This is a genomic window from Arthrobacter rhombi (genome assembly GCF_039526245.1).
GTDB classification, from domain to species: domain Bacteria; phylum Actinomycetota; class Actinomycetes; order Actinomycetales; family Micrococcaceae; genus Arthrobacter_H; species Arthrobacter_H rhombi.
Genome location: NZ_BAAAIV010000015.1, coordinates 57,672 through 109,144 on the forward strand (window position 1 = coordinate 57,672; position 51,473 = coordinate 109,144).

A 51,473-nucleotide genomic window follows, 5' to 3' on the forward strand; every position below is an offset into this window, starting at 1 on the left:
ACTCGGCCACCATCAGCAGGTACACGATCGCGATGGCGACCAGCATCGCCAGCCCCAGCTGCTTGAAGGAGTCGGTCTGCTGCGTGCTGACACCACCGAGTTCAACCGAAACCCCGGCGGGCAGGTCGATGCCGTCCAGCTTTTCCTGGACCGCACTGGTCACTGCACCGAGTTCACCGTCGTCCGGGGTCAGCGACACCGTGGCAACCAACTGGCCACCCTGGCGGGTGACCGAGGAGGGGACGCTGGCCCGCTCGATGGTGGCCAGATCGGAGAGCTTCTTCATCCCGGCGGCCGTCGGGACAGCGAAGTCCTTCAGCTCCTTCATGGAGGCAACAGAGGTGCCGCTGTCGACGTAGACCGACAGGTCCTTGTCGTCGATCCGGATGCTGTCGACCGCCTGCGGGTTCGCAGCCGAGGCCACGAGCCCCGAAACCTGCATCTCGGTCAGCCCGGCCTGCGCCGCCTTCTTGCGGTCGACGTTGATCTGGATGGTGGGCTGGTCCGCTGCCAGGTCACTGGTGATGTCGGTGGCGTGCGGGGTGTCCTTCAGGGCGGAGAGGACCTTCTGGGAGGCATCCGTCAGGGCCGACTTGTCGTCGTGCGCCTTGATGATGACGTCTGCGGTGCTGCCGCCGTAGGCCGAGGCCTGTCCCACCGAGATCTTGTCCCCGGCAGGAAGTTTGGCGAGGCGGGCCTGGATGGCATCGCTGATGGCCGTCTGGTCGCCCTTCGGGTCGGTGTTCACCATGTACGTGGCGGTGCTGCCACCGCCGCCCATCATGGCCGACAACCCCTCGCCGCCGACGCCGGCGGTGAGCAGGACGCTCTCCACGCCGTTCGAGTCGAGCAGGGCGTCCTCGGTGGCCTGCGCGGTGCTGCTGATCTTCTTCAGATCCGCACCGGAGTCGAACTCCTGGGTCACCTGCAGGCTGTTCTGTCCGGTGCTGCCCAGGAAATCGACCTTCAGCAGGGGCAGGATGCCTGCGGTCAGCACCAGGATCATCACGGCGCCGACCAGGGTCCACACCGGGTGGCGTTGCGTGCCGCGCAGGATCGGCAGGTAGCCGCGCTGCAGCCAGCTCTTGCGCTCCTTGTCCTCCGAGGCGGCCCGTACCTCGACGGGGTCGACCTGGTGGGTGGGCTGGCGCATGAACCAGAACGCGAGGATCGGGACGATGGTCAGGGCGACGAACAGCGAGGACAACATCGCGATGGCCACGGTCAACGCGAAGGGGCGGAAGAGTTCGCCCACCATGTCCCCGACCAGGGCGATCGGCAGGAACACCATGATGGTGGTCAGGGTCGAGGCAGTGATGGCGCCCGAGACCTCCTTGACGGCGGTCAGGATGGCGTGGCGCTTCTCCTCGCCGTAGCCCAGGTGCCGCTTGATGTTCTCGATCACCACAATCGAGTCGTCCACGACGCGGCCGATCGCGATGGTCAGCGCACCCAGCGTGAGCATGTTCAGTGAATATCCGCCGAGGTTGAGCCCGATGAACGTCACCAGCACGGAAATCGGGATCGAGATCGCGGTGACCAGGGTTGACCGCAGAGAGAGCAGGAAGACCAGGATGACGACGACGGCGAAGACCAGCCCGAGCAGGCCCTCAATGGCCAAGTGGTTGATCGACTGTTCGATGAATGGCGCCTGGTCGAAGATCGGGGTGATCGATCCGCCCTTGCCCAGGGCGTCCTTGAAACCGTCGATCTTGTCGTTGACCGCATGGGAAATCGACACGACGTCGGCATCCGGCAATGCGGTGACCTGCACCGAAAGGCTGGGCACGCCGTTGGTGCGCGTGATGGACGTCTGCTTCTCGTTGGTCAGCTTCACCGTGGCGACATCGCCGATGGTCTTGACCGGACCGGAGGCCGGGGCCGCGGGGGCTGCCGGCGCCTGGGCGCCCTGCTGCGCTGCACCGGCACCGCCGGAAGCCCCCTGGCCACCGCCGGCGGAGGCACCGGGGGACTTGGCCCCGGAAGTCCCCGAACTCCCGGCACCTGTGGATCCGCCGGCTCCGGCGCCTGCGCCTGCACTGGCTCCACCCGACGTCGGTAGGAGGGGCAGGGATTTCAGGGCGTTGAGGGAGGTGACCGGGTCGCCGGCCTGGACGGAAACGGATTGGTCGTTCTCGACGATGGTTCCGGCGGGAAGCGTGGTGCCGTTGGACGTCAGGGCCGAGGAGATGCTCTGGGCGCTCAAGCCCGCGGCTGCCAGCTTCTTGTTGTCAGGGGTGATGGTGATCCGCTGTTTCGTCTCGCCACTGAGCTGGACGTCACGAACACCGGCGATGCCCTGGATCTCGGGCAGGACCGCGGAATCCAACGTCCGGCTGAGGTTCTCCGGAGATGCGTCGGAGGAAGCAGTCAGCATCACGACCGGGATGTCCGAGGTGCTGCCCGCCAGGATCTCCGGGGTCGAGCCCTCGGGGAGGGTCGAGGAGACCGTGTCGATGGCCTCGCGGAGGCTGGACTCGAGCTTGTCCTGGTCCAGTCCGTACTCGGTGGAGACAGTGATCGTCGATACCGACGGGGCAGATGTCGCCGACACGGTTTCCACGCCGGTGACACCCTTGAGTGCCTGGGACAGGGGCAGGCTGATCTGCTGGTCGATCAGCTCGGGGCTCGAACCGACGGCGGTGGTCAGGATCGTGGTCTGCGGAATGCTGATCGGCGGGATCAGCTCCTGCTTCAAGGTGGTCATGGAGACCAGCCCGGCGACGGCAATGATGAGCGTGAGGAGGGCGACAACCGCACGGTTGGCAAGACTGAGTCGCGCGAGATGGTGCACGGGGGATCCTTCGGCAGGCAACTAGAATGGGGCAGCGGTAGGCTGTCGGTATTAAGGATAGCTTGTGGCTAAGCATTGACTGGAACAGATCCCCTCGGGGCGAAGGAGTAGAACCCGATGGAGGAGCGCGCAGCACTCATGGCCCGCATCGAGGCGCTGGAAGCCGAGACGGAACGGATGAGGATCGACGCCTCCATGGAGGCGCTGATGTCCCTGCCCCTGACGGTCCAACAACTCAAGGCCCTCGTCGTGGTCATCACCGGAAGCGGCGACACGACGGCCCAACGCATCGCCGAGGTCTTGCAGGTATCCCTGGCCACGGTCTCGGGGATCGTAGACCGTTTGGTCGGTCACGGTGTCGTCGACCGCGTGCCCGACGAACGGGACCGCCGGGCACGCCGGCTGGTGGCCACCGACCGCGGGAGGGAGATCTTCCACTCCCTGATGAAGGAGGTCGACGGTTTCCGCCGGTCGGCCATCTCGCGGCTGGAGATCGATGACCTCCGTGCCCTGGTCCAGGGCATGGAAGCCCTCATGAAGGTCGCCTTTGTCGACCCGGAGTCCCCGCCCGCCCAGCCATAGCCCGGCGCCGCTGACCGCCTCTCCACGAACAGTCGAGAGTCAGTCAACGTGCACCCATCCCATGGGATGCAATCTTGGGACTCACCTTTTCGCGTTGTCTTCATAGGCACTATCGGCAGCCTGGACGCGCTGCCTTCGGGCACGTCGACCGACAGAGCGCCAGCACCGGTCTTCCACGAGTAGGTGACCCATGCCTTTCCCCTCGGAAGTCGCCGGAATAGAAGGTTTCATAAGAGTCCGGAACTTCGCGCGGAAGAACGAGTGGCACAAATGCGGATGCAGGGGTCCCGGTGGCGCCTTCGGGAGTCAGTTCCCGTTCTGTGGAACCGATTCCGCGGGCGTGGATGAGCGGGTTCAGTCAGTTCGATACCGTCACTGTGGGTGTCGACCGCGGCAATAGCTTTCGGGTCAGACCCTGCGGAGACCCTGGGACTCGCTAAAGGTGGCCCCTGCTCGGTCCAGGGGGAGGGAACCCACGCTGATGGATTCCGTTCTCGGATGCCGTGCAGAGGGCCGGCAGCGCTACTGCAACGACCAGATTGGTCCCGGCGATGCGTCGATGCAACGTGTCCCGCGTTGGTGGATATTCGGCCATCCTTCGGCAGTTGGCGTGAATGTCGGTATCGGATGACGCTTGCATTGAATGTCCGAAGTGGCCCGCGCCAGGAATCGCTCCGCTCGCCTGGGCATCGGCCAACTGTCGACACCGTATGGCGATCTTCTGTGGTGCCCGCCGCGTCGGGGGCCGGCCAGCGTCCGGACAACCTCCAAGAGGGCTAGGAGCGGGGATGGCCTCAGTTCAAAATCCGCGTGGGGACTTCTCAGTGCTCCTCTCCTGGCCGGTGCACGATGGCTTGTATCGCCATTTCGACCGCCCTATGGCGGGCTCTTCGTGGTCTGTCTAGCCTCTGCTTCCTGCAGATGGGATCGTGCCGTTGGGCCAGCGGGACGCTCATTGCCTATAGCGAGAGGAATGTCGGATTCCGGGGGCAACCGGCAGACCCGCCAACGCAGACGTCCGCAGTGGAAGGTAGCGCCCGAGGTCTCCTCAGAGGCTCGCCGCCGGGCATTCCGGCCGTAGCGCTTTGTCACTTGCCCGCCACCTTTTTGCACTATTCCGCCTAGTTTTCCCCCCACACGGAAGACATCAATGTGAGCTGCAACACTGAAGAAAATGCAGTGAAGACATCTAAGCAGGAGGATTGACATGCAATTTCACGTTTCAGGCTATGAAACCGGCGACCCGATGACCAAGCCTGTTCAGGGGGTCGGGGTCGATCGCCCCGCGGACCTGCCAGAGACCATGGACGTTCTCATCGTGGGTTGTGGACCAGCCGGTTCCATTGCCGCTGCGCAGCTTTCCCAATTCCCGGACATCAACACACGCATGATCGAAAAACGCGGCCACCGCCTGGAACTGGCGAATGCCGATGGCGTGCACTCCCGAACCATGGAGACCTTTCAAGCGTTTGGGTTTGCGCACGAAATTGCCGCGGAGGCCCACACCATTACAGACATGGCGTTCTGGAAGCCAAACCCTGACAACCCCAGTGAAATCGTCCGGGATAGCAGTGTCCGCGAATTGGCGCCGGAACTCAGCGAATGGCCCATGATGCTGATCACCCAAGTGCGCATCGTTGATCATTTCAATCGCTTCATGAAGAATGCGCCGACCCGGATGGAGCCGGACTACGGGTATGAGTTCGTCGACCTTGCTGTCTCGGAAGACGAGGGCAACGACTATCCGGTCACGGTGACCCTCCGCCGGTCCGCAGGTCCCGACGAAGGCCAGGAGCTTCAGGTTCGGACTAAGTATGTGGTGGGCGCGGATGGTGCACGCAGCAATGTTCGCAAATCGTTGGGGTACCGACTTCGCGGAGACCAGGCGAATCAGGCGTGGGGGGTCATGGACGTTCACGCCGATACCGACTTCCCTGACGTTCGGAAGAAAAGCACCATCAAATCCAGCAATGGCCGTTCCATTCTTCTCATCCCTCGTGAGGGCGGGTTCCTCTTCCGCCTTTACGTGAACCTCGGAGAAGTCCCGGAAGGAAATGGGGGTAGCATCCGGCAGACACCGCCTGAAGAAGTAATCGCCCAAGCCGCTGAGATCATGCACCCCTACAAGCTTGACGTGAAGAATATCGTCTGGAGCTCCATCTACGAGGTGAGTCACCGCATCTCGGACCACTTCGACGACCGGGCCTCAGACAAGACCACCAGCAGCGATCCCCGCATTTTCATCGCTGGCGACGCCTGCCATACGCACTCGGCGCAAGCAGGCCAAGGGATGAACGTCTCCATGCAGGATGGGTTCAATCTTGGTTGGAAGCTGGGCCATGTGCTCTCCGGCAACAGCCCCAAGGGACTGCTGCGCACCTACGCCGACGAGCGCCAGGATATCGCTCAGCGGCTTATTGATTTCGACAAACAGTGGTCCTCACTCATGGCCCAGTCGAATGACCAGTTCCAAGACCCGCAGGAACTCGAGAAGTTCTACACGCAGACTTCAGAGTTCAATGCCGGCTACCTCACCGAGTACGACGAATCCATGATCACCGCAGACCGGCAGCACCAGGAACTGGCGGCGGGGTTCCCGTTGGGGCGGCGTTTCAGGTCGGCGCCTGTGGGCCGGGTCTGTGACTTGATCGAAACTCACCTGGGGCACCACCATGCTGCTGATGGTCGGTGGCGGGTCTATGTGTTCGCCGACGAGGCGGCTCCGCGTGATTCCGAGGTGCTGCGGGACTGGGCAAGTTGGGCAGAGGCAACACTGCTTCCCGACCTTTTCGACACGAAGTTGATTCATCAGCAAGTCCATGCTGATTTCGACATGTCAGCCGTTCCGTCGGTGTTCAAGCCTAAGCGAGGACACTTCGAACTGACCGATATGGAAAATGCCTTCGGAACACTCGAGGATCACGATATCTTCGATGAACGCTCGGTTTCCCGGCAGGGTTGTGTGGTGGTGGTGCGTCCGGATCAGTACGTGGCCGGGGTATTCCCCCTGGATGACACGCAAGCGCTGGAGTCTTTCCTCTACGGCGTGTTCCCTGCAGTCCGGGCGGAAAGCGTCGATTCCTTGGCTCTAGCGACGAGATGAGTCATTCCTGGTTGCCGCGATGACTGACAGGGCCCGAGCGAATCGCTGGGGCCCTGTCATGTCATGATTTCCCAACGTCGAGGGCTCAGGCCGAGGCCTGGTTCATCAATACAAAAGGTCGGCTGCCCCAGCCGCCAGTGCGTGTACCGGGAACCGGCAGGGAAAAATTCAGGAGAACGGGCGCACTGGGTTCACCGCCGTGTCGACAGTTCCCGGCAGAGCCGTGAGCGGGTCGCCAGCGTTCCTCAATGACGGGCAACGCGCTTCCTGGCCAGCGGCCTCGTCGCCTCACGTGGGCGGCGGGGCTGTCGGCCGATGGGTACCGGCGGCACCGGGCTGTTGTTCCAGGTCATACCCGACGTCTACGAATGGCAAAGCCTGATCCGGACGACAAATATCGGGTTTCTTCGACGGGTGATGGTGTCGTGTGACGAGAAGGCAGCCGCCGCACTCAAAAACGGCCGGGTCCACCAGCGCCGGCATCTCCAGTTTCGATGCGAGCTGTGCCGGGTCAAGGAACCCCAGGGGATACGCATACGCCCGCATGGCAGGAATGCGTGCCCGATGGCCAGGATTCCTAGCACCGATATGACCGGCCTCAAATTGACGGAACACCCAGCGCGATTGAGGCCCTTGAACGAATGTACACTCTAGAGATTATGGCTGAGCAAGAGGATCTTTCCGCCTCCCGAACCGGCGGGGTTCCCAGCCGACCGGCCAAGGAACTGCGCTTCTCGACTCGCCATCTCCCCACCACCAACCGGCTTGAACAATGGGAACACCACAACGCCAAGGCCCTCATTTCACTGGACATCCGGACCTTGGACGAAGCCCCGTTGGAGGCCACCGAGGTCAATCTATACTTTCCCGCCCTCCGGTTCGCACGAGTCAAGGGCAGCGCCCAGGTTGTTGAGCGTTCCGCGAACTTCATTAGGCATAATCCCACCGACGTCGTCGCCATCTTCTTCGCCCTCGAGGGCGAGGCGTTCTTCTACCACCGAGGGGGCAACGCGAACCTCAAGCCCGGCCAGGCAATCATGTATGACGCTGACCTTCCATTCATGCGTGGATTCTCCCAGGGGTTGCAAGAACTGGTCCTGACCATCCCACGGGACGACTTCAAAGAACTCTCCGGCGGCAAGCAACTGACAAAACCGCAGATCTTCGACTTCAACCGTCTCGGGGCGACGAATCAGCCTGCAAATGCCCTGGCCAAACTCATCATGGCCACTATCGGGAACCCCGATATCAATGTTGACCGGGTTGAACAATCGGCAATGGATCTGCTGCGCCTCTTGATCTCCGGAGAGAATCCCGACGCTGGAACCGGCCACCTGGCCGTGGCCATGTCATATATTGACCGACAGCTGAGGGACCCCCAGCTCTCTGCCGGAGAAATAGCAGCCGCAGTTGGAATCAGCGAGCGACAGCTCTCCCGGGTCTTTGCCCAGGACGGTACATCGCTCAGTCACTTTGTTCGTGACCGTCGGCTCCAGCTGGCCCGCAAGATCCTGATCGATCCAGGTACACCGATATCGATGGGTCGGCTGGCAGCCGAGCTGGGCTTCGCCTCCCAGTCGTATTTCGCCCGTGTTTTCAAAGAACATTTCGGCGTCACACCCCTGCAACTGCGGCAGGACACGGCCGCTGGCCGGATACTCCGGTCACCTGTCATGGGCGACGACCAGGAACTGACTGAGTACAGCTAGCCCCCGCCTCTTGCCCGGACTCCGGGTCGCAGGGTCGTGCCCACGATCGTTTTCCGACCTCGGCGCCGACGGCTTCTCCATGGCTCGCCATCGGCCATCCGGCCGGAGGGGCAATTGTCAGTGGTGCGCCATCCCTTTGTACTTTTCCGCCATATGTTCCCGCCACCCCATCCACCCATATGTGAACTGCAACGCTGAGGTTCGAGCAATTTGGCACCGCAACCCGGGAAGGGCCTCGCGACTCAGTGCTGTGTCACCGGGGCCACCGAGGGTATTTGCAGTTCTCCTCGCGATGTAAAGGATCCGTATGTGCGATGTTCCAGGTAGTGCCGACCCGGCAGGAACCGGGCGGAGAACAGTGCTTGCCAGCCTCGGTTTGGGGGCTGCTGCCCTGGGGCTCACCGCGTGTTCAAGTGAAGTACAGCAAGCGACAGGCGCCTTGCCGGGCACTGAACGAAAGTTCGGGCCCGATCCTCTGGGCAATCACCGAACAAAGCTTGTCCTCCTGGGAACTTCCGGTGGGCCGCCGTACTGGCCCGGTGGAACCCGAGAAGGAATTTCCTCGGCGTTGGTAGTGGGCGATCGATACTATGTCATCGATGCCGGCCACGGCGTGATGGGCCAGTTACGCAGGGCCAAGTTGGGGGCTAATTTCGATACGGATATGGAAGGCCCCTTGGATGCCCTGGCGGGAATCTTCCTGACCCATCTCCATTCGGACCATGTCGTAGATTTGAACAACATTTTGTCTGAGGGCCTCTACAACGGTCTGCAGTCAGTCAAGAAGATCCCGATTTGGGGCCCGGGAAACCGTGGCCAGGTCCCCGAGCCCTTTGGCGAAGGAAAAGCCCCCACCCCGGTCAAACCGAGGAACCCAACTCCCGGGACGAAGGAAATGACTGACCTGCTGGTGCAGGCCTTCGCTGCAGACTTCAATGATCGGCTGTTTGACAACGGCAAGCCGCCGCCGGAGGACCTGTGGGAGGCCTTCGACGTTCCAGTACCCGAGAAATACATGAAGAACCCCAATTCGGAGCCATGCCCGGTCATGGAACCATTCGTCTTTTTCGAAGACGACCACATTCGAGTCTCGGCAATCCTTGTCGACCATGCGCCGGTCTTCCCGGCATTGGCGTTCCGCTTCGATACCGCAGATGGATCGGTGGTGTTTTCCGGGGACACCGGTTTGACGCCGAATATCGTCACCCTGGCCCAAGGGGCTGATGTGTTGGTCCACGAAGTAATCGACAAATCCTGGCCCGAGTCCCTCTTCCCCGCACCGCGTGATGAAGCCCAGGAAGGCCTCTACCAACACCTCATCCGGTCGCACACCTTGATCGAGGATGTCGGGAAGGTCGCGCAGGAAGCTGGCGTCAAGACCCTAGTGCTTTCGCACCTCGTGCCGGGAAACCGGCCAGATGAGGTCTGGGCAGGTTCCGGCGAAGGGTTCGACGGCCAGTTGGTCATCGGTCACGACCTGGATGTCATTGGGGTCGGCCCTTCCGAGTAGCTCCGGGCATGATGGCCCCGCGCGATCGTCTTCCGACGGATGACTGGATTGACGTGATCCCGACGCGCGGGGCGGAGGGGAAGTCGCCGGCGGGCCGCCCCGAATTTTCCGCCTTAAACGGCTATCGCTCCACGGTGTGCCCCGGCGACGGAGCAAGGGGTTGTTCGATCCCTTCCACCGTCGCCGCCTCCCTAGCACGACCATCCCGTTTACGGCGTCATCAGCACTGCCGGTGACGAGAAGCTGCCCATGATGGGGTCGGGATAGGCCACCGCGGCGCAAGAGCTGGCAACCCCGCTGATGGGGCCTCTCGCGGGTGGCGCCAAACTAGACGGCGGCGGGCACCGCGCCCGACCAACAGTGTTGGACCAGGGGAGGCCCTGCGAGGAAGCGATCCTCACAGTGGATACGCGCCCACGGCCTCCAGCCCGGGAGCGGCCAGGGGCTGTCCCGCCCGCCGGGGCGTAGCCCGGATCAGGCCGGGTCGACCGAAACCACTGCGAGGTACCCACGACCCGATACCTCCGGCGGCGCTTCGTCGTTGCCGACCACGGTATCCAGCTGTTGCAGGGCGGAGCCCTCGGTTTCACCGGGCGCGGGGGTGGCCACCGCGTTGCCGTGCAGGAGCACGGCATGCTGGCCGCCGAAGACCGGGTGGGGGCGTTTCTTGGACATCTCGACAATCACTACATGACCACGGAATCCCGGACCGGTGATCAGGTTCAGGTCCCGGATGGGCCCCTCCGGCAGGGTGGCGCTGGCCTCGGCGCCACCGTTGAAGCGGAACGGACGGTACTTCTGCAGGCCCTGCTCGATCCCGTCCACGGTGAGCAACATGAACTCACCGTCGATGACCGTCAGGATCCGTTCACAGTCCGCAAAGGAAGAGAAGGGCCCCTCCTGCGCGACGTCGGCAACGCTGATCCGCCAGTCCCAGCCCGGCCCGGAGGCGGAGTCGCCCGCGGAGCCGGGATCCGCCGTCGTGCTGGAGCGGGCGATCTCCACGGTGCTCCCTCCGCCGTTGCGCCAACGCTGTGGGGTGAGGTCGGCGAAGCGGATGAGGTGGGCCGATGCTGGGGAATTCATGCTGGTGTCCTGACGTGGTGGGGTGCTGGCGCCTACTGTAGCGGGGCGGCGGCCGCCTCGTTGGCTGCGGCGAGAATGGTTCCGTCGGCGACCAGGGTGTGGACCGCTTCGATCTCGGGCGCCAGGTACCGGTCGGTGCCCGGGCCCTCGACGACGCGGCGGATGGCCCGGCGCACCGCGGTGACGATGGGGGAGGACTTGCCGGTGGCCAGTCCGCCGTCGCGCATGTCCAGGGCGCGGGCGCTGGTGAGCAGCTCCACGGCCAGTACCCGCTGCAATCCGTCGATGGACCGGCGCAGCTTCAGCCCGGCGGCCCAGCCCATGGAGACATGGTCCTCCTGCATGGCCGAGCTGGGGATCGAGTCGACCGAGGCGGGGACGGCCAGGCGCTTGAGTTCGGAGACGATGCCGGCCTGGGTGTACTGGGCGATCATGTGGCCCGAATCCACTCCCGGGTCATCGGCGAGAAAGGCGTTCAGGCCGTGGCTGCGGGACTTGTCCAGGAAGCGGTCGGTGCGGCGTTCGGAGATGGAGGCCAGGTCGGCGACGGCGATGGCCAGGAAGTCCAGCACGTAGCCGACCGGGGCGCCGTGGAAGTTGCCGTTGGATTCGACGCGGCCGTCGGTGGTGACCACGGGGTTGTCGATCGCCGAAGCGAGTTCCAATGCGGCGACGGACTCGGCGTGGTCCAAGGTGGCGCGCACTGCGCCGTGGACCTGCGGGGCGCAACGCAGCGAGTAGGCGTCCTGCACGCGGGTGAAGGCGTGCGAACCCTCCTTCTGCTCGGCGATGAGCGCGGAACCGGCGAGGACGGCGCGCATGTTCGCCGCCGAGGCAATCTGGCCCGGGTGCGGGCGCAGTGCGTGCAGATCGGGAGCGAACACGTCGTCGGTGCCCAACAGGCCCTCGATGCTCATGGCTGCCGACAGGTCGGCGGTGGCGACCAGACGGTGCAGGTCCTCGGCGGCCATGAGCAGCATGCCCAGCATGCCGTCGGTGCCGTTGATCAGCGCCAGGCCTTCCTTTTCGGCGAGGACGACGGGCTCGATGCCCGCGGCGGCGAGGGCCTCGGCGGCGTCGACGAGCTCGCCCGCGGCGGCGCGGACCTTGCCTTCGCCCATGACGGCCAGGGCGCAGTGCGAGAGCGGGGCCAGATCGCCCGAGCAGCCGAGGGACCCGTATTCGCCCACGACCGGGGTGATCCCGGCGTTGAGGACCGCGGCGTAGGCGGCGGCGACCTCGGGGCGGACCCCGGTGCGGCCGGTGGTCATGGTGTGCAGGCGGTTGAGCATCAGCCCGCGGACGATCTCGCGGTCGACCTCCGCACCGGAGGAGGCGGCGTGGGAGCGGATCAGCGAACGCTGCAGCTGCGCGCGCAGCTCGATGGGGATCTGCTTGGTGGCTAGCGCGCCGAAGCCGGTGGAGACGCCGTAGTGCGGGCGGGTATCGGTGACTAGGGCGTCGATGACGGCACGGGATTCTGCCATGGCGCGCATCGACTCCTCGGAGATCTCGACGCGGGCATCGTGGCGGGCCACGCGCACGACGTCGTGCGGTGCCAGTGGTGCGGGGCTCAGGGAGATGGTCTCTGCCATGGTCTGTCCTTTCGGTGGATGCCCCGCGATCAGCGAGGCTTGCCAAGTGGTGCAATTCACGTTTCAATAAGTGAAACGCAAATTTTGGCTGGTGGCAAGGTGGGTCGCTCTGCGGATCCACCGCCACAAACCGCCGATGCAGGAGGAACCATGGCCGAACCGTCCACGCGAACGGTGGAACGGGCGCTGCAGCTCCTCGGCTCCGTGTGCGACGCCGGGTACATCACCCTGGCGGAGGCAGCACGCGAGACGGGGCTCTCCGCCTCGACGTCGTTGCGGCTGCTGCGCACGCTGGAGTCCAGCGGCTTCGTCCGCCGGGACCCCGAGGCCGGTTATCGGCCGGGCATGCGGATCGTCCAGCTGGGTGCCCAGGCCCTCAGCCATGAGTCGCTGGTGTCCCTGGCGATGGAATCGCTGCGTCACCTGGTCGCCGCGACGGGGGAGTCCGCCTATCTCAGCGTCCCGTCGCTGGGTGGCACCGCCGCGGAGCACAGCGTCTACATCGCCGTGGAGGAGGGCACCCACTCGGTGCGCCATTCCTCGTGGGTGGGGCGCAGCGTCCCGCTGGACGGCAGCGCCGTGGGAGCCGTGCTGCGCGGGCAGACGCCCACCGCGGGCTACGTGGTGGTGGACCGGGGCGTCGAAAAGGACATCACCGCCATTGCCGCGCCCATCACCGCCGGCCGTGGGGACGAGGCCCGGGTGATCGCCGCGCTGTCGGTCATCGCCCCCTCCTACCGGATGACCCCCGCATTGGTCGCCGACATCGGTGCCCGCGTGGCAGCCGAAGCCCACACCATCCTGACCTCACACGACACCGACATCCACACCGACACCATCACCCACGCCGGCAATGCCGCCGGCAGCAAGGAGAAGACGGCATGAGCCAGTCATTTACCCAGCACGATCCCTCCCGTAGCATCCGTGCCGCCCGCGGCACGAAGCTGACCGCCAAGTCCTGGCAGACCGAAGCGCCGTTGCGCATGCTCATGAACAACCTGGACCCCGAGGTCGCCGAGCGCCCCGAGGACCTGGTCGTCTACGGCGGCACCGGCCGCGCCGCCCGCTCCTGGGAGGCCTTCGACGCCATCACCCGCACGTTGGAAACCCTCGAGGACAACGAGACCCTGCTGGTCCAGTCCGGCAAGCCCGTCGGCGTGTTCACCACCAACAAGTGGGCCCCGCGCGTGCTGATCGCCAACTCCAACCTGGTCGGCGACTGGGCCACCTGGCCCGCATTCCGCAAGCTCGAGGCCGAGGGCCTGATGATGTACGGGCAGATGACCGCCGGCTCCTGGATCTACATCGGCACCCAGGGCATCCTGCAGGGCACCTATGAGACGTTCGCCGCCATTGGGCGCAAGCTCTATGCCGACGACGGCGGCACCCTGGCCGGGACGCTGACCCTCACCGGTGGATGTGGAGGCATGGGCGGGGCCCAGCCACTGGCCGTGACCCTGAACGGCGGTGCCTGCCTGATCGTGGACGTCTCCGAGGAGCGGCTGCGCCGTCGCGCCGGCAAGCGCTACCTCGACGAGGTGGAGACCGACCTGGACGCCGCCCTGGCCAAGGTCCTGGCCGCCAAGCAGGAAAAGCGGGCCCTCTCCGTCGGCTACGTCGGCAATGCGGCCGAGGTCTTCCCCGAACTGCTGCGCCGCCATATCGCCGGCGACATCACCATCGACATCGTCACGGACCAGACCAGCGCCCACGACCCGCTGAGCTACCTGCCCGTCGAATACACCCTGGAACAGTGGGACGCCGAGGCCAAGGCCGATCCGGTCGGTTTCACCAAGAAGGCGCAGGAGTCCATGGCGGCCCACGTCGAGGCCATGGTCGGCTTCCAGGACGCCGGCGCCGAGGTCTTCGACTACGGCAACTCCATCCGCGACGAGGCGCGCCAGGGCGGCTTCGCCCGCGCGTTCGAGTTTCCCGGCTTCGTCCCGGCCTACATCCGCCCGCTCTTCTGCGAGGGCCTGGGCCCGTTCCGCTGGGTCGCCCTCTCCGGTGACCCGGAGGACATCCGCGTCACCGACGAGGCGCTGAAGGAACTCTTCCCCGACAACGAGCACCTCCACCGCTGGCTCGACGCCGCAGCAGAGCATGTCGAGTTCGAGGGCCTGCCCGCGCGCATCTGCTGGCTGGGCTACGGCGACCGCGCCAAGGCCGGGCTGCTGTTCAACCAGCTCGTCGCCGACGGCAAGGTCTCGGCACCTATCGTCATCGGCCGCGACCACCTGGACTCGGGTTCCGTGGCTTCCCCGTACCGCGAGACGGAGGCCATGAAGGACGGCTCCGACGCCATCGCCGACTGGCCGCTGCTCAACGCCCTGACCGCTGCCTCCTCCGGGGCGACCTGGGTGTCCATCCACCACGGCGGGGGAGTCGGCATCGGCCGCTCCATCCACGCCGGCCAGGTCTCCGTCGCCGACGGCTCCGAGCTGGCCGCCGCCAAGCTGGAGGCCCTGCTGACCAACGACCCGGGCATGGGCGTCATCCGCCACGTCGACGCCGGCTACGACCGCGCCATCGAGGTCGCCGCCGAACGCGGCGTGCGCATCCCGATGACGGACACGGTGTAGCGGATGGGCGACGCCTCAACAGCCGTCCGCCCGGAGCTGGAGACGACCCGCACACCACGCGGTGCCTGGCGGTTCTTCGTGTTCAGCGCCATCGGGATCTTCATGTTCTTCATCCCGATCACCATCGGGGGGACCAGCACCATCCCGTTGGACCACCTCGTCACGCTCGTGACGAAGTCCCTGGGTGAGGGCGTGCGCTTCGTAGCGCTGGCCCTCATCCTGGCCGGGACGATCTACCCGTTCGCCACCGGCCGGTGGCGCCAGTCGGGGCTGAAGACGCTGTTCGCGTTCCTGAACATCCTGGGCCTGGCCACGGGTTCCGCCCTGGTGTTCGGGGTCGGGCCGGACTGGTTGTTCGACCCCGACCTGGGGCCGTTCCTGTTCGACAAGCTGGTGATCCCGGTCGGGTTGATCGTGCCCATCGGCGCCGTCTTCCTGGCGCTGCTGGTGGGGTACGGGCTGATGGAGTACGTCGGCGTCCTGGTCCAGCCGGTCATGCGTCCGGTGTGGAAGACCCCGGGCCGTTCGGCCATCGACGCGGTGGCCTCCTTCGTGGGCAGCTACTCGTTGGGCCTGCTGATCACCAACCGCGTCTACCAGGCCGGGCGGTACACGGCCCGGGAGGCAGCGATCATCGCCACCGGGTTCTCCACCGTCTCGGTGACGTTCATGCTGATCGTCGCCAAGACGCTGGACATCATGCACCTGTGGTTGCCGTACTTCTTCCTGACGTTCGCCGTGACGTTCCTGGTGACCGCGATCAGCGTGCGCATCCCGCCGCTGAGCCGGATCAAGGACGACTACTATCCCGGCGCCGAACCCCAGCCCGAGGTCCCGGTGACCTCGCGTCGGCTGGCCACCGCCTGGAGCGAGGCCATGGTCATGCTCCACCAGGCCCCCGGCCTGGGCCGGAACATCTGGGAGAACTTCCGCGATGGCCTGCTCATGGCCATGGCGATCCTGCCCTCCATCCTCTCGGTGGGGCTGATCGGCCTGGTCCTGGCCCGGTTCACCCCGGTCTTCGACTGGCTCGGATACATCTTCTTCCCGATCACCTGGGCGTTGCAGCTGCCCGATCCGATGCTGGCCGCTAAGGCCTCAGCGGTCGGCATCGCCGAGATGTTCCTGCCCGCCACCGTGGTCGCCGGCCACGAATCCGAGTTGCTGCGCCTGGTCATCGCCGTCGTCTGCGTCTCGGCAATCATCTTCTTCTCCGCCCTGGTGCCCTGCATCCTGGCCACGGAGATCCCCATCAAGGTGTGGCACCTGATCGTCCTGTGGGCCCAGCGCGTGGCCCTGACGCTGATCATCACCACACCCATCGCCTACCTCATGGTTGGAAGGTAACCGCATGACCGAACCCAGCACCGTCAATTCACTGATGGCGGCCATCGCCGACACCGGACGGGACACCCGTCGCGGCGGCTACTCCCGCCCGGTCTACTCCACACCCGAACTCGATTTGCGTGAATGGTTCACCGCCGAGGCCACCGCCCGTGGGCTCGAACTCGAGCGTGACGCCAACGGCATCATCTGGGCCTGGTGGGATCTGCCTTCCGGGCACGACGGCGGTGCCTCCTCCGGCGCCGACGCTCGACGCGGTGCCCTGGTCACCGGGTCCCACCTGGACTCGGTTCCCGGGGGAGGGGCGTTCGACGGCCCGCTGGGCGTCGCCTCCGCGCTGGCTGCCTTCGACGTGTTGGCAGCCCGCGAGGCGGCCGGTGACCTGCAGCGCAACCGTGCCATGGCCCTCGCCGTCTTCCCCGAAGAGGAAGGGTCGGCCTTCGGCGTCGCCTGCCTGGGCTCCCGGCTGCTCACCGGGGCCATCGATACCGCCCGGGCACTGAACCTGCGCGACGCCTCGGGCACCACCTTCGCCGATGCCTCCCGGGCCCACGGGCTGGACCCCGACGCCATGGGCCGCGACGAGGCGGCCCTGGCACGCATCGGCGACTTCGTCGAGCTGCACGTCGAACAGGGGCTGGGGCTTAATGGCGAGGAGTACACCGACGCTGCGGGGCGCGGACCGGCAGTCGCCGTGGCTTCTTCGATCCTGGGCCACGGCCGCTGGCGCTTCTCCGTTTCCGGTCAGGGCAACCACGCCGGCACCACGCCGATGACCGACCGCGCCGACCCCATGGTCGCGGCCGCCCAGATGGTGTTGGCCGTGCGCAAGACCGCCACCGCCCAGGCCGACGCCCGCGCCACCGTGGGCCGGCTGGAACCGGTCCCCGGCGGCACCAACGTCATCGCCTCACGGGTGGACTTCTGGATGGACGTGCGCCACCCCGACGACGCGGTCACCGCGGCACTCGTGGAGCGCATCCACGGCCAAGCCCAGAAGATCGCGGCCTTCGAGGGGTGCTCGGTCGCCATGACCGAGGAATCCTACTCGGGCACCGTGCACTTCGATGCGGCGCTGACCCGTGCGCTGCAGGCCTCCGTGCAGCGCTCCACCCCGGGGGCGCCCGCGCTGTCCACCGGTGCAGGGCACGACGCCGGGGTGTTGGCCGCCGAGGTCCCCACCGGGATGCTCTTCGTGCGCAACCCCTCCGGCATCAGCCACTCGCCCGAGGAACATGTCGAGGACGACGACGCGACCGCCGGAACCATCGCCCTGGCCGACACCCTGGAGGACCTGCTGTGAGCGACCCCGACCTGGACCTGGTCCGTGTCCCCGGACCGGTCAACGCCCACTCCCACGCGTTCCACCGGATCCTGCGTGGCCGTACCCACGAGGGTGCGGCCGGCGGGGCCGGGGACTTCTGGACCTGGCGCGAGCAGATGTATGCCGCGGCAGAGCAGCTGGACCCCGCAGGCTACGAACAGCTGGCCACCGCGGTGTTCGCCGAAATGGTGGTCACCGGATGGACCGCCGTCGGAGAATTCCACTATCTCCACCACGGCCCCGGTGGAACGCCCTACCCGGACCACGTCATGGATCGGGCCCTGGCCCGGGCCGCCCGCACCGCAGGCATCCGCCTGGTCCTGCTGGACACCTGCTACCTCTCCGGTGGCCTCGACACCGCGGGACGCCCCGTGGAGCTCAATGAGACCCAGCTGCGTTTCTCCGACGGAGACGCCGCCGGATGGGCAGCCCGCCACACAGCACTGCGTGCCGCCCTGGCCGCCGATGAACCTGCCACGGTCCAGGAGGGCGCCGGACTGGTCACCCTCGGTTCCGCCATCCACTCGGTCCGCGCGGTCCCCCCGGCAGCGTTGGAGGTCATCGCCGGCGCCCTGGAACCGGGCGAACCGTTGCATGTGCACCTGTCCGAACAACCTGCAGAGAACCAGGCCTGCCAGGCCGCCCACGGGCTCACCCCCACCGGCTTGCTCGCTGCACACGGGCTGCTCGGGCAGCAGCTCTCGGCGGTGCACGCCACGCACCTCACCGCCGCGGACATCGCCGCGCTGGGCGCTGCCGGCTGCTCGATCGTCATGTGCCCGACCACCGAGGCCGACCTCGCCGACGGCATCGGCCCGGCCCGCGAACTCGCCGACGCCGGGGCCACCATCGCCCTCGGCACCGACCAGCACGCGGTCGTGGATCCGTACCTGGAGATGCGCGCGCTCGAACACGGTGAACGGCTGCGCACCGGAATCCGCGGTAGGTTTTCCCCGGCAGAGCTTGCCGCCGCCTCCCGGGTCGGCGGCCTGCGCAGCCTCTCCCTGTCGGACAACGACGACCATCTCCTCGTGGACACGGCCAGCCTGCGGACCGCAGGAAGCCGGGAGGCGCAGCTGCCCTTGACGGCCACCGCCGCCGACGTCCACGCTGTGGTCATCAACGGCATCGAGGTCGCCCGGGACGGAATCCATACCCGGCTCAGCGACCCCGCCGCATTGTTCCGGGAATTCACCTACCAGCATCGGGAGTTCGCATGAGCGCCACCTTGGTGACCAATATCGGGGAACTGACCACCCTGGATGCCGACGGACGGGTGCTGGCCGGCGCCGCTGTCGTCCTGGATCGCGGGCGCATCGCCTGGATCGGGCATCCACGCCACGCCCCGGCCGCCGACCACGTCTACGACGCCGGTGGCCGCGCCGCCCTGCCGGGCTGGGTGGATTCGCACACCCACCTGCTCTTTGCCGGCGACCGTGCCGCCGAATTCGAGGCCCGGATGTCCGGGCAGGAATACGCCGCCGGCGGGATCAGCGTGACCATGGAGGCGACCCGGGCCGCCACCGATTACGACCTCACCCGCCTGCTGATGGGGCGGGTTGCCGAGGCGGCGGCCGGAGGCACCACCTATCTGGAGACGAAGACCGGGTACGGGCTCGACGTCAACGAGGAGGCCCGCCATGCGCGGATTGCCTCCACCATCGTGGACCAGGTGACCTATCTGGGGGCCCATCTGGTCCCGCCGGGTGCGGACCCTGAGGAATACACCGATCTGGTCTGCGGCGACATGCTCTCCGCAGTCCGGCCCTACGTGAAGTGGGCCGACGTGTTCTGTGAACGCGGGGCCTTCACCGAGGAGCAGTCGCGCCGCGTCTTGTCCGCCTGCAGGGACGCAGGGCTGGGCCTGCGCGTGCACGGCAACCAGCTCGGCACCGGGCCCGGCGTCAAGCTGGCCGTCGAGTTCGGGGCGGCCAGCGTGGACCACGTGAACTACCTCGACGACGCCGACGTCGAGGCGCTCGCCGGCACCTGGTCCGGGTGGAATGCCGAGACGCGGACCGGTGAGGCCGGAACCGTGGCCACCTGCCTGCCGGCCTGCGACCTGTCCACCCGCCAGCCGTTGGCCGACGGGCGCCGGCTGATCGATGCCGGCGCCCAGATCGCCCTGGCGTCCAACTGCAACCCGGGCACCAGCTACACGAGCTCGATGGCCTTCTGCGTCTCCACCGCGGTGCTGCAGATGCACTTGAGCCTGAACGAAGCGCTGCACGCCGCAACGATGGGCGGGGCCCTGGCCCTGGGAGTGCAGGACCATGTGGGCAGCGTGGAGGTCGGCAAACGCGCTGACCTGCAACTGCTCAACGCGCCGTCTGCCGCGCATCTGGCCTACCGGCCGGGCATGCCGCTGACCGGCGCCGTGTGGCGTGCGGGGGAGCGGGTGGACCGCACGGCCGTCGGATCGGCACCGTTGGCCTGAGGCGGACTATGCCAGCAGGTCCGGGAGCCAGTCGAGGACCTGTTCGAAGTCGTGTCGTTGCGCCGCGCCGATCTCAGCGGGCACCAGCTCGCGCCAGTCGGCGACTGCCCGAGCCACCTCATGGGCGACCTCCCGTGCCTCGCCAGGATCCAGACGGAACGCGTTGGCCGACGCCATGAGGGCATCGAAGCCGGGAAGTCGATGACGCTCGCCATCGATGCTCGTGGACCTTGGGGCAGCCGTATTGGGGTTCGGATTGATATCGAAGGCCGGTGACAACTGCCAGCCTGCACGTGAGCGGAGGAAGCCGTGGTTGCGGCCGTGGTCGTCCGTGTTGTTGACGGCCAGGGAGAAAACGACACGTCGGAATAGCTGGCGCAGTTGAGCGGCTGGCGCATCGGTGAACGCCGCCATGTCGGCGGCGAGGTCGACATAGTCCAAGTGGTCGCCGTCCTGGACACCCATGAACGTCATGACCGATATGTAACCTATACGCGTTCCGTCGTTCGCACGGTCAAAGCGCCGTGACAGCAGAACTGCCCTGGCACCGATGTGAACCAGTTCGTTGCGGGGAACGATGATCCCGGCCCGTGCAGCCAATTTCAACATCACGGATTCCCACTCGATGACCGACCACTGGTCGGTGGTCTGGGTGAACTTGGCCATCCACAGTTCGTCTCCGCGGCTCACGGCCGCCTTCGGGCGTGCGCCACCCAATGCATCGGAACCCATCTCCAGTAGCAGCTTGTAGGCCTCGTTGTCGTCGTTGTCGGCCGCGACCGAGTCGGCCGCCTTTTGGAGCTGGGCCAGATCGACCAGGGGTGGGGTCTGGCTGTCCGGGTGCTGGTACTCCGTGCTACCGCGTCGGTAACGCAGTGCCCCTTGACGCGTGTGGTCTGAGACGCCGAGCAGGAGATCGTCTGCCTTCGGATTACGGCCGATGCGCCGGCCGACGATGAGCCGGCCCCACCTGTCCGGCGCGCCATCCTGCATCGGGCCGGGTAGCCCTCCCAAACCGGGGAATGATCCGCGGGTGAGGGGCAGCTGAGGGGCGAAGGGGTAGGCGTTCGCGTCCGCAAGATAGCCGGGCGTGTATCGGAACATGAAGGTGGCACCCGGGCGACGGGGTGGAAAGAGATCCGCAGCGTGGAGCATGCGACCACCCAACTCGACATCAACCTCTATGATCTCGCTCATCGACGCACCCGCTGGGGGAGATGGTCAGCCGAAAGCGCCCGACCGCGTTCGGTGTTGTACGGGTCCAGGGCCTCAGATAACAGATCGTCGATGCCCAAGACGCGTGCAACGGCCAGCAAGGTCAAGAGGGAGGTACCACCCTGGCCGGCCTCCAGGCTGCGGATGGTGTTCACCGATACGCCAGTTCGTTCGGCGACTTCGGTGATCTTGAGGCCGTTGAGCTTCCGCCAATCGGCAAAGTGCTGGCCGACCTGCCGGGCGTTTCTTTGCGTCTTGGACGGGACATGGCCTTTCACGGCGTGTGTTCCTCACGTTGCAAAATGGATTATTGACTCTTATCGTAGCTTAAGTTCAATATACTGATACTTGTTTGGTCGCGTTGTGTGGACTCGGCCTCCACGCTTGCCGCGCACCGCCGTCGTACAGGGCCCTGCCATAGGATGCATCCATGCGCAGCAGCAAGGGCCTGTGGCCGGAAATCCTGATCGTCCTGGGGCTCTCCCTGGGGCAGTCCGCCATTTATGCGATCCTCTCGCTCTCGGACAAGCTGACCCGCGGGCCGCTGTCCGGGCAGACGACCACGATGAACAACGCGCTGAGCGACCGGCAGTTCTTCGACCTCGCGTACCAGCTGCTGGACATCGTGTTCTCGCTGGTCCCGGTGCTGCTGGTGTTCTACCTGTTCCGCCTGGCCGGGCGCAACGGATTCCGTGCCCTGGGGTTCGACCTGCGCCGTCCCGGGCGCGACGGATGGCAGGGGGCCGGATTGTTCCTGGCCATCGGCGTGGGCACGCTCGGCGTGTACTGGCTTGGCCGGACGCTGGGGGTGACCACCGCGATCGTGCCCGAGGCCATGGCGCCGTATTGGTGGACGATCCCGGTCCTGCTGCTCTCGGCCATCCGTCACGGCATCCTCGAGGAGACCATCGTCATCGGGTACCTCTTCGACCGGCTGCGGGCGCTGGGCTGGGGGACCTGGCCGATCATCCTGGCCAGTGCCGTGCTGCGCGGCAGCTACCACCTCTACCAGGGGTTCGGGCCCTTCGTGGGCAACGCGATCATGGGGGTCATCTTCGGGTGGGTCTACACCAGGACCGGGCGGGTGATGCCGCTGGTGATCGCCCACGCCCTGCTGGATACCGCGGGATTCGTCGGGTATTCGCTGATCGGCCCGGCGATCGGGTTGGGGACGTAGGGGCTGTTCCCGCAGTGCCTATAGGTTGTAGGTAAAAACCTATAGGGTGTAGGATCGGCGTATGGAACGTCCCCCGCTGACCCGACCGTCCCTCGTGGCCGCCGCCGCCGACCTGGCCGACCGTGAGGGCTTCGACGTCGTCACCATCTCGGCGGTGGCCCGGCAGGTCGGCGTCAAGCCCGCCAGCATCTACTCACACCTCAAGGACCTCGCCGCGCTGCTCGACGGCGTCCACGAACTGGCGCTGGGCGAATTGGCTGACCTCATCGCCGGTGGCATCGCGGGGCGGTCGGGGCCGGACGCGTTGGCGGCCCTCGGGCAGGCGCACCGCGACTACGCACGGGAACATCCGGGACGCTGGTCGGCCATGCAGCGGCCCGCCGGTCCCGAGGTGGCCGGATCGGCGGCGGCGCTGCGGATCGTCGAGTACGTCTGGGCCGTCCTGCGCGGCTATGACCTGCCCGCGAACGAGCTGGTGCACGCCACCCGATTCGTCGGCGCCACGCTCAACGGCTACCTGGCGTTGGAGAAGGCCGGCTCCTTCGAGCACCGCAGTGATCCCACCGATTCGTCCTGGCGGCGCACCCTGTCCGCCCTTGACCGCGCACTACAGACCTGGGCCACCGCCCTCGAAGGAGAAACGCCAGCATGATCACCACACCCCTGACGCAGGACATCATCCGCGGCGCCGCGGAACTGGAGGACGGATCCCACGGCGTACGACTCCACCGGCTGCCCGGCTGGGTCCGCCAGCAGTTCCCGGATCCCCAGCTGCTGGCCATGGAAGCCCAGCCCTCCGGAGTCAGGATCGCCGTGCGGACCACCGCGACACGGATCGAACTCGTATCGCATCCCTCGCCGGTCCTCTACCTCGGCACCCACCGGCCGCGGGGACGCATCGACGTCTGCGTGGATGGCGAGCTGCAGCTGGGCGATGAACTCACGGGAGGCGACGCCACCGAAATCGATCTCACGACCGGCTCCATGCGGCAGGTCCCCGGCCCCTCCCACACCACCGTCGTCGAGGGACTGGCCGCGACGTCCAAGGCCGTGGAGTTCTTCCTGCCGCACAACGAATCCCTGGAACTGGTCAGCCTGGCCTCCGATGCCCCGCTCGAGCCCTTGGAACAGACGAAGCCGCTGTGGGTCCACCACGGCAGCTCCATCAGTCAGGGGTCCAATGCCGCCTCCCCGAGCGCGATTTGGCCGGCGCTGGCCGCCCGGCGGGGGAACGTCGAGCTGCGCAACCTCGGGCTCGGGGGCAGCTGCTTCGTCGATCCCTTCATCGCGCGGGTCATCCGCGATGCGCCGGCGGACGTCATCAGCATCAAGCTGGGCATCAACATCGTGAACCTGGACGGGATGCGGGTGCGCGCCCTGGTCCCGGCGATCCACGGGTTCCTGGACACCATCCGCGACGGGCATCCCACGACGCCGATCGTGCTGGTATCCCCGATCTTCTGCGGGATCCATGAGGACACCCCGGGTCCCGGGGGATTCGACCCGGCCAGCATGGGCACGGAGCAGGTGAAGTTCATCGCCACCGGCACCACCGGGGACGAGGCGCTGGGGCGGTTGACGTTGCAGGTGATCCGCCGGGAAATGCGCTCGCTGATGGAGCGCCGCGCTGACGACGCCAACTTGCACTTCCTCGACGGGCTGGAACTCTACGGGGAAGCCGATGCCGCCGACGCCCCATTGCCCGACAACCTGCACCCCGATACGGCCACCCACCGGCTCATCGGTGAACGGTTCGCCGACCACGCCTTCGCGGCCACGGGCCCGTTCGGCGCCGTGGTCCGCCCGCACCAGGCGGAACCCGGGGAATGACAACGACGGCGGCCCGCGGGCCGCCGTCGTTCATGAAATGCAGTTCCGGAAACGGATCAGAGGGTGATGGTTCCCTGCGGGGTCTCGAAGGTCACGGACATGATGCCCGGGGTGCCGTTGGGCGCCTCCCATTCGACGTCGACATCCTCCAGCGGCGACGCGGCCGGGGTGCCCAGCCACTCGCGCACCCGCTCGACCGAACCGGCGATGGTGATGCCGGAGATGCGGCTGGTGGGCTCCAGCGCCTTGGACGGGTGCAGGTGCTCGGTGCCGTCGTCCCACCGCAGCATGTAGGGCACCTGCGGGTCGGCGATCAGGCCCTTGATGCCGATCTGCTGCCAGGTCAGTTCCTGGCCGTCGGGGAACTTGCGGTTACCCGGAACGGAGGAGCGGCCCAGGCGTTCCTCGAACGGTGCCAGGTCGTCGACGCAGACACACCAGCCCATCCAGCCGCCGCCCATCTCGGAGCGGGCGCGCACCGCCTGCCCGAACGGGGCCTTGTCCGAGGCCGGGTGGTCCAGGACCTCCACGACCTCCAGGTACTGCGTGTTCTGCAACGGGAAAATGACGTTCCTGGTCCCGAATCGGGGATGGATGCCGCCCTTGACCGACTCGATCCCCAGGGTCTTGGCTACACGGGAGGCCGTGGCGGCCAGCCCGTCTGGTCCGCATGCGTATGAAACGTGATCCAACCTCATCATGCGTTCATGATGGCACTTTGTGAGGTGTGTCTCGACTTAGGGTCACCTAAGTCATTCGGCCTGCGTCCACCGTCCCGCGCTGCCGGCGATTGTTGCGCACGCCGTCATATTGGGTGCCCATGGGTTGCGGGACCGCGGGGGATCTAGAACACTGGATGCAGGTCATGAGTGCCAGCGCAAAACCCCGGTTTGCTGGCCGGCAACCCTCCACTCGCGGTGGGGTGCCCCGGGTGAAGACCAGGTCCGCCTCCAGCTGGAGAACGGGCAAGCGCGGGTCACCTCCCGGCACCCCACGGGGTGGCGCGGAACAGGGACCCCTGAGCAGTAGAAGGGGACAACACATGTCCGCATCATGGTCTTTTGAAACCCGCCAGGTCCACGCAGGCCAGACCCCCGATCCGGCCACCGGGGCCCGGGCACTGCCGATCTACCAGACGACGTCGTTCGTCTTCCCGAGTGCCGAGAGTGCGGCCGCACGGTTCGCCCTGCAGGAACTGGAGCCGATCTACACGCGCATCGGCAACCCCACGCAGGAAGCGGTGGAGAACCGCATCGCCGACCTCGAGGGCGGCGTCGGCGCACTGCTGCTGGCCTCCGGGCAGGCGGCCACCACCTTCTCGATCCTCAACGTCGCCGGAACGGGTGACCACATCGTGGCCAGCCCGAGCCTCTACGGCGGAACGCAGAACCTGCTCAAGCACACGCTGCGCCGGCTGGGCATCGAGGTCACATTCGTGGCCGACCCGGACAACATCGACGAGTGGCGTGCCGCCGTGCAACCGAACACGAAGGCCTTCTTCGGCGAGGTGGTCTCCAACCCGCGCCAGGACGTGCTGGACATCGAGGGTGTCAGCGAGGTGGCCCACGCCGCCGGCGTTCCGCTGATCGTGGACAACACCCTGGCCACCCCGTACCTGATCCGCCCGTTCGAATGGGGCGCCGACATCGTGGTGCACTCGGCCACCAAGTACCTCGGTGGCCACGGCACCGCCGTCGCCGGGGTCATCGTGGACTCGGGCACGTTCGACTTCGCGCAGGATCCCGACAAGTTCCCCGGCTTCAACACCCCCGACGAGTCCTACAACGGACTGGTCTTCGCCCGCGACCTCGGCGTCAACGGAGCACTGGGCGCCAACCTGGCGTACATCCTCAAGGCGCGCGTGCAGTTGCTGCGCGACCTGGGCTCCGCCGTCGCCCCCTTCAACGCATTCCTCATCGCGCAGGGCCTGGAAACCCTGAGCCTGCGGATGGAACGCCACGTGGAAAACGCGCAGAAGGTCGCCGAATGGCTCGAGGCCCACGCCCAGGTCGAATCCGTGGCCTTCGCCGGGCTGGCCTCCAGCCGCTGGCATGACCGCGGCCGCACGTACGGGCCCCGCGGCACTGGTGCGGTCCTGGCCTTCGAGATCGCCGGTGGCGAGGCCGCCGGGCGTGCCTTCGTCGACGGTTTAGAACTGCACTCCAACGTCGCGAACATCGGCGATGTCCGCTCGCTGGTCATCCACCCGGCCTCCACCACCCACTCCCAACTCAGCGAGGCCGAGCAGGTCGCCGCAGGGGTGAGCCCGGGACTGGTCCGCCTCTCCGTGGGCATCGAGCACATAGACGACATCATCGCTGACCTGGAGCTCGGGTTCGACGCCGCCACCGCCACCGCAGTGCCCGCCGGCGGGGAATCCCAGGCCGCCCGGTGACCCAGGGCGTCGACAACGTGAGGGGACAGCTGCGCACCGGCAGTACGCCGGTCATCCGCGACGGCATCCTGAAGTGCGTCCCGATCGGTGGCTACCGGTTCGAGACGGGCGGCTGGCTGCCCGAAGTGATGATCGGCTACGAGACCTGGGGGACGCTGAACGCCGACGCCTCCAACGCGGTCCTGCTGCTGCACGCGCTGACCGGGGACACCCATGTCTCCCGCGGCCACGGCCGGGAGGACGGGTGGTGGGACGGGTTCGTCGGGCCCGGCAAGACCATCGACACCGACCGGTTCTTCGTGGTCGCGCCGAACATGGTCGGCGGCTGCTACGGGTCAACCGGCCCGGCCAGCCCCGACCCGGACGGGCAGCCGTGGGGATCGCGCTTCCCGTTCACAACCGTGAGGGATTCGGTGCGCACCGAGGCACGACTGGCCGACTACCTCGGCATCCAGCGCTGGCACTCTGTGGTGGGCGGTTCCCTCGGCGGAGCGCGCGCGCTGGAATGGGCCATCGAGTACCCCGACCGGGTGGCCCGCTGCGCGGTCATCGCCGCCACCGCCGTCGCCTCCGCGGAACAGGTGGCGTTCGGCCAGATCCAGACCCAGTCCATCCGCCTGGATCCCGCGTTCCGGGGTGGCGACTACTACACCGACGGGACCGGGCCCGTCGACGGGCTGGGCATCGCCCGCCGGCTGGCCCACATCACCTACCGGTCCGAGCCCGAGCTGGAGATCCGCTTCGGGCATGAGGGCCAGGGCGAAGAGGACCCGTTCGGCAGCTCCGACTCGGCGCGCGGGCGCTACCAGGTCGAAAGCTACCTGGACCACCAGGCCGGAAAACTGGTCGGGCGCTTCGACGCCAACTCCTACATCGTGCTCACCGAGGCGCTGGTGGGGCACGACGTCGGACGCGGACGCGGCGGGCTCGAGGCAGCCCTCGCCCGCGCCGGGTCCGTGGAATTCTTCATCGCCGCCGTCGACAGCGACCGGCTCTACGTCCCCGGGCAGTCAGAACGTCTGGCGGCCGCACTGGCCGGGAAGCCGCCAGTGCACTACATCAACTCCCCGATCGGACACGACGGGTTCCTCACCGACGTCGAGCAGCTGAACCAGGTGCTCCGGGCGGGGCTCTTCGCCTGAGCCGGGGAGGGCCGACTACTCCGAGGCGTCCTGCGGGTCGCCGGCGCCGATGCTGTGGCTCCCCGACATCGGGGTGAACGGCGTGGCCTCGGGACGCTTCGGCGTGATGCCGTCACCGCTGGACTGGTGACGCAGACGGCGCAGGACCCAGGGGGCCAGGTGGGTCCGGGCCCAGACCAGGTCCTCCCGGCGGGCAGTGCGCCACGGCTTCGTGGTGGCCGGGAGCGCCTCCAGGGGTTTGAGCCCATGCTCCACGTTGAGGGTGTCCAGGACCATCATCGCGATCGTGTGGTGGCCCAACGGGGAGAAGTGCAGCCGGTCCGGTGCCCACATGCGCGGCTGGTGCAACTCACGCAGTGCCCACATGTCGGCGACGATGGCGTCGTGGCGTGCAGCTACGATGCGCAGGTTCTCGTTGTAGATGGCCACCCGGCCACGCATGGATCCCAGTACCGGGGTTTCGCCGATGTCCGGGCCGTTGAACAGGAGCACCGTGGCTCCGGTGGCGGCCAGACGCCCGACGAAGTCGTCCATGACCACGGCCAACGCGTCGGGGTCACCGCCCGGTCGCAACACGTCGTTGCCGCCGGCGCAGACGGTGATCAGGTCAGGCTTCAGGGCGATGGCCGGGTCCAGTTGCTCGGCCTGGATCTGGCGGACCAGCCGTCCGCGGATCGCCAGGTTGGCGTAGGCGAAGTCGTCGACGCCGTGGCTGAGTTGCTCGGCAACACGGTCTGCCCAGCCGCGGTTGCCTCCGGGGCTCCGGGGGTCCGGGTCGCCGATGCCTTCGGTGAAGGAATCGCCGAGTGACACCATGCGGCGCCACGGATGGCGTTCGGCGGTGCCGGTGGGGGAGTCCTGCTGGTCGATTGCTGCTGGTTCTTCGCTACTCACGGGTACATTGTTTCACTGGGCAACGAAGTTCACCACCCGTGGGGGTCTCCGTGATTCAATGGCCGCATGACTGACACCTTGCCCCAGCCCGTTGTTGTCTGGTCACGCCCGGAAGCCGAGCGTGCCGGTACCCCGCTGCTCGTGCTCTTCCACGGCTACCTCTCCCACGAAAAGGACCTGATCGGCCTGGCCCCGATGCTGCCCGGGGAATTCACGTTGGCCTCGGTCAGGGCCCCCTTTGCCATGGGGCCGGGGTACACCTGGTTCCCACTGATGCACGAACCCGATTACTCCACCGAGCGCGTGGTGGAAGCGGTCTCCAACGTGTGGGCCTGGATCGATTCCGTGAAGGACCAGCACTCCTCCGTCACCGTCCTGGGGTTCTCGATGGGCATGGCGGTGGCCACCTCGGTCCTGCGTCATCGCCCCGAGGAGATTGCCGCCGTCGTCGGCTTGTCGGGATTCGCCATCCCCGCGGAGGGCCACGAGTTCTTCGACGACGAGGCCACCCGTGCGGCCAAACGGCCATTGTTCTGGGGCCGCGGCCAGGCCGACACTGTCATCACCGAGGACAAGATCGAGTTCACCCTTGATTGGGCCACCGGGCATACGGATCTGACCAAGATGCTCTACGCCGGCATGACCCACAGCGTCTCGGAGCCGGAGATGAAGCACGTCTCCGAGTTCCTGCGCCACCACGTGCTGGGGGCCTGACCCGGCCGGTTGACGGCGAGGCACGAACTTCTTGTGCCATTCCATTGACACAAGAATGCGACGGTGCTTGTATTGGTGCATTGATACAAGCGGCCTCAAGGCTGCCGACCTGAGGACGTGGATCATGAGCGGTGTGCTGGTGTTGCTGGTGGTCATCGTGGTGGCGGCGGTCGTGGCGCTGCGCGCGGCACGCCTGGTTCGACGCCGCGCCGTCCTTCCCGGTCGGCTCCTGCCGGAGCCCGGATCGCCGGCGGCGGTGGAAGCCACTGCCCTGCTCGGCGCCCTGCGTCGTCGCGGCGGTGCCGCCGTCGTCGCGGTGGCAGCGGTGGTGGTGCTGTCGCTGGGCGTGCAAGCCGTATGGCCTGCCGCCGCGGGACTGCCCGTTGTCCTCGCGCCGTCACTGGCCCTGCTGGCCCTGACCGGAACGTATGGCCTGTGGCCCCTGCCGGACGAGCCGGCGCCCACCGCGTCCACGACCACCCATGCGGATATCACCACGCGCCGCGCCGGCGGCTTCGGGCCATCTTGGGGGTACATGCTCCCGGCCCTGCTGGTGGCCGCGACCCTGGCCTCGGTCATCGTCGCGGGACTGCTGGCCACCCAGGACGAATCGGGCAGGTCGCGCGAATATGGCTATGCCATCAAGGCGCCTCCGGTGCCGGGCCAACTCGGACTGGCCAGCGGGACAGCGGGCCCCTTCCCCGGGTGGTACTACGGGATTCCCGTCATCGTGGTCCTGCTGGTTTCGGCGCTGCTGCTGGGTTGGGCACTGCACCGCAACGCCCGGCGCCCGCGGTTGAGGGCTGCCGGCCTGGTGGCCTTCGACGACGCGGTGCGTACCTGCGTGGGCTTCGCCCTCTCGGCGGGAACCAGCGCACTGCTGGCACTCCAACTGGCCCTGTTGGCATTGATGGCCGGACCGGCGCTGATCAACGCCGCCCGGAACATCCCGGGCGGAGCCGTGTCGGAGGGCGGCGGCCTGGCCGGTGTGGACGTGCCCACGCTCTGGGCCGGAGTGGCAGTGGTCGTCGCCGCCCTGGTCCTGCTGGGGGTCGTGGCCGTGCTGGGCGCAACGTTCATGTCCTGGATCCTGGGCAACCAGCGATCACCTGCGGGGCAGGTCGGGCGCCGGCGAACAAGAGGGGCCCAGCGGTGATCTCCGTCGATGCCGACGACCCGTCGGGACCCTCGGAACAAATCCGGGTGCAGTTCACGGCATTGATCCGTTCCGGAGTGCTGCCGGCAGATGCGAAACTGCCGCCGGTACGCCAACTGGCCGGGGATCTGCGGCTAGCCCCGGGGACGGTCGCGAAGTCCTACCGTGAACTCGAAGCGCAGGGACTGGTGATCACGGGACGGGCCGCCGGCACCCGGGTGGCCGCCGGGCAGGCACTGCCCGCGTCGATCCTGGAGCAGTCCCGGCAATTTGCACAGGCTGCCCGCGATGCCGGTCTGGCCGTTGCCGAGGCCCAGGGGCTCGTGGCGCTGGGCTGGGAGTAGCCGGGGGAGCGGGCCTATTCGGCCTCGACGACCACTGACTCCTCGCCCAAGGTGACGACATCGCCGCCGTGCAGCTGCTTGCCACGGCGCGTCTCGATGTCGCCGTTGACCTTGACCATGCCGTTCTCCACGAGTTCCTTGGCATGGAAACCGTCCTCGGCCAAGCCGGCCAATTTGAGCAGCTGGCCCAAGCGGATCGAATCGTCGCGGATGGTGATCGGTTGTGGCTGCGCAGAAGTCATGTCTTCATCTTCCTCCACGTTGTGCCGACCGGCCAATGCGCGACTAGCATGACCTGCGATGAACTCTGTATCCCCGCCGGTCGCCACCGCCCGCCACCTTCCCCTCTGGGCCGGACTGGCCCTGGCCATCGTGGGCGGGTTGATGATGCCCATCCAGGGTCGGATCAACGGTGCCCTGTCCGAACAGATGGGCGACGGCAATGCCGCGGCAGCCATCAGCTTTGCCGGGGGGACCGTGGTGATGATCCTGGTTTCGGTCCTGCTGCCGCGGGGCCGGGCCGGACTCGCCGCGATGCGACGGGCCGTAGCCGGGCGTGAGTTCCCGCGGTGGTACCTGCTGGCCGGCCTGAGCGGCGGCTACATCGTCTTCGGCCAAAGCCACGCCGTCCCGCTGATCGGCGTCGCCCTGTTCACCGTGGCCATCGTGACCGGACAGACCATCAGCGGGTTGATGGTCGATAGGGTCGGTTTCGGCCCGGGCGGCAAACGCTATGTCACCGCCCGGCGCATGGCAGGGGCCGTGCTGATGATCATTGCCGTGCTGTGGGCCGTCTCGCCGCGCCTGGAGACCTCGGCCGGCGGACTCGTGTGGCTGATCCCCATCCTCATGCCCTTCAGCGCCGGACTGTTCATGGGCTTCCAGCAGGCCATGAACGGCACCCAGACAGCCGCCTACGGCACCCCGATCACCGCGACCCTGGTGAACTTCCTCACCGGCGGAACGGCACTGTTCATCCTCTGGGGCGTCACGTCTCTGGCCGCACCGCGCCACCTCGAGTTCCCCTCCGAGTGGTGGCTCTACACCGGTGGCGTCTTCGGGTGCGTGTTCATTGCCATCGGCGCCCTGTTGGTCAGGTCCCTGGGCGTCCTGGTCTCCGGTTTGTGCATGATAGCGGGGCAACTGATCGGCTCCCTGGCCATCGACATCATCCTGCCCGCACCGGGCACCGTGGTGGCGGTCGCCACCGTCCTGGGCACCGTGTTGACCCTCGTCGCCGTCGTCCTGGCCAGCATTCCCACCGGACACCGGCCCCGGGTGCGCACGCCCCGGAAGTAGCCGCCAATTCCCCGGCGACGTCGGGCTCGCGTTAGGCTGGACCGGTATCCCTGCCCCGTTACGGACCGCAACCAGCGGCCTCGTAGACCATTGGAGTTAATTTCATGGCGCCCCAGTCCAAGCTCGACCAGGTCATCTCCCTCGCCAAACGGCGCGGTTTCGTCTTCCAGGCCGGTGAGATCTATGGCGGTTCGCGCTCGGCGTGGGACTACGGACCACTGGGCGCCGAACTGAAGGACAACATCAAGCGCGAGTGGTGGCAGAACTTCGTCCGCGGCCGTGAGGACATGGTCGGCCTGGACTCCTCGATCATCCTGCCCAAGCAGGTCTGGGAGGCCTCCGGGCACGTCGCGACGTTCACCGACCCGCTGGTCGAATGCACCCAGTGCCACAAGCGCCACCGCCAGGACCACCTCATCGAGGCGTTCACGGAGAAGAAGAAGCGCGAGCCCCAGGACGGCATGTCCGAGATCGTCTGCCCCGACTGCGGCACCAAGGGCGGCTGGACCGAACCGCAGCTGTTCTCCGGCCTGATCAAGACCTACCTGGGCCCCGTCGACAACGAGTCCGGCCTGGCCTACCTGCGCCCCGAGACCGCCCAGGGCATCTTCGTGAACTTCAACAACGTGCTCACCGTTTCGCGCAAGAAGCCGCCGTTCGGCATCGGCCAGATCGGCAAGGCCTTCCGCAACGAGATCACCCCCGGCAACTTCATCTTCCGCACCCGCGAGTTCGAGCAGATGGAGATCGAGTTCTTCACCGCCCCCGAGGATGCCCCCAAGTTCTTCCAGGAATGGGTCGACTCCTGCTGGGCCTGGTTCCTTGACCTGGGCATCAACCCCGAGAACATGCGCCAGTTCGATGTCCCCGAGGACGAGCGGGCGCACTACTCCGCAGGCACCATCGACTTCGAATACCGCTTCGGCTTCAAGGGCTCCGAATGGGGCGAATTGATGGGCGTGGCCAACCGCACCGACTACGACCTCGGTTCCCACTCCAAGGGCTCGGGCACCGAACTGAGCTACTTCAACCAGGCCACGGGCGAGCGGTTCACCCCGTACGTCATCGAGCCTTCCTTCGGGCTGACCCGCTCCATGATGGCCTTCCTGGTCGACGCCTACACCGAGGACGAGGCCCCCAACGCCAAGGGCGGCGTGGACAAGCGCACCGTCCTGAAGCTGGATCCGCGCCTGGCCCCGGTCAAGGCTGCCGTGCTGCCGCTGAGCCGCAACGAGGAGCTCTCGCCCAAGGCGAAGGCCCTGGCCGCCGAGCTGCGCAAGCACTGGAACATCGACTTCGACGACGCCGGGGCCATCGGCCGCCGCTACCGCCGCCAGGATGAGATCGGCACCCCGTTCTGCATCACGGTCGACTTCGACACGCTCGAGGACCAGGCAGTGACCATCCGTGAACGCGACACCATGAGCCAGGAACGCGTCGCCCTGGACCAGGTGAAGTCCTACCTGGCCGGGCGACTGCTCGGAGCCTGACCCCTTCACGGGCCGGCTGCCACCCGGCAGCCGGCCCGTCGTTCTTCCCCCTTCAATCGCATCAGGAGCAACATGAGCAACCTCACCTACCGGCCGTGGCAAGAAGGCGATGACCTGGCGCTGCTGCAGATCCTCGGGGACCCCTCCACGCCCCAGGCCCACATCGACCGGACCATGCTGCGCGCCGACAGCGACGACCCCTGGGCGCGCACGCTCGTCGCCGTCGACGACGGGATCCCGGTAGGCGCCGGCACGCTCTTCGAGTCCTCGCTGCACCCCGAGCGGCTGTGGCTCTTCGTCGAGGTTGCCCCGGCGCTGCGCCGGCAGGGCGTGGCCACCGAACTGCTGCGCCGGTTGCGTGAATTCCCGGCGCCGTCCGGCGTCACGGCACTGAAGTCGCGCTACACGGTCGAGGGCTCCGAGGGCGAGGCCGCCGCCGCGTTCACCTCGTCGCTGGGCCAGGAACAGGTCCAGCGTTCGCGCGGGGTCGTGGTGGAACCGGGCGCGCTGAAGCTGCCCGTGTTCGACGACGACGGACTGACCCTGGAGGAGGCGGCCACCGGATCCGTCGAGCTCTCCCAGGTCGTCGCCGACTACTACAACGCGGTCCACGACTGGGACCGTGCGCAGATGACCCTGGGCCGCGCCCAGACCATGCTGCTCAACGACGCCACCGGTGCCAAGGGCGCCATCGTGCTGCGCGACAAGCCCAAGGACGCCGGCGGCAAGATCCTCTCCTTCGCGATCAGCTACGAGCCGGACCGCATCGACGCCCCGGCCGACGTGTTGATGGGCTGGGATCCCACGCTGTCCGACTCCGACGCCCGCGAGGCGGTGCGCGGCCTGCTGGCCATGCTGGCCCACCAATACCCGGTCAAGCTCGAAGTCGATGACGCCATGGCGCCGCTCGCCGATCTGACGGACGAGCTGATCGCCGCCGGGCAGGCCACCGTGGTGACCACGACGATCATCGTCGCCAACTAACACCGACCCGCACCCCTGCCGGGGTCAACGGGTACGACGGCGGTGCTCCCCGATGTGGGAGCGCCGCCGTTTTCATGCCGGGTTTCCCGAGCTCGCGAAGGCGTCAGTAGGTGTAGAAACCCTGTCCGCTGGCAGTTCCCAGGTGTCCCCGGTCGATGAAGTCGCGCTTGAGCATCGCCGCAAACTCCTGTGACTTCTCGGAGGGATTGGTGCTGGCGATGTTGTACGCGGTGGTCAGCCCCACGATGTCGAAGATCTGGAACGGGCCCAGGGGTGCGCCGGTGGCGATGCGCCACGTCTTGTCGATGGTTTCGTGGTCCGCAATGCCCTCCACGAGCAGTCCCGAGGCGGCGTCGAGCAGGGGGACGAGCAGCGAGTTCAGGACATAGCCCGCCTTTTCCTTCTTGAGCTCGACGGGGACCATGCCGCTGTTCCGGGCGAAGTCGACGACGGTTTCGTACACCGCTGGATCGGTGTCGGTGGTCCCCATGACCTCGGCGGTGTTCTGACGCCAGACGTGGTTGGCATAGTGCAGGGCCAGGAACTTCCCCGGGCGACCCGTGAAGTCCTTGAGGTCACTGGGCAGCAGGGTCGAGGAGTTGGTGGCGAAGATGGTCCTCGACGGTGCCAGATCCGCCAGTTCGGTGTACAGCCGTCGCTTGACCTCGATTTTTTCCGGGACGGCCTCGATGACCAGGTCGGCATCTCCGACCGCTTCGGCCAGATCGGTGGTCAGATGCAGGTTCTGCAGGGCCGCTTCGGTCTGGTGGGCGGCGGCGCCGACAGCTGGATCGTGCTGGTAGATCCCCGCGAGCTCGGCGAAGCGGGTCCGGGCCCGGTCCAGGGCCTCCTCGTTGATGTCGTAGGCGTGGACCCGGTACCCGTGGAACGCCGTCTGAAAGGCGATCTGGGCGCCGAGGACGCCGGTGCCGAGTACGGCGACTGTGGTGATGCTGGACATGTCATTCTCCTTGGCCATAGATACTGTGAAGCCAGATGCCGGACAGGACATCGAGCACGTTGGACGAGCTGATGGAGGTGGTCTCCCGCCCGAAGCCCGCTGTGAGGACCCGCTCGTTCATCAAATTCAACGCGGTCGCGAGATCGAGGGCGTCTGCGCCCTCGGGGGCAGCGCCCCTGGCCCTTTCCGCACGGATCACGTCGGCCGTGTAGCTGATCCAGGACTTCATCGATCTCGCCCACAGGTCGTGTACTTCCTGGCTGCGCGACATGGCGGCGACGGCCGCGGTGGCAACGGCCCGGTGCGCGGTGAACACGTCCACGAACACCTCGATCGACCGACGCCAAGCGGCAGCCGGTTCCGATCCGAAATCGCGGGGCAGGGAGGCGACATGGCCTTCCACCTCGGTGATGACCTGGTCGAGCAGGGCCAGCAGGACTTCGTCCTTGGAGGAGAAGTAGAAGTAGAAGCTCGGTCGTGAAATGCCCGCACCGGACGCGAGGTCCTCGATGGAGATGTCATCAAACGGCTTCTCGGCCAGGAGGCGTTCGGCAGTCGCGAGCAGCGCGGCCTGCCGGTCGTCGCCAGATGGGCGTGATTCCCTGCGTCCTCGTGGGGTCATACCCACAAGATAGCAAGAATTTCGACGCGGCGTTGCTTTAATCAACACTGTGTCGATAGCCTGTTTCCATGACGGAACATGTTGATGTGCTGATCGTCGGGGCCGGTCTGAGCGGGATCGGGGCGGCCAGCCACCTGAAGCGCGACTGCCCCGAAAAGTCCTTCCTGGTCCTTGAAGCGCGCAGCGCACCAGCCGGCACCTGGGACCTCTTTCGATACCCCGGCATTCGCTCGGACTCCGACATGTTCACGCTGGGTTACGCTTTCCGCCCGTGGACCAACCCGAAATCCATTGCCGACGGTGAATCCATCCGTGAGTACATCCACGACACCATCGCCGATGAGGGCATCGCACCCCATCTCCGGTTGGACCACCGTGTTCTCAGTGCCGACTGGTCGACGCCCCAGGCCCGCTGGAGTGTCACGGTGCGACGGAGCAGGCCGGAGGGTGGCACCGAGGATGTCGTCTTCACCTCCAACTTCTTGTCCATATGCACCGGCTATTACCGGTACGACGAGGGGTACACGCCCACGATTCCGGGTGCCGAATCCTTTGGGGGCGATATCGTCCATCCCCAGCACTGGCCCGCGGAGCTGGACTATGCCGGCAAGCGCGTGGTGGTCATTGGCAGCGGAGCGACCGCAGTCACCCTGGTTCCCTCCATGGCGAAGACCGCAGCGCAGGTGACCATGCTCCAGCGGTCGCCGACCTACATCGCCCCCGTCTCCTCGCGGGACCGAACGGCGGATCGACTCCGCGGCAGGGTCCCCGAAGGGATTGCCTATCGCATCCTGAGAATCAAGAAGATCGCGTACTCCATGTTCACGTATCAGCTCAGCCGCCGCCGGCCGGAGCGGATGAAGGCGATCCTGCGCAACGCCGCCCAGCGGAAGCTGCCCGCGGGATACGACGTCGATACGCACCTGGCGCCAAGCTACGAACCGTGGGATCAACGACTCTGTGCCATTCCCGATGCCGACCTCTACCGCGCCATCAGCAGTGGATCGGCCGACATCGTGACCGACCAGATCAAGGAGATCACCCCCACCGGCATCGACCTCGTCTCCGGCGCCACGATCGATGCCGACGTCATCGTGACCGCGACGGGACTGAAGCTGCTGTTCCTGGGTGGGATGGACCTTGCCGTTGATGGTCGTCGGGTCGATGTTCCCAGCACGCTGACCTACAAGGGCATGATGCTCGAGGGTGTGCCCAACCTTGTGCTGACCATCGGCTACACGAATGCCTCCTGGACGTTGAAGTCGGACCTGGTCGCGCGCTACATGGGCCGGTTGTTGAAATACATGGACCGGCACCACCACCAGATCGCCACGGCACACGCGCCCACCGAACTGGCCGGCGCTCCGACCGACCCGCTGATAGACCTCCAAGCGGGGTACGTGCTGCGCGATGTCGACCTCCTGCCCCAACAGGGTTCGAGGTCCCCGTGGCGACTTCACCACAACTACATCAGGGATTTCATGCTGCTGCGGTTGGGGAGCGTTGCCGACGAGATGGAATTCGGCCGCGCGGGGGAGGACCCGTGGGGACTGCCCGGGGTCGGCATGATCACCGTCGACGGCATCAGGATCCGCTACCGCAGCACCGGCGAAGGGAGCCCCCTCCTGATGCTGCACGGGATCGGCCAGAGTCTCGAGGACTTCAACGAACAGCACGAACTGCTCTCGCAGCGCCACCGGGTGGTGAGCCTGGACCTGCCCGGTTTCGGCCACTCCCAACGGCTGCCAGGGAGAACGACCCTGGACGGATTGGCCGGCGTCCTCCCGGGAGTCCTGCAGGCGTTGGGCATCGACACCCCGGTATCCATCGTCGGCAACTCGCTGGGGGGAGCCGTCGCCATGGCCTTCGCGACGAAGCACCCCGAGCGCACGGCGGGACTGGTACTGGCCGACAGCGCCGGTTTCGGATCCGAGGTCACCATGGCGTTGAAGCTCCTCAGCGTGCGACCGCTGGGTCGGTTGCTCGCCCGTCCGAATGCCGCGAACTCGGCCCGCACCGTTCGGGCCCTCTTCCGCGACAAGTCGTTGGCGACCGAGCAGCGCATCGCCCGCTCGCTGGGTCTGGGCCGCAGGCCCGCCCACGTGCGGACCCTGCTGGAGATGGCAGCGGAACTGGGGACCATCCGCGGGGTGCGGATCACGTGGCGGCGGACGCTGCTGGATGATCTGCGGCAACTGGAAATACCCACCCTCATCGTCTGGGGTGAGCATGACCTGATCCTGCCTTCCAGCCAGCTGGCGGCTGCCGCCGAGGAACTGCCCCATGCCGAAACCCACTTGTTCGCTTCCACGGGTCACATGCCCCAAATCGAACGACCGGCCGAATTCGCCGAACTCGTCATGGACTTCGTCGCGCGCCGCGGCGTGCCGGCAACCTCGGCTGCCGGATAGCCGGGGCCCGACGCGCACACGTGCTGTGCTGTCGGGTTGCGCCTGTTGTCCACCGTCCGGCCACCGGCGTTCGGCGGATTTGGACGGATTTGAGAGAATGGGGGAGTGAGCGTGATTTCCCCCGATACCCAGACCCCGCCGAAGCTGGCGCTGCCACCCCTGCAGCTCGGCCGGCTGACCGTGGACACCCCGGTGGTCCTGGCCCCGATGGCGGGTATCACCAATACCGCATTCCGCCGGCTCTGCCGCGAATACGGCGGCGGGCTCTACGTGGCCGAGATGGTCACCTCCCGCGCCCTGGTCGAACGCAACGAGCAATCGATGCGGATCATCTCCCATGACGACGACGAGGACATCCGCTCCGTGCAGCTCTACGGGGTGGACCCGGCCACCGTGGGCGCCGCAGTGCGCCTGATCGTCGAAGAGGACCGTGCGGACCACATCGACCTGAACTTCGGCTGCCCCGTTCCCAAGGTCACCCGCCGCGGCGGGGGAGCAGCCCTGCCGTGGAAGACCGACCTGTTCACCGCCATCGTGAACGCCGCCACCCGCGAGGCGGCCCGCGGCGACATCCCGCTGACCATCAAGATGCGCAAGGGCATCGACGAGGACCACCTGACCTTCATCGAGGCCGGCAAGATGGCCCGCGATGCCGGCGTGGCAGCCGTCGCCCTGCACGGGCGTACCGCCAGCCAGCACTACTCCGGAACCGCCGACTGGAACGCCATCGCCGAACTGCGCAACGCCCTGCCGGACATCCCGGTGCTGGGCAACGGCGACATCTGGAGCGCCGAGGACGCCATCGCCATGGTCGAGCAGACCGGGGTGGACGGCGTCGTCATCGGCCGCGGCTGCCAGGGCCGCCCGTGGCTCTTCGGGGACATCCAGGCAGCCTTCGAGGGGTCCGAACGCCGCTTCCGCCCCACCCTGTCCGAGGTCGCCGCCAGCTTCTACCGCCACGCCGAACTCCTCGTCGACTACTTCGAGGACGAACCCAAGGCCCTGCGCGACATCCGCAAGCACGTCGCCTGGTACTTCAAGGGCTACGCCGTCGGCGGGGAACTGCGCGCCGCCCTGGCAGCAGTGCCCTCGCTCGAGGTCCTCGCCGAACTGCTCGCCCAGCTGGACCCGGAAGCGCCCTACCCGGGCGAGGGAGCCGAAGGCCCGCGCGGCCGCTCCGGATCACCCAAGCGCCCGCACCTGCCCGACGGCTGGCTGGACAGCCGCACCCTGGGCGAGGAGCACCGCGCGCAGATCTCGGCCGCCGAGCTGGACGTATCCGGTGGCTGAGCCGGACCTGCGCCGCAACCCGGCCGGCTACACCGCCTTCGACCAGGAACGCTGGGTCGCCGAACCGGAAAAGAAGTCGTACCGCACCAGCTTCGAACGCGACCGCGCCCGCGTCCTGCACTCCTCGGCCCTGCGACGCCTCGGTGCCAAGACCCAGGTCGTCGCCCCGTACTCGGACGATTTCGTGCGCACCCGGCTCACCCACTCGCTCGAGGTCGCCCAGGTGGGCCGCGAACTCGGCGCCACGCTGGGCTGCGATCCGGACGTCGTGGACACCGCCTGCCTCTCCCACGACCTCGGCCACCCGCCGTTCGGGCACAACGGGGAAAAGGCGCTGAACGGCATGGCCGCCGACATCGGCGGGTTCGAAGGCAACGCGCAGACGCTGCGCCTGCTGACCCGGCTGGAAACCAAGAAGTTCCGCGCCGACGGCTCACCGGCCGGCCTCAACCTCACCCGCGCCACCCTCGACGCCGCCTGCAAGTACCCGTGGCGCCGCGACGATGCCCCCGTGCGCAACGGCAAGCAGACCGGCAAATTCGGGGTCTACGAGGACGACCGGCCCGTCTTCGACTGGCTGCGCTCCGGGCACGACGGCGGCGCCACCGTGGCACCGGAACCCCGGCAGAAGTGCGTGGAAGCCCAGGTCATGGACCTGGCAGACGACATCTCCTACTCGGTGCACGACGTCGAGGACGCCATCGTCGCCGGCCGCTTCCAGCTGCAGTGGATCCGCGATGCCGACCAGCGTGCCCGTGTCATCGACTGCACCCAACGCTGGTACCTGCCCGAGGTCGACGCGGCCACCATCGACGCCGCCCTGGCGCGACTGGAAGCCACCGGCGAATGGGTCGAACACTACGACCAGTCCCGCAAGGGCGCAGCGGCGTTGAAGGACATGACCAGCCAGTTCATCGGCAGGTTCTGCCAATCGGCCTACGAGGCCACCCGCGCCGTCTACGGCCCCACCCGACTGACCCGATTCAATGGCCGGCTCATCATCCCCGAGGAGACCGACCACGAGATCGCCGCGATGAAGGGCCTGGCCGCCGCCTACGTGATGACCAGCCAGGAACGCCAACCCATCTACCAGCGCCAGCTCGAGGTCCTCAGCGAACTCGTCGCGTTGCTCAACGACACCGGCGAGCACTACCTGGACCCGCTGTTCGCCGCGGACTGGCGCGCCGCCACCGATGACGCCGGGCGTCTGCGCGCGGTCATCGACCAGGTCGCCAGCCTCACCGACTCCTCGGCCAAGGAGTGGCACGCCACCCTGGTGCAGGGGCACTCCTTCCGCCTCGAGCTCTTCTAGCACGACGGCGGAGCGCGCCCGGGTGCCCCGGTCCACAGGCATCCGCGGGGCGTGGTTCGGCGCCCGGGACGGGCACTAGACTGGTCGTCATGGCCGGCCTGATCAAACGCGAAGACATCGACGAGGTCCGCTCTCGCACGGACATCAAGGAAGTCGTCGACGGCTACGTCACGCTCCGCTCGGCCGGCATCGGTTCCTTCAAAGGACTGTGCCCCTTCCATGATGAACGCAGCCCCTCCTTCCACGTCCGTCCCCAGGTCGGGACGTTCCACTGCTTCGGCTGCGGTGAATCCGGCGACGTCATCTCCTTCATCCAGAAGATGGACCACACCACGTTCTCCGAAACCGTGGAACGCCTGGCGGCCCGCATCGGCTTCGAGCTGCATTACGAGGACGGCGGCACCGGCCCCAATCGCCAGGAGGTCGGCCGGCGCCAGCGCCTGCTGGATGCCCACAAGATCGCCGAGGAGTTCTTCCGCTCCCAGCTGCTCACCGAGGAAGCGGCCACCGGCCGGACCTACCTCTCCGAGCGGGCCTTCGACCAGGCAGCCTGTGACCACTTCGGGGTCGGCTACGCCCCACGCGGCTGGGACCCGCTGCTCAAGCACATGCGCAACAAGGGATTCCACGACGAGGAACTCAAGCTCACCGGCATGTTCTCCGAGGGCAACCGCGGGATCTACGACAGGTTCCGTGGACGCCTGATCTGGCCCATCCGCGACCTCACTGGCGCCACCATCGGCTTCGGTGCGCGCAAGCTCTACGAGGACGACCAGGGCCCGAAGTACCTCAACACCCCCGAGACCCAGCTCTACAAGAAATCCCAGGTCCTCTATGGGGTCGACCTGGCCAAGCGGGAGATCACCAAGCAACGGCAGCTCATCGTCGTGGAAGGCTATACCGATGTCATGGCCTGCCATCTTTCGGGCCTCGGTACCGCAGTGGCCACCTGTGGAACCGCCTTCGGCGCCGACCACATCAAAATCGCCCGCCGGCTCCTCCAGGACGACGGCACGGGTGGCGAGGTCGTCTACACCTTCGACGGCGATGCCGCGGGCCAGAAGGCCGCCCTGCGCGCGTTCAATGAGGACCAGAGCTTCATCGCCCAGACGTACGTGGCCGTCGAGCCGAGCGGAGCCGACCCCTGTGAACTGCGCCAGCACCGCGGCCCGGAGGCCGTGAAGGAACTCATTGCCTCCAAGCGCCCACTCTTCGAGTTCGCGATCCGGGCGGGTTTGAAGAAGTTCAACCTGGATACCGTCGAGGGCCGGGTCCAGGCACTGCGGGCCTCCGCGCCCATCGTGGCGGCCATCCGTGACTCGGCCATGCGCCCGGCCTACTCGCGTGAACTCGCGGGCTGGCTCGGCATGGACATGGAGGACGTCAACCGAGCCGTCGGCGCCGCCGCCAAACGGTCCCGCGAGACCGGGGCAGCGGGAGCCTCCCAGCAACGGAACCCGGGCCACGACCGGGGCTCGCGGCCCGGTGGCGACACCCGCACCCCGGGACATGAGCAACGCGGACCCGGCCAGCAGCGGACCCCCGGATACGGGCCGGAAGCCGGCTACGCCGACTCCGGTGTCGTGCCCGAGACGCCGCAGCCTGCCTTCGAGCGGCCCGACCTGCGGGATCCAGTCACCCGCATGGAGCGTGAATCCTTGGAGGTGGTGCTGCAGCAACCCGGTCTGCTCAGCGCCGATCAATGGCAGGCTTTCTACACCGCCCGGTTCCTGGCGCCGGTGCACGCCGCGGTCCACGACGCCGTCCGGGCCGCCGGAGCCGCAGGGGCCACCCCGGCCCAATGGGTGGAGTCCATCCGCCAGGAGGTCCCGGAGCCGCTGCGCTCATTTGTCTCCGAGCTGGCAGTCAACCCCCTGCCGGCGAACTCGGAGGACGGGTTGACCAAATACTGCCAGGGGATCATGAATCGGCTGTTCGACCTGCAGATCACCCACCAGAAGGCCGACAGGATCGGCCAGCTCCAGCGGATGGACCCCGTCGCCGACCCCGAGGGCTACCAGCGGATCAACCGGGAACTGATGGAACTGGAACTGCGGCGCCGGGCACTGCGGCAGGACTAGCCCCGGCAGGAGCCGGCGATTTAGCAACCCCGGCCGGGCTCTTGTATAGTCGTATCTGTTGCTTTCCCCCGTAGCTCAATTGGCAGAGCATTCGACTGTTAATCGAAGGGTTACTGGTTCGAGTCCAGTCGGGGGAGCGGATACAGGACGTCCCCGCCACCATTGTGGCGGGGACGTTTTGTTGTTCCCCGGGGACATGGGGGACATCGGCCCCTCATGCGGGGCGGCCAGCGGGCGGCGGCTTCCGGATCTACGATGGGCGCATGGACTGGCTGGCTGCATCGGACTACTGGATGGCCCGGGAAATCCTGCAACGCGGGGTCGCCGCGCTGTTCGTGGTGGCCTTTGCCTCGACACTGAACCAGTTCCGCCCCCTGCTGGGGGAGCGGGGACTGTTGCCGGCACCCCGCCTGCTCGCCGGGCCGGGCGCCCGAGGGCCCTCGGTCTTCAGCTGGTGGGGGTATTCGGACCTCAAACTCGTGGTCGTTTGCTGGGCGGGACTGGCCATCTCCGCCACCCTCGTCGCAGGTCTGCCGCAATCGGGTCCCGCGTGGCTGCCACTGCTGGGGTTCCTGCTGCTGTGGGGTCTGTACCAGTCGATCGTGAACATCGGCCAGGTCTTCTACGGGTTCGGCTGGGAGATGCTGCTGCTCGAGGCAGGATTCACTGTCGGGCTCCTCGGATCGCACCAGATCGACCCGCCGCGGACCATCCTGCTGCTCATCGCGTGGCTCGTCTTCCGGCTGGAATTCGGGGCCGGCATGATCAAATGGCGCGGGGATCCGGCCTGGCGGGATCTCACCGCCATGTACTACCACCACGAAACCCAACCGATGCCCGGGCCACTCAGCCGTCGCGCCCACCTGGCACCGCGCTGGTGGCACCGCTGTGAAGCAGCAGGAAACCACGTCGCACAACTGGCGGTCCCGTTCCTGCTCTTCGCCCCCCAACCGGTGGCATCCCTGGCCGCAGCCGTCATCATCGCCACCCAACTGTGGCTGGTGGCCTCGGGCAACTTCGCCTGGCTGAACTGGATCACCATCGTGCTCGCCTGTTGTGCCGTCAACGACACAGCCTTCCGCGCCGTCGTCCCGTTCCTGCCGGGGAAGGACGCCCTCCAGCGGGGACCAGCCGACGCCGGAGATCCCTGGTGGATCGTGTTGGTCCTAGCAGCCACCGTGCTCTTGGTGATTGCCGGCATCCCCGCCCTGCGCAACCTGTTCTCCCGCCGCCAACTCATGAATGCGAGCTTCAACCGCTGGCAGCTCGGCAACGCCTATGGCGCCTTCGGCAGCATCACCCGGGAGCGCGTCGAGGTCGTCATCGAGGGGGCCGCCGGGCGGGGGACCCCGGCTAATGAGCCGGCGTGGCACGAATACGAATTCCATGGCAAACCCGGTGACGTCCGCCGGCGGCCACGTCAGTTCGCGCCCTACCACCTGCGCCTGGACTGGATGATGTGGTTCCTGCCGCTGGGCTCGGTCCACCAGCGGTGGTTCCACGCGCTCCTGGGCCACCTGCTGGCGGCAGACCCCGCCGTCCTGGCCCTGCTGCGCGTGGACCCCTTCGAGGGCAGGCAGCCGGACCGTATCCGGGTCCTGACCTACAGGTACCGGTTCGCTACTGCCGCGGAACACCGCGCCGATGGCCTGTACTGGATCCGGTCGGACCGCCGGCTGGTGATCGGCCCCATCGACGACGCCTGATGATGCCATCGCGGCGCGGATGCCCAGCACGCCATCTGTTGTTTGCCGCGCGTTCGCACCGGTGTCGCCGAACGGCGACGTCCCACTTGTAGCATCGCGGACATGGCAAAACGGCTCGTCGCGATCGGCGACTCCTTCACGGAAGGCGTAGGAGATTGGGAACCGCGGCTACCCAATGGCGTCCGGGGCTGGGCCGACCGCGTGGCCAAGCAACTGGGCAAGGCGGATCCCGAGTGGGAATACGCGAACCTGGCCATCCGCAGCCGCCGACTGCGCGGCATCATCGACGAACAAATTGAACCGGCCCTGGCCATGGATCCGAGCGTCATCACCTTCTACGCCGGGGGCAATGACCTGTTGGAACTACGCCAGGACGTGCCGGCACTGTTGGAGGAGTACTCGCGAGCAGTCGCCCGACTGTGTGCCTCCGGTGCACAGGTCCTGCTGTTCACCGGATTCGACATCCCCTTGCATCCGGTGTTCGAACCGATGCGTCGACGCAATCAGCTCTTCAACGCGCACGTCCGTGAGCTTGCCGCTGAACACGGGGCAACGCTCGTGGACTATTGGACCTGGGATGTCTACCAGGACCGCCGCATGTGGGACACGGACAAGCTCCACATGAATCGTGCCGGGCACCGGTATCTGGCCATCCGGGTCCTGGAGATCCTCGGCGTGGAGCACCAGCTCGCCTTCGAACCCTTCGGTCCCGCCGAACGGGTGACGGCCACCCAGGCCCTGCTCCGCGACGTCGAATGGGCGCGCCAGTGGGTCTTTCCGATGTTCGGACGGCGTCTGCGCGGGGTCACGCTGGGAGACGACCTGCGCCCGCGTTGGCCGGAACCGATCCGGCCCGCCGACGGAATGAAGAAGGTCTATCGGAAACGTCGGCAGGGCGCGCCCGCTGGCTGACCGCCAACTGCCGGGGCGAAGGCCGCCCACGATTCGAAATTCACCGGCCCTCCTGCTAATGTTTTACTCGCTTCATTCCCCCGTAGCTCAATTGGCAGAGCATTCGACTGTTAATCGAAGGGTTACTGGTTCGAGTCCAGTCGGGGGAGCCAGCAGAGGGCGTCCGCCCCGCCGACACGGCGGGCCGGACGCCCTTCTTGGTTCTGGTCAGGTCATGCGCGGCACCTGCCGCGGACGGACCACCAACCACAGCGCCGCGATGGCCAACACGATGCACACGGCCATGACCGACCCCATCGGTGTGGCACTGCCCACCCCGAGCAAGCCGACCACGGGGGAAATGGCACCGGAGAACCCGAACGTCGCGGCACCGAGCAGTGCCGCAGCCGTTCCCGCCTGGGCTCCATGGCGGTGCAGCGCGAGTCCTTGGATGCACGGGAAATTGAAACCGGTGGCACAGATGTAGAACCAGAGGGGTATGGCGGTTCCCCACAACCCCAGATGCAGCTGGTCCCCGGCAATGATGCACAGGGCAAAGAACACCTGGGCGATCGTGGCCCCGGCGATGATCCACTGGGCACCGAATCTGCGCACCAGACGGGCGCTGGTCTGCACGCCGGCGACCACCCCGAGCGAATTGACCATGAACAGCAGCCCGTAGGCCTGCTCGTTCAACCCGTACACGTCCTGGAAGACAAAGGGCGATGCCGAGAGGTAGGAGAACAGGCCGGAGAAGTTCAACCCGCCCACCAGCAGCAGCCCCACGAAGACCCGGTCGCGGAGCACCAATGCATAGCGCCGGAGGAGCTTCGGCGCGTTCGTCGGGCGCCGTTCCGGTGGCAGCGATTCGGTCAGCAGCAGCACGGCCGTGGCGAAGGCGAAGATGCCGTACCCGGCCAGGGCGCCGAAGATTCCGTGCCAATCGGTGAACAGCAGGAGTTGCGAACCGATCACCGGAGCGAAGATCGGGGCCATGCCGTTGACCAGCGCCACGTAGCTCATCATCTTGACGAGGCGGAGCCCGTCATAGAGATCGCGCACCATCGCGATGGCCACGACCGAGCTTCCAGCCGCCCCCACACCCTGCAGGACGCGGAAAATCATCAGCGGTCCCAGGTCCTCGGACAGCGCGGCGCCGGTGGAGGCCAGCACGTGCAGGACGGTGGCCGCGATGAGCGGGCCGCGGCGGCCAAGCCGGTCGCTCAGCGGACCGACCAGCAGTTGTCCGGCGGCGAAACCGAAGACAGTCCCGGTCAGGGTCAATTGGGCGGCTGCCTCGGTGATCCCCACATCGGTTTGCAGGGCCGGAATGGCCGGCAGGTACAGGTCGATCGTGAACGGGCCCAGTGCGGTGAGCATGCCCAGCACCACAATGCGCAGGATCTTGGATCGGCGGTCGGGGGAAGGCGCGGGGAGTCCGGGCACAAGCATCCTCGGGTCGGGGGAGGGGATCAGGCATTCGGCGCCCGAAGGAGCGTCCGGGTACGCTCCACAGCCTATCCGGACGCGGCGCTGCGGGAGGTCTGCGGCCGTCCACCGTTCACGGGCACGCGCCCCAACTCGGTCAAGATGGTAGGTTTTTGAGTGCACAGGCCCATCTGGGCCGCCATCGAAGGAGGACCAGGATGACACGAACAACGTCCGGACGTCGCCCGTCGTCGTTCAGCGGGTTGATCAAGCTTGCGGGCCGATTGGTTCCCAAGCAGCTGAATGATGAAATCCAGCTGGCCGTCACCCAGATGAAAACCAAGGGCATCCAGGCCGGGATCGGTGCCGCGTTCGCCGTGGTCGCCGTCGTATTCCTGGCCTTCATGGTCGTCGCCCTGATCACCTCCGGGATCCTGGGACTCGGTCTGGTGTTCAAGCCGTGGCTCGCAGCCCTCATGGTTGCCGCTCTCTTCCTCGTGATCGCCGCAATCCTCGCATTGATCGGCATCGCGAAGATCAAGAAGCAGCTCCCGTTGATTCCAGAAGATGCCATCCGTGGCGTGAAGTACGACCTTGGGATCGCCAAGGAAGGCCGCTCCTTCGACCCGTCCACCCTGGACGAGAAGAAGACGAAGGAAGACAAGGTCGCCGAGGCGGAAAAGAAGAAGGCCGACAAGGCGGAGAAGAACAAGGACAAGCCGGCACCGGCGTCCTACAACGAACTGCTCAAGCGCTCGCAGGCCCGTCGCGAGCACCTGGCCGAGGTCCGCGACGACCTGGCCCCGAAGCTCGACGTCAAACGCCAGGCGAAGGAGAAGTCGGCCACCGCCAAGACCTACGCCCAGGATGGCAAGCTCCGTGCCCGCCATGCCCTGGACGAGCGGATCCACCAGCAGCCGCCGGCGGATGCCGGGCAGCTGGTCAAGGACCGTTGGCAGCCGCTGGCCGTCATGGGCGCATCGTTGGTCGCACTCGCGGCGTTTGTGCGCAAACTGCGCAAGTCCTGATCGGGTCGGCCCCGCAACACGGCTGAATGCGGTGGCCGGACGGACACGAACAGGCCACGACGCTGGCCGGAGACGGCAGCGAAAGGGGAAGCACGCGTGAAGCTCATCGGTGCCGGTGGCCGTGATGACATCGACTACCGTGTGCTCACCACTTTCTGGACGGTTCCGAACCTGATCACTGTGCTGCGGTTCGGACTCGTCCCCGTCTTCGTCTGGCTGGTGGTCTCCGACCACTACGCCTGGGCCACCCTGGTCCTGGTCGTGCTCGGGGCGACCGACTGGATCGACGGCTACGCGGCCCGGCGGCTGAACCAGATCTCGACAGTTGGCCAGTGGCTGGACCCCGTGGCCGACCGCCTGGCGCTGACCGTCGTGGCCATCGTCTTCGTGGCCGATGGCATCGCCCCGGCCTGGCTGGTCTATTCGATCGTGATCCCCGACATCGTGTTGATCATCAACGCCTGGGTGCTCTTCCGCGGCAATCCGAACCTGGCCGTCAGCAACCTCGGCAAGATCCGGACGGCGCTGCTCCTGGTCGGCACCCCCCTGCTGCTGCTCAGCCAGGTCGAGGCCGCCGAGAGCGCAGTGCTGGAAGGACTGGCCATCGTGATGCTGGCCATCGCCTGCCTGCTGCACATCGTGGCAGCGGTCTTCTACTTTCGGCTCGCCCGACGCAAGGCGCGCACCTTGGAATCCGGGGGAACATGGTCTGGCTAGCGGTGTGCTGCGCGGTAGCCGCCGCCTTCTTCCTGGCCTTCGGCACGCAGCGCCAGAGCAGCGCCGTGCGTGCCAGCAGCGGCGGACTCGCCGTGTCCTCCCGCGGCATCCTGCGCATGCTGGCGAACCCCCGCTGGCTGACCGGACTGCTGTTGATGGGTTTCGGTACCGTGCTGAACGTCTATGCGCTGGCCTCCGCGCCGTTGACCGTCGTCCAGCCCATAGGGGCGATCGCACTCGTCATCACCACGGTGGTCAACTCCCGGGACCAGGGAATCAGGATCAACCGACCCACCGTACTGGCCATCACCGCCTGCATCACCGGGAGCATCGGCTTCGTGCTCCTGGCGATCAATGCCACCGTCTCCACCCACGACGTGAGCCGGCCCCAGGAACTGGCCACGGTGCTGCTGCTCTCCGTCGTCGTCGCCGCATTGCTGGGCATCCTGATCACGTTCCGCCGCAGGATCGGGGCCTTCATCTACATCATGGGCGCCGGCGTCCTGTTCGGATTCGTGGCCGTGCTCGTACGCACCATTGCCATCGGGCTGATGGACCCCAACGGCAAGTTCCTGGGCAACATCGCCTGGTATGTCATCGTCGCGGTGGCCGTCGCCGGCCTGCTGGGTACCTATTGTGTGCAGAACGCCTACTCCAGCGGTCCGCCGGACCTGGTCATTGCCGGATTGACGGTCATCGACCCCATGATCGGCATCGCCATCGGGGTCGGCATCCTGGGCGAGCTGCGACCCGACGTGCACCCGGTGGTGGCGATGTCCATGGTCGGAGCCGCCGTCATTGCTATCGTGGGTGTCATTGCGTTGTCACGTCATCATCCAGATGTCCTGCAACGCCAGGAAGAAGCACGACGCCGGCAGGCGCCTTCGGGGGCCTAGCCCCGTCGGCGGAAGGACCACCGTCGGCATGACGTCCTCGACCCATAGCCCGACCCACCCCCGAGCAGCAGGAGCCAGCCCCCAGTGAGCGGTGACAAACCCCTGACCATCCTCATCGCAGCGGACACCTACCCGCCGGACGTCAACGGGGCGGCGGTCTTCTCCCACCGTCTGGCCACCGCCATGGCCGCGCGTGGACACACGGTACACGTCGTCGCCGCGCGCGAAGTCAACGGCCCCAGCACCGTCGAACACCGCGCCGAGGCAACTGTCCACCGGCTGCGTTCGCACAGCCAGCCGACCAAATCGACCTTGCGGTTGTGCCTGCCCTGGGATGCAAAGCGTGACATCGCGCATATCCTGGACGAGGTCAAGCCGGACGTCGTGCACGTCCAATGCCACTACATGATCGGACAGGCTGCCGTGAACGAGGCGGCACGCCGGGGGATCAGGACCATCGCCACCAACCACTTCATGCCGGAGAACGTCGATCCGTTCCTGCCTTTCCCCAAGTGGTTCAAGCGCATCGTGGCCCGCAACTCCTGGCGGGACATGGGCAAGATCATGGGCCAGGCAGCAGTGGTCACGACCCCGACGCCGTTGGCCGCGCGGGCCATGAAGCGCCACGCCCACCTGGGCAAGGTCCTGCCGTTGTCCAACGGCATCAACGCGGCCAACTACCAGCTCGCTCCCGGCGAGGAACTTGAGCCGGCCCCCTGGCCCATGATCCTCTTCGTCGGCCGACTGGCCTTTGAGAAGAACGTCATCGTGCTCGTCGAGGCCCTGGCCCAAACCACTTCCGAGCCGGCCCCCCACCTGACGATCGTCGGCTCCGGCGAACAACGCGAGCCCCTCGAGCGCCGGGCCGCCGAATTGGGCCTGAAGCACCGGGTCCACTTCACCGGCCACATCGACGACGCGGCACTGCGCAACGCCTACCTCCAGGCCGACGTGTTCTGCCAGCCCGGCACCGCCGAGCTCCAGTCCCTGGTGACCCTGGAAGCGCTCTCAGCATCGACCCCGGTCGTCCTGGCCGATGCCATGGCGCTGCCGCACCTCGTCGACGACGGCGTGAACGGGTATCTCTTCGAACCGGGCAACGCCCGGGAACTGGCCGGCAAGCTGGATGCCATCCTCGCCCTCGCCCCGGAGGACCGGGCGCGGATGGGGGCCGCCGGCCTGGCGAAGGCCGAGCAGCACAGCGAGGCCAAGACGATGGACATCTTCGAGGCGCTCTACCGGGGTGCCGACGCCGACGATTTCCTTCCGGCGTGAGAACCTGACGTCGTTGCAGCCCCGGACTCCGGTTTCCATTAGGATGACAAGGGCCGCAGCGACACCGGACGGTGGTGGCAGGGGGCGATAGCTCAGTTGGTTAGAGCAAGGGACTCATAATCCCTGGGTCGTGGGTTCAAGCCCCACTC

42 protein-coding genes, 2 tRNA genes and 1 riboswitch (1 of these 45 only partly in view) are annotated in these 51,473 nt (G+C 66.8%); of the genes, 33 read left to right on the forward strand and 11 right to left on the reverse strand.

All coding sequences use genetic code 11. The features are described from left to right. On the reverse strand, positions 1 to 2,794 hold the 5' portion of the coding sequence (locus tag ABD088_RS13475; RefSeq protein ID WP_343902467.1) for an efflux RND transporter permease subunit. 527 nt of this gene lie to the left of the window's left edge; 2,794 of the gene's 3,321 nt are visible here — the first part of the coding sequence; its start codon is at positions 2,792 to 2,794; the stop codon falls past the left edge of the window. 117 nt (positions 2,795 to 2,911) lie between these two features. On the opposite strand from ABD088_RS13475, the gene ABD088_RS13480 reads away from it, so the two are divergent. The 4 genes from ABD088_RS13480 to ABD088_RS13495 all read left to right on the forward strand — a co-directional run bounded on the left by ABD088_RS13480 (position 2,912) and on the right by ABD088_RS13495 (position 9,698). After that, positions 2,912 to 3,376: a MarR family winged helix-turn-helix transcriptional regulator gene (locus tag ABD088_RS13480; RefSeq protein ID WP_343902468.1), complete on the forward strand. Its 465-nt coding sequence runs from the start codon at positions 2,912 to 2,914 to the stop codon at positions 3,374 to 3,376. Positions 3,377 to 4,583: 1,207 nt separating this feature from the next. Then, the gene (locus ABD088_RS13485; protein WP_343902469.1) at positions 4,584 to 6,479 is read left to right on the forward strand and encodes an FAD-dependent monooxygenase; all 1,896 of its coding nucleotides are present in this window, start codon (positions 4,584 to 4,586) and stop codon (positions 6,477 to 6,479) included. Positions 6,480 to 7,138: 659 nt separating this feature from the next. After that, positions 7,139 to 8,188: an AraC family transcriptional regulator gene (locus ABD088_RS13490; RefSeq protein WP_343902470.1), complete on the forward strand. Its 1,050-nt coding sequence runs from the start codon at positions 7,139 to 7,141 to the stop codon at positions 8,186 to 8,188. A 358-nt stretch (positions 8,189 to 8,546) separates the two neighbouring features. Beyond that, on the forward strand, positions 8,547 to 9,698 hold the full coding sequence (locus ABD088_RS13495; RefSeq protein ID WP_343902471.1) for an MBL fold metallo-hydrolase: 1,152 nt from the start codon (positions 8,547 to 8,549) through the stop codon (positions 9,696 to 9,698). Between the two features lie 474 nt (positions 9,699 to 10,172). On the opposite strand, the gene ABD088_RS13500 is transcribed toward ABD088_RS13495, so the two are convergent. Then, on the reverse strand, positions 10,173 to 10,784 hold the full coding sequence (locus ABD088_RS13500; RefSeq protein ID WP_343902472.1) for a HutD/Ves family protein: 612 nt from the start codon (positions 10,782 to 10,784) through the stop codon (positions 10,173 to 10,175). A 32-nt stretch (positions 10,785 to 10,816) separates the two neighbouring features. Further along, a complete protein-coding gene (hutH, locus tag ABD088_RS13505; protein WP_343902473.1) occupies positions 10,817 to 12,379 on the reverse strand; it encodes a histidine ammonia-lyase in 1,563 nt (520 codons plus the stop codon). A gap of 150 nt (positions 12,380 to 12,529) precedes the next feature. Here hutH and ABD088_RS13510 point away from each other — a divergent pair, with 150 nt between their 5' ends. The 6 genes from ABD088_RS13510 to hutI are packed head-to-tail and all read left to right on the forward strand — an operon-like array spanning position 12,530 to position 20,066. Further along, on the forward strand, positions 12,530 to 13,264 hold the full coding sequence (locus ABD088_RS13510) for an IclR family transcriptional regulator (protein ID WP_343902474.1): 735 nt from the start codon (positions 12,530 to 12,532) through the stop codon (positions 13,262 to 13,264). Further along, positions 13,261 to 14,961 (forward strand): urocanate hydratase, encoded by a 1,701-nt coding sequence (gene hutU / locus ABD088_RS13515; RefSeq protein ID WP_343902475.1) that lies wholly within the window; start codon positions 13,261 to 13,263, stop codon positions 14,959 to 14,961. Before ABD088_RS13510 ends, hutU begins: the two co-directional genes overlap by 4 nt. A gap of 3 nt (positions 14,962 to 14,964) precedes the next feature. Continuing rightward, entirely contained in the window at positions 14,965 to 16,308 is a 1,344-nt protein-coding gene (locus tag ABD088_RS13520) for a YjiH family protein (protein ID WP_343902476.1), read from the forward strand. A 4-nt stretch (positions 16,309 to 16,312) separates the two neighbouring features. Then, positions 16,313 to 17,608, forward strand: a complete 1,296-nt coding sequence (locus ABD088_RS13525) for an allantoate amidohydrolase (protein WP_343902477.1) — start codon at positions 16,313 to 16,315, stop codon at positions 17,606 to 17,608. Continuing rightward, the gene (locus ABD088_RS13530; protein WP_343902478.1) at positions 17,605 to 18,849 is read left to right on the forward strand and encodes a formimidoylglutamate deiminase; all 1,245 of its coding nucleotides are present in this window, start codon (positions 17,605 to 17,607) and stop codon (positions 18,847 to 18,849) included. The genes ABD088_RS13525 and ABD088_RS13530 overlap by 4 nt, the downstream gene beginning before the upstream one ends. Then, positions 18,846 to 20,066, forward strand: a complete 1,221-nt coding sequence (gene hutI, locus ABD088_RS13535; RefSeq protein ID WP_343902479.1) for an imidazolonepropionase — start codon at positions 18,846 to 18,848, stop codon at positions 20,064 to 20,066. The genes ABD088_RS13530 and hutI overlap by 4 nt, the downstream gene beginning before the upstream one ends. 6 nt (positions 20,067 to 20,072) lie before the next feature. Here the strand turns inward: hutI and ABD088_RS13540 are convergent, their stop codons facing one another. Both ABD088_RS13540 and ABD088_RS13545 read right to left on the reverse strand, forming a co-directional pair. After that, complete coding sequence (locus tag ABD088_RS13540; RefSeq protein ID WP_343902480.1) at positions 20,073 to 21,263, reverse strand: type II toxin-antitoxin system HipA family toxin; 1,191 nt, start codon at positions 21,261 to 21,263, stop codon at positions 20,073 to 20,075. Beyond that, on the reverse strand, positions 21,260 to 21,559 hold the full coding sequence (locus ABD088_RS13545) for a helix-turn-helix domain-containing protein (protein WP_343902481.1): 300 nt from the start codon (positions 21,557 to 21,559) through the stop codon (positions 21,260 to 21,262). The genes ABD088_RS13540 and ABD088_RS13545 overlap by 4 nt, the downstream gene beginning before the upstream one ends. 152 nt (positions 21,560 to 21,711) lie before the next feature. Here ABD088_RS13545 and ABD088_RS13550 point away from each other — a divergent pair, with 152 nt between their 5' ends. The 3 genes from ABD088_RS13550 to ABD088_RS13560 all read left to right on the forward strand — a co-directional run bounded on the left by ABD088_RS13550 (position 21,712) and on the right by ABD088_RS13560 (position 24,288). Then, complete coding sequence (locus ABD088_RS13550) at positions 21,712 to 22,458, forward strand: CPBP family intramembrane glutamic endopeptidase (RefSeq protein ID WP_343902482.1); 747 nt, start codon at positions 21,712 to 21,714, stop codon at positions 22,456 to 22,458. Between the two features lie 61 nt (positions 22,459 to 22,519). Continuing rightward, positions 22,520 to 23,110 (forward strand): TetR-like C-terminal domain-containing protein, encoded by a 591-nt coding sequence (locus tag ABD088_RS13555; protein ID WP_343902483.1) that lies wholly within the window; start codon positions 22,520 to 22,522, stop codon positions 23,108 to 23,110. Then, complete coding sequence (locus tag ABD088_RS13560; RefSeq protein WP_343902484.1) at positions 23,107 to 24,288, forward strand: SGNH/GDSL hydrolase family protein; 1,182 nt, start codon at positions 23,107 to 23,109, stop codon at positions 24,286 to 24,288. Before ABD088_RS13555 ends, ABD088_RS13560 begins: the two co-directional genes overlap by 4 nt. Positions 24,289 to 24,344: 56 nt before the next feature. On the opposite strand, the gene ABD088_RS13565 is transcribed toward ABD088_RS13560, so the two are convergent. Beyond that, positions 24,345 to 24,989 carry a VOC family protein gene (locus ABD088_RS13565; RefSeq protein ID WP_343902485.1) on the reverse strand — a complete coding sequence of 215 codons (645 nt, stop codon included), beginning with the start codon at positions 24,987 to 24,989 and terminating at the stop codon, positions 24,345 to 24,347. 160 nt (positions 24,990 to 25,149) lie between these two features. Continuing rightward, positions 25,150 to 25,266: riboswitch (SAM riboswitch) on the forward strand. Between the two features lie 64 nt (positions 25,267 to 25,330). Here ABD088_RS13565 and ABD088_RS13570 point away from each other — a divergent pair. After that, on the forward strand, positions 25,331 to 26,683 hold the full coding sequence (locus tag ABD088_RS13570; RefSeq protein WP_343902486.1) for a bifunctional o-acetylhomoserine/o-acetylserine sulfhydrylase: 1,353 nt from the start codon (positions 25,331 to 25,333) through the stop codon (positions 26,681 to 26,683). A gap of 53 nt (positions 26,684 to 26,736) precedes the next feature. Beyond that, on the forward strand, positions 26,737 to 27,825 hold the full coding sequence (metX, locus tag ABD088_RS13575; protein WP_343902546.1) for a homoserine O-acetyltransferase MetX: 1,089 nt from the start codon (positions 26,737 to 26,739) through the stop codon (positions 27,823 to 27,825). A 15-nt stretch (positions 27,826 to 27,840) separates the two neighbouring features. Here the strand turns inward: metX and ABD088_RS13580 are convergent, their stop codons facing one another. Beyond that, complete coding sequence (locus tag ABD088_RS13580; RefSeq protein WP_343902547.1) at positions 27,841 to 28,641, reverse strand: SGNH/GDSL hydrolase family protein; 801 nt, start codon at positions 28,639 to 28,641, stop codon at positions 27,841 to 27,843. A 144-nt stretch (positions 28,642 to 28,785) separates the two neighbouring features. Between ABD088_RS13580 and ABD088_RS13585 the strand changes: the two genes are divergently transcribed. From ABD088_RS13585 to ABD088_RS13595, 3 genes are all read left to right on the forward strand, one after another. Beyond that, the gene (locus ABD088_RS13585; protein ID WP_343902487.1) at positions 28,786 to 29,433 is read left to right on the forward strand and encodes an alpha/beta hydrolase; all 648 of its coding nucleotides are present in this window, start codon (positions 28,786 to 28,788) and stop codon (positions 29,431 to 29,433) included. 124 nt (positions 29,434 to 29,557) lie between these two features. After that, positions 29,558 to 30,589: a hypothetical protein gene (locus ABD088_RS13590; RefSeq protein ID WP_343902488.1), complete on the forward strand. Its 1,032-nt coding sequence runs from the start codon at positions 29,558 to 29,560 to the stop codon at positions 30,587 to 30,589. Then, positions 30,586 to 30,933 (forward strand): GntR family transcriptional regulator, encoded by a 348-nt coding sequence (locus tag ABD088_RS13595; protein ID WP_343902489.1) that lies wholly within the window; start codon positions 30,586 to 30,588, stop codon positions 30,931 to 30,933. The genes ABD088_RS13590 and ABD088_RS13595 overlap by 4 nt, the downstream gene beginning before the upstream one ends. Positions 30,934 to 30,947: 14 nt before the next feature. Here the strand turns inward: ABD088_RS13595 and ABD088_RS13600 are convergent, their stop codons facing one another. Continuing rightward, entirely contained in the window at positions 30,948 to 31,175 is a 228-nt protein-coding gene (locus ABD088_RS13600) for an RNA-binding S4 domain-containing protein (RefSeq protein WP_343902490.1), read from the reverse strand. A 58-nt stretch (positions 31,176 to 31,233) separates the two neighbouring features. Between ABD088_RS13600 and ABD088_RS13605 the strand changes: the two genes are divergently transcribed. The 3 genes from ABD088_RS13605 (at position 31,234) to ABD088_RS13615 (ending at position 34,706) form a co-directional block, all read left to right on the forward strand. Then, entirely contained in the window at positions 31,234 to 32,232 is a 999-nt protein-coding gene (locus tag ABD088_RS13605; RefSeq protein ID WP_343902491.1) for a DMT family transporter, read from the forward strand. A 104-nt stretch (positions 32,233 to 32,336) separates the two neighbouring features. After that, positions 32,337 to 33,722, forward strand: coding sequence for a glycine--tRNA ligase (locus ABD088_RS13610; protein WP_343902492.1), 1,386 nt, complete (start codon positions 32,337 to 32,339; stop codon positions 33,720 to 33,722). A gap of 72 nt (positions 33,723 to 33,794) precedes the next feature. Then, complete coding sequence (locus tag ABD088_RS13615; protein ID WP_343902493.1) at positions 33,795 to 34,706, forward strand: GNAT family N-acetyltransferase; 912 nt, start codon at positions 33,795 to 33,797, stop codon at positions 34,704 to 34,706. A 103-nt stretch (positions 34,707 to 34,809) separates the two neighbouring features. Here ABD088_RS13615 and ABD088_RS13620 read toward each other — a convergent pair whose 3' ends face one another. Further along, the gene (locus ABD088_RS13620; protein ID WP_343902494.1) at positions 34,810 to 35,667 is read right to left on the reverse strand and encodes a 3-hydroxyacyl-CoA dehydrogenase; all 858 of its coding nucleotides are present in this window, start codon (positions 35,665 to 35,667) and stop codon (positions 34,810 to 34,812) included. 1 nt (position 35,668) lies between these two features. After that, positions 35,669 to 36,289, reverse strand: a complete 621-nt coding sequence (locus ABD088_RS13625; RefSeq protein WP_343902495.1) for a TetR/AcrR family transcriptional regulator — start codon at positions 36,287 to 36,289, stop codon at positions 35,669 to 35,671. 68 nt (positions 36,290 to 36,357) lie between these two features. Here ABD088_RS13625 and ABD088_RS13630 point away from each other — a divergent pair, with 68 nt between their 5' ends. From ABD088_RS13630 to ABD088_RS13665, 8 genes are all read left to right on the forward strand, one after another. After that, positions 36,358 to 38,700: an alpha/beta fold hydrolase gene (locus ABD088_RS13630; RefSeq protein WP_343902496.1), complete on the forward strand. Its 2,343-nt coding sequence runs from the start codon at positions 36,358 to 36,360 to the stop codon at positions 38,698 to 38,700. A gap of 111 nt (positions 38,701 to 38,811) precedes the next feature. Beyond that, on the forward strand, positions 38,812 to 39,990 hold the full coding sequence (dusB, locus tag ABD088_RS13635; RefSeq protein ID WP_372710434.1) for a tRNA dihydrouridine synthase DusB: 1,179 nt from the start codon (positions 38,812 to 38,814) through the stop codon (positions 39,988 to 39,990). Next, a complete protein-coding gene (locus tag ABD088_RS13640) occupies positions 39,983 to 41,302 on the forward strand; it encodes a deoxyguanosinetriphosphate triphosphohydrolase (protein WP_343902498.1) in 1,320 nt (439 codons plus the stop codon). The genes dusB and ABD088_RS13640 overlap by 8 nt, the downstream gene beginning before the upstream one ends. A gap of 89 nt (positions 41,303 to 41,391) precedes the next feature. Then, complete coding sequence (gene dnaG / locus ABD088_RS13645) at positions 41,392 to 43,383, forward strand: DNA primase (protein WP_343902499.1); 1,992 nt, start codon at positions 41,392 to 41,394, stop codon at positions 43,381 to 43,383. A 64-nt stretch (positions 43,384 to 43,447) separates the two neighbouring features. Continuing rightward, positions 43,448 to 43,520 (forward strand) — tRNA-Asn (locus tag ABD088_RS13650). Positions 43,521 to 43,646: 126 nt separating this feature from the next. Beyond that, positions 43,647 to 45,089 carry a lipase maturation factor family protein gene (locus ABD088_RS13655; protein ID WP_343902500.1) on the forward strand — a complete coding sequence of 481 codons (1,443 nt, stop codon included), beginning with the start codon at positions 43,647 to 43,649 and terminating at the stop codon, positions 45,087 to 45,089. Positions 45,090 to 45,191: 102 nt separating this feature from the next. After that, a complete protein-coding gene (locus tag ABD088_RS13660; RefSeq protein WP_343902501.1) occupies positions 45,192 to 46,001 on the forward strand; it encodes an SGNH/GDSL hydrolase family protein in 810 nt (269 codons plus the stop codon). 76 nt (positions 46,002 to 46,077) lie between these two features. Further along, positions 46,078 to 46,153: transfer RNA gene (locus ABD088_RS13665), tRNA-Asn, on the forward strand. A gap of 55 nt (positions 46,154 to 46,208) precedes the next feature. Here the strand turns inward: ABD088_RS13665 and ABD088_RS13670 are convergent. Beyond that, positions 46,209 to 47,432: a multidrug effflux MFS transporter gene (locus ABD088_RS13670; protein ID WP_343902503.1), complete on the reverse strand. Its 1,224-nt coding sequence runs from the start codon at positions 47,430 to 47,432 to the stop codon at positions 46,209 to 46,211. Positions 47,433 to 47,626: 194 nt separating this feature from the next. Here ABD088_RS13670 and ABD088_RS13675 point away from each other — a divergent pair, with 194 nt between their 5' ends. The 4 genes from ABD088_RS13675 to ABD088_RS13690 all read left to right on the forward strand — a co-directional run bounded on the left by ABD088_RS13675 (position 47,627) and on the right by ABD088_RS13690 (position 51,324). After that, a complete protein-coding gene (locus tag ABD088_RS13675) occupies positions 47,627 to 48,436 on the forward strand; it encodes a phage holin family protein (RefSeq protein WP_343902504.1) in 810 nt (269 codons plus the stop codon). A gap of 96 nt (positions 48,437 to 48,532) precedes the next feature. After that, on the forward strand, positions 48,533 to 49,153 hold the full coding sequence (locus ABD088_RS13680; RefSeq protein WP_343902505.1) for a CDP-alcohol phosphatidyltransferase family protein: 621 nt from the start codon (positions 48,533 to 48,535) through the stop codon (positions 49,151 to 49,153). After that, positions 49,141 to 50,049: a DMT family transporter gene (locus ABD088_RS13685; RefSeq protein ID WP_343902506.1), complete on the forward strand. Its 909-nt coding sequence runs from the start codon at positions 49,141 to 49,143 to the stop codon at positions 50,047 to 50,049. The genes ABD088_RS13680 and ABD088_RS13685 overlap by 13 nt, the downstream gene beginning before the upstream one ends. 84 nt (positions 50,050 to 50,133) lie before the next feature. Next, positions 50,134 to 51,324 (forward strand): glycosyltransferase, encoded by a 1,191-nt coding sequence (locus ABD088_RS13690; RefSeq protein ID WP_343902507.1) that lies wholly within the window; start codon positions 50,134 to 50,136, stop codon positions 51,322 to 51,324. Positions 51,325 to 51,473 lie beyond the last annotated feature (149 nt).

Excerpts from the sequence above, each read along its gene's own strand:
- ABD088_RS13480 (WP_343902468.1), top strand. The coding sequence starts at position 2,912 with ATGGAGGAGCGCGCAGCACTCATGGCCCGCATCGAGGCGCTGGAAGCC.
- ABD088_RS13485 (WP_343902469.1), top strand. The coding sequence starts at position 4,584 with ATGCAATTTCACGTTTCAGGCTATGAAACCGGCGACCCGATGACCAAG.
- ABD088_RS13490 (WP_343902470.1), top strand. The coding sequence starts at position 7,139 with ATGGCTGAGCAAGAGGATCTTTCCGCCTCCCGAACCGGCGGGGTTCCC.
- ABD088_RS13500 (WP_343902472.1), bottom strand. The coding sequence starts at position 10,784 with ATGAATTCCCCAGCATCGGCCCACCTCATCCGCTTCGCCGACCTCACC.
- hutH (WP_343902473.1), bottom strand. The coding sequence starts at position 12,379 with ATGGCAGAGACCATCTCCCTGAGCCCCGCACCACTGGCACCGCACGAC.
- ABD088_RS13510 (WP_343902474.1), top strand. The coding sequence starts at position 12,530 with ATGGCCGAACCGTCCACGCGAACGGTGGAACGGGCGCTGCAGCTCCTC.
- hutU (WP_343902475.1), top strand. The coding sequence starts at position 13,261 with ATGAGCCAGTCATTTACCCAGCACGATCCCTCCCGTAGCATCCGTGCC.
- ABD088_RS13520 (WP_343902476.1), top strand. The coding sequence starts at position 14,965 with ATGGGCGACGCCTCAACAGCCGTCCGCCCGGAGCTGGAGACGACCCGC.
- ABD088_RS13525 (WP_343902477.1), top strand. The coding sequence starts at position 16,313 with ATGACCGAACCCAGCACCGTCAATTCACTGATGGCGGCCATCGCCGAC.
- hutI (WP_343902479.1), top strand. The coding sequence starts at position 18,846 with ATGAGCGCCACCTTGGTGACCAATATCGGGGAACTGACCACCCTGGAT.
- ABD088_RS13540 (WP_343902480.1), bottom strand. The coding sequence starts at position 21,263 with ATGAGCGAGATCATAGAGGTTGATGTCGAGTTGGGTGGTCGCATGCTC.
- ABD088_RS13550 (WP_343902482.1), top strand. The coding sequence starts at position 21,712 with ATGCGCAGCAGCAAGGGCCTGTGGCCGGAAATCCTGATCGTCCTGGGG.
- ABD088_RS13555 (WP_343902483.1), top strand. The coding sequence starts at position 22,520 with ATGGAACGTCCCCCGCTGACCCGACCGTCCCTCGTGGCCGCCGCCGCC.
- ABD088_RS13560 (WP_343902484.1), top strand. The coding sequence starts at position 23,107 with ATGATCACCACACCCCTGACGCAGGACATCATCCGCGGCGCCGCGGAA.
- ABD088_RS13565 (WP_343902485.1), bottom strand. The coding sequence starts at position 24,989 with ATGATGAGGTTGGATCACGTTTCATACGCATGCGGACCAGACGGGCTG.
- ABD088_RS13570 (WP_343902486.1), top strand. The coding sequence starts at position 25,331 with ATGTCCGCATCATGGTCTTTTGAAACCCGCCAGGTCCACGCAGGCCAG.
- ABD088_RS13580 (WP_343902547.1), bottom strand. The coding sequence starts at position 28,641 with ATGGTGTCACTCGGCGATTCCTTCACCGAAGGCATCGGCGACCCGGAC.
- ABD088_RS13585 (WP_343902487.1), top strand. The coding sequence starts at position 28,786 with ATGACTGACACCTTGCCCCAGCCCGTTGTTGTCTGGTCACGCCCGGAA.
- ABD088_RS13590 (WP_343902488.1), top strand. The coding sequence starts at position 29,558 with ATGAGCGGTGTGCTGGTGTTGCTGGTGGTCATCGTGGTGGCGGCGGTC.
- ABD088_RS13600 (WP_343902490.1), bottom strand. The coding sequence starts at position 31,175 with ATGACTTCTGCGCAGCCACAACCGATCACCATCCGCGACGATTCGATC.
- ABD088_RS13605 (WP_343902491.1), top strand. The coding sequence starts at position 31,234 with ATGAACTCTGTATCCCCGCCGGTCGCCACCGCCCGCCACCTTCCCCTC.
- ABD088_RS13610 (WP_343902492.1), top strand. The coding sequence starts at position 32,337 with ATGGCGCCCCAGTCCAAGCTCGACCAGGTCATCTCCCTCGCCAAACGG.
- ABD088_RS13615 (WP_343902493.1), top strand. The coding sequence starts at position 33,795 with ATGAGCAACCTCACCTACCGGCCGTGGCAAGAAGGCGATGACCTGGCG.
- ABD088_RS13620 (WP_343902494.1), bottom strand. The coding sequence starts at position 35,667 with ATGTCCAGCATCACCACAGTCGCCGTACTCGGCACCGGCGTCCTCGGC.
- ABD088_RS13625 (WP_343902495.1), bottom strand. The coding sequence starts at position 36,289 with ATGACCCCACGAGGACGCAGGGAATCACGCCCATCTGGCGACGACCGG.
- ABD088_RS13630 (WP_343902496.1), top strand. The coding sequence starts at position 36,358 with ATGACGGAACATGTTGATGTGCTGATCGTCGGGGCCGGTCTGAGCGGG.
- dnaG (WP_343902499.1), top strand. The coding sequence starts at position 41,392 with ATGGCCGGCCTGATCAAACGCGAAGACATCGACGAGGTCCGCTCTCGC.
- ABD088_RS13655 (WP_343902500.1), top strand. The coding sequence starts at position 43,647 with ATGGACTGGCTGGCTGCATCGGACTACTGGATGGCCCGGGAAATCCTG.
- ABD088_RS13660 (WP_343902501.1), top strand. The coding sequence starts at position 45,192 with ATGGCAAAACGGCTCGTCGCGATCGGCGACTCCTTCACGGAAGGCGTA.
- ABD088_RS13670 (WP_343902503.1), bottom strand. The coding sequence starts at position 47,432 with ATGCTTGTGCCCGGACTCCCCGCGCCTTCCCCCGACCGCCGATCCAAG.
- ABD088_RS13675 (WP_343902504.1), top strand. The coding sequence starts at position 47,627 with ATGACACGAACAACGTCCGGACGTCGCCCGTCGTCGTTCAGCGGGTTG.
- ABD088_RS13685 (WP_343902506.1), top strand. The coding sequence starts at position 49,141 with ATGGTCTGGCTAGCGGTGTGCTGCGCGGTAGCCGCCGCCTTCTTCCTG.